Annotated in this window: 53 protein-coding genes and 1 pseudogene (2 of these 54 running past the window's edge); 22 read left to right on the forward strand and 32 right to left on the reverse strand. The window is 53.7% G+C overall.

Annotated features, from left to right (window positions below):
• On the forward strand, window positions 1-31 hold the end of the coding sequence (locus SGBXF1_RS17385; protein WP_130381601.1) for a TonB-dependent siderophore receptor. It extends 2249 nt beyond the left edge of the window; only the last 31 of its 2280 coding nucleotides appear in the window; its start codon lies beyond the left edge, outside the window; the stop codon is at window positions 29-31.
• A gap of 91 nt (window positions 32-122) precedes the next feature.
• Here the strand turns inward: SGBXF1_RS17385 and SGBXF1_RS17390 are convergent, their stop codons facing one another.
• The 3 genes from SGBXF1_RS17390 to budA form a co-directional block, all read right to left on the reverse strand.
• On the reverse strand, window positions 123-1718 hold the full coding sequence (locus tag SGBXF1_RS17390; RefSeq protein WP_186427257.1) for an ABC transporter substrate-binding protein: 1596 nt from the start codon (window positions 1716-1718) through the stop codon (window positions 123-125).
• A gap of 138 nt (window positions 1719-1856) precedes the next feature.
• Window positions 1857-3542 carry an acetolactate synthase AlsS gene (gene alsS, locus SGBXF1_RS17395; protein ID WP_061808095.1) on the reverse strand — a complete coding sequence of 562 codons (1686 nt, stop codon included), beginning with the start codon at window positions 3540-3542 and terminating at the stop codon, window positions 1857-1859.
• 39 nt (window positions 3543-3581) lie between these two features.
• Window positions 3582-4361, reverse strand: a complete 780-nt coding sequence (gene budA, locus SGBXF1_RS17400) for an acetolactate decarboxylase (protein WP_037423980.1) — start codon at window positions 4359-4361, stop codon at window positions 3582-3584.
• Window positions 4362-4798: 437 nt separating this feature from the next.
• On the opposite strand from budA, the gene SGBXF1_RS17405 reads away from it, so the two are divergent.
• Entirely contained in the window at window positions 4799-5701 is a 903-nt protein-coding gene (locus SGBXF1_RS17405; protein ID WP_186427258.1) for a LysR family transcriptional regulator, read from the forward strand.
• Here the strand turns inward: SGBXF1_RS17405 and eutC are convergent.
• Together eutC and SGBXF1_RS17415 are read right to left on the reverse strand one after the other, a co-directional pair.
• Window positions 5680-6471, reverse strand: a complete 792-nt coding sequence (gene eutC / locus SGBXF1_RS17410) for an ethanolamine ammonia-lyase subunit EutC (RefSeq protein ID WP_130381607.1) — start codon at window positions 6469-6471, stop codon at window positions 5680-5682. The genes SGBXF1_RS17405 and eutC overlap by 22 nt on opposite strands.
• Complete coding sequence (locus SGBXF1_RS17415; protein ID WP_186427259.1) at window positions 6468-7853, reverse strand: ethanolamine ammonia-lyase subunit EutB; 1386 nt, start codon at window positions 7851-7853, stop codon at window positions 6468-6470. The genes eutC and SGBXF1_RS17415 overlap by 4 nt, the downstream gene beginning before the upstream one ends.
• Window positions 7854-8065: 212 nt before the next feature.
• On the opposite strand from SGBXF1_RS17415, the gene SGBXF1_RS17420 reads away from it, so the two are divergent.
• Both SGBXF1_RS17420 and SGBXF1_RS17425 read left to right on the forward strand, forming a co-directional pair.
• Window positions 8066-8614 (forward strand): nucleotidyltransferase family protein, encoded by a 549-nt coding sequence (locus tag SGBXF1_RS17420; protein WP_186427260.1) that lies wholly within the window; start codon window positions 8066-8068, stop codon window positions 8612-8614.
• Between the two features lie 59 nt (window positions 8615-8673).
• Window positions 8674-9150, forward strand: a complete 477-nt coding sequence (locus tag SGBXF1_RS17425; RefSeq protein WP_186427261.1) for a FlxA-like family protein — start codon at window positions 8674-8676, stop codon at window positions 9148-9150.
• Here SGBXF1_RS17425 and SGBXF1_RS17430 read toward each other — a convergent pair whose 3' ends face one another.
• On the reverse strand, window positions 9151-10071 hold the full coding sequence (locus SGBXF1_RS17430; RefSeq protein WP_130381615.1) for a LysR family transcriptional regulator: 921 nt from the start codon (window positions 10069-10071) through the stop codon (window positions 9151-9153).
• Window positions 10072-10167: 96 nt separating this feature from the next.
• On the opposite strand from SGBXF1_RS17430, the gene SGBXF1_RS17435 reads away from it, so the two are divergent.
• Entirely contained in the window at window positions 10168-11160 is a 993-nt protein-coding gene (locus SGBXF1_RS17435; protein WP_037423997.1) for a bile acid:sodium symporter family protein, read from the forward strand.
• 35 nt (window positions 11161-11195) lie between these two features.
• Here the strand turns inward: SGBXF1_RS17435 and SGBXF1_RS17440 are convergent, their stop codons facing one another.
• From SGBXF1_RS17440 to zipA, 3 genes are all read right to left on the reverse strand, one after another.
• Complete coding sequence (locus SGBXF1_RS17440; protein WP_061808100.1) at window positions 11196-11411, reverse strand: DUF3820 family protein; 216 nt, start codon at window positions 11409-11411, stop codon at window positions 11196-11198.
• Entirely contained in the window at window positions 11411-13432 is a 2022-nt protein-coding gene (gene ligA / locus SGBXF1_RS17445; protein WP_186427262.1) for an NAD-dependent DNA ligase LigA, read from the reverse strand. Before ligA ends, SGBXF1_RS17440 begins: the two co-directional genes overlap by 1 nt.
• A gap of 78 nt (window positions 13433-13510) precedes the next feature.
• The gene (gene zipA, locus SGBXF1_RS17450) at window positions 13511-14509 is read right to left on the reverse strand and encodes a cell division protein ZipA (RefSeq protein ID WP_186427263.1); all 999 of its coding nucleotides are present in this window, start codon (window positions 14507-14509) and stop codon (window positions 13511-13513) included.
• A 221-nt stretch (window positions 14510-14730) separates the two neighbouring features.
• On the opposite strand from zipA, the gene cysZ reads away from it, so the two are divergent.
• The 5 genes from cysZ to crr all read left to right on the forward strand — a co-directional run bounded on the left by cysZ (window position 14731) and on the right by crr (window position 19630).
• On the forward strand, window positions 14731-15492 hold the full coding sequence (gene cysZ / locus SGBXF1_RS17455) for a sulfate transporter CysZ (protein WP_037424008.1): 762 nt from the start codon (window positions 14731-14733) through the stop codon (window positions 15490-15492).
• A 183-nt stretch (window positions 15493-15675) separates the two neighbouring features.
• The gene (cysK, locus tag SGBXF1_RS17460; protein WP_037424010.1) at window positions 15676-16644 is read left to right on the forward strand and encodes a cysteine synthase A; all 969 of its coding nucleotides are present in this window, start codon (window positions 15676-15678) and stop codon (window positions 16642-16644) included.
• A gap of 395 nt (window positions 16645-17039) precedes the next feature.
• Window positions 17040-17297 (forward strand): phosphocarrier protein Hpr, encoded by a 258-nt coding sequence (gene ptsH / locus SGBXF1_RS17465; protein WP_004936458.1) that lies wholly within the window; start codon window positions 17040-17042, stop codon window positions 17295-17297.
• A gap of 46 nt (window positions 17298-17343) precedes the next feature.
• Complete coding sequence (gene ptsI / locus SGBXF1_RS17470; RefSeq protein WP_037424013.1) at window positions 17344-19071, forward strand: phosphoenolpyruvate-protein phosphotransferase PtsI; 1728 nt, start codon at window positions 17344-17346, stop codon at window positions 19069-19071.
• 49 nt (window positions 19072-19120) lie between these two features.
• Window positions 19121-19630, forward strand: coding sequence for a PTS glucose transporter subunit IIA (gene crr, locus SGBXF1_RS17475; RefSeq protein WP_037424016.1), 510 nt, complete (start codon window positions 19121-19123; stop codon window positions 19628-19630).
• Window positions 19631-19926: 296 nt separating this feature from the next.
• Here crr and SGBXF1_RS17480 read toward each other — a convergent pair whose 3' ends face one another.
• Window positions 19927-21252 carry an ATP-binding protein gene (locus SGBXF1_RS17480; RefSeq protein WP_037424103.1) on the reverse strand — a complete coding sequence of 442 codons (1326 nt, stop codon included), beginning with the start codon at window positions 21250-21252 and terminating at the stop codon, window positions 19927-19929.
• A gap of 5 nt (window positions 21253-21257) precedes the next feature.
• The gene (locus SGBXF1_RS17485; protein WP_186427264.1) at window positions 21258-21938 is read right to left on the reverse strand and encodes a response regulator transcription factor; all 681 of its coding nucleotides are present in this window, start codon (window positions 21936-21938) and stop codon (window positions 21258-21260) included.
• A gap of 175 nt (window positions 21939-22113) precedes the next feature.
• On the opposite strand from SGBXF1_RS17485, the gene SGBXF1_RS17490 reads away from it, so the two are divergent.
• Window positions 22114-23307 carry an efflux RND transporter periplasmic adaptor subunit gene (locus SGBXF1_RS17490; RefSeq protein WP_186427265.1) on the forward strand — a complete coding sequence of 398 codons (1194 nt, stop codon included), beginning with the start codon at window positions 22114-22116 and terminating at the stop codon, window positions 23305-23307.
• A gap of 2 nt (window positions 23308-23309) precedes the next feature.
• The gene (locus SGBXF1_RS17495; RefSeq protein WP_061808104.1) at window positions 23310-25259 is read left to right on the forward strand and encodes a MacB family efflux pump subunit; all 1950 of its coding nucleotides are present in this window, start codon (window positions 23310-23312) and stop codon (window positions 25257-25259) included.
• Between the two features lie 3 nt (window positions 25260-25262).
• On the opposite strand, the gene cysM is transcribed toward SGBXF1_RS17495, so the two are convergent.
• The 8 genes from cysM to SGBXF1_RS17535 all read right to left on the reverse strand — a co-directional run bounded on the left by cysM (window position 25263) and on the right by SGBXF1_RS17535 (window position 32681).
• Window positions 25263-26144, reverse strand: a complete 882-nt coding sequence (gene cysM, locus SGBXF1_RS17500) for a cysteine synthase CysM (protein WP_037424028.1) — start codon at window positions 26142-26144, stop codon at window positions 25263-25265.
• Window positions 26145-26226: 82 nt separating this feature from the next.
• The gene (gene cysA / locus SGBXF1_RS17505) at window positions 26227-27315 is read right to left on the reverse strand and encodes a sulfate/thiosulfate ABC transporter ATP-binding protein CysA (RefSeq protein WP_037424031.1); all 1089 of its coding nucleotides are present in this window, start codon (window positions 27313-27315) and stop codon (window positions 26227-26229) included.
• A complete protein-coding gene (cysW, locus tag SGBXF1_RS17510; RefSeq protein WP_037424033.1) occupies window positions 27305-28180 on the reverse strand; it encodes a sulfate/thiosulfate ABC transporter permease CysW in 876 nt (291 codons plus the stop codon). The genes cysA and cysW overlap by 11 nt, the downstream gene beginning before the upstream one ends.
• Complete coding sequence (gene cysT, locus SGBXF1_RS17515; RefSeq protein WP_037424035.1) at window positions 28180-29013, reverse strand: sulfate/thiosulfate ABC transporter permease CysT; 834 nt, start codon at window positions 29011-29013, stop codon at window positions 28180-28182. Before cysT ends, cysW begins: the two co-directional genes overlap by 1 nt.
• On the reverse strand, window positions 29013-30035 hold the full coding sequence (locus SGBXF1_RS17520) for a sulfate ABC transporter substrate-binding protein (protein WP_061808107.1): 1023 nt from the start codon (window positions 30033-30035) through the stop codon (window positions 29013-29015). Before SGBXF1_RS17520 ends, cysT begins: the two co-directional genes overlap by 1 nt.
• 205 nt (window positions 30036-30240) lie before the next feature.
• Window positions 30241-31140 (reverse strand): Dyp-type peroxidase, encoded by a 900-nt coding sequence (locus SGBXF1_RS17525; protein WP_186427266.1) that lies wholly within the window; start codon window positions 31138-31140, stop codon window positions 30241-30243.
• A 358-nt stretch (window positions 31141-31498) separates the two neighbouring features.
• Window positions 31499-32083 carry an RpoE-regulated lipoprotein gene (locus SGBXF1_RS17530; protein WP_037424045.1) on the reverse strand — a complete coding sequence of 195 codons (585 nt, stop codon included), beginning with the start codon at window positions 32081-32083 and terminating at the stop codon, window positions 31499-31501.
• Between the two features lie 133 nt (window positions 32084-32216).
• A complete protein-coding gene (locus SGBXF1_RS17535) occupies window positions 32217-32681 on the reverse strand; it encodes a DUF2919 family protein (RefSeq protein WP_186427267.1) in 465 nt (154 codons plus the stop codon).
• A gap of 172 nt (window positions 32682-32853) precedes the next feature.
• Between SGBXF1_RS17535 and SGBXF1_RS17540 the strand changes: the two genes are divergently transcribed.
• Window positions 32854-33252, forward strand: a complete 399-nt coding sequence (locus tag SGBXF1_RS17540) for a YgiW/YdeI family stress tolerance OB fold protein (protein WP_037424051.1) — start codon at window positions 32854-32856, stop codon at window positions 33250-33252.
• Between the two features lie 43 nt (window positions 33253-33295).
• Here the strand turns inward: SGBXF1_RS17540 and SGBXF1_RS17545 are convergent, their stop codons facing one another.
• Window positions 33296-33721 carry a GNAT family acetyltransferase gene (locus tag SGBXF1_RS17545; RefSeq protein ID WP_061808110.1) on the reverse strand — a complete coding sequence of 142 codons (426 nt, stop codon included), beginning with the start codon at window positions 33719-33721 and terminating at the stop codon, window positions 33296-33298.
• Between the two features lie 205 nt (window positions 33722-33926).
• On the opposite strand from SGBXF1_RS17545, the gene amiA reads away from it, so the two are divergent.
• From amiA to SGBXF1_RS17560, 3 genes are all read left to right on the forward strand, one after another.
• Window positions 33927-34814 (forward strand): N-acetylmuramoyl-L-alanine amidase AmiA, encoded by an 888-nt coding sequence (gene amiA / locus SGBXF1_RS17550; protein ID WP_037424057.1) that lies wholly within the window; start codon window positions 33927-33929, stop codon window positions 34812-34814.
• 182 nt (window positions 34815-34996) lie between these two features.
• Complete coding sequence (hemF, locus tag SGBXF1_RS17555) at window positions 34997-35917, forward strand: oxygen-dependent coproporphyrinogen oxidase (RefSeq protein WP_037424060.1); 921 nt, start codon at window positions 34997-34999, stop codon at window positions 35915-35917.
• A complete protein-coding gene (locus tag SGBXF1_RS17560; protein ID WP_186428532.1) occupies window positions 35917-36372 on the forward strand; it encodes a YaiI/YqxD family protein in 456 nt (151 codons plus the stop codon). The genes hemF and SGBXF1_RS17560 overlap by 1 nt, the downstream gene beginning before the upstream one ends.
• 18 nt (window positions 36373-36390) lie before the next feature.
• Here the strand turns inward: SGBXF1_RS17560 and SGBXF1_RS17565 are convergent, their stop codons facing one another.
• From SGBXF1_RS17565 to SGBXF1_RS17580, 4 genes are all read right to left on the reverse strand, one after another.
• Entirely contained in the window at window positions 36391-38652 is a 2262-nt protein-coding gene (locus SGBXF1_RS17565; protein ID WP_061808118.1) for a TonB-dependent receptor domain-containing protein, read from the reverse strand.
• A 120-nt stretch (window positions 38653-38772) separates the two neighbouring features.
• Window positions 38773-40905: a S9 family peptidase gene (locus SGBXF1_RS17570; RefSeq protein ID WP_186427268.1), complete on the reverse strand. Its 2133-nt coding sequence runs from the start codon at window positions 40903-40905 to the stop codon at window positions 38773-38775.
• 55 nt (window positions 40906-40960) lie between these two features.
• Window positions 40961-41761, reverse strand: a complete 801-nt coding sequence (locus SGBXF1_RS17575) for a TonB family protein (RefSeq protein WP_186427269.1) — start codon at window positions 41759-41761, stop codon at window positions 40961-40963.
• A 161-nt stretch (window positions 41762-41922) separates the two neighbouring features.
• Window positions 41923-42762 carry a ChaN family lipoprotein gene (locus tag SGBXF1_RS17580; protein WP_186427270.1) on the reverse strand — a complete coding sequence of 280 codons (840 nt, stop codon included), beginning with the start codon at window positions 42760-42762 and terminating at the stop codon, window positions 41923-41925.
• A 193-nt stretch (window positions 42763-42955) separates the two neighbouring features.
• On the opposite strand from SGBXF1_RS17580, the gene mmuP reads away from it, so the two are divergent.
• Window positions 42956-44365, forward strand: a complete 1410-nt coding sequence (gene mmuP, locus SGBXF1_RS17585; RefSeq protein WP_186427271.1) for an S-methylmethionine permease — start codon at window positions 42956-42958, stop codon at window positions 44363-44365.
• Window positions 44355-45293: a homocysteine S-methyltransferase gene (gene mmuM, locus SGBXF1_RS17590; protein WP_186427272.1), complete on the forward strand. Its 939-nt coding sequence runs from the start codon at window positions 44355-44357 to the stop codon at window positions 45291-45293. The genes mmuP and mmuM overlap by 11 nt, the downstream gene beginning before the upstream one ends.
• A gap of 48 nt (window positions 45294-45341) precedes the next feature.
• Here the strand turns inward: mmuM and maeB are convergent, their stop codons facing one another.
• The 5 genes from maeB to SGBXF1_RS17615 all read right to left on the reverse strand — a co-directional run bounded on the left by maeB (window position 45342) and on the right by SGBXF1_RS17615 (window position 49308).
• Entirely contained in the window at window positions 45342-47621 is a 2280-nt protein-coding gene (gene maeB, locus SGBXF1_RS17595) for an NADP-dependent oxaloacetate-decarboxylating malate dehydrogenase (protein ID WP_061808112.1), read from the reverse strand.
• 435 nt (window positions 47622-48056) lie between these two features.
• Window positions 48057-48221: an Rz1-like lysis system protein LysC gene (gene lysC / locus SGBXF1_RS17600; RefSeq protein ID WP_186428552.1), complete on the reverse strand. Its 165-nt coding sequence runs from the start codon at window positions 48219-48221 to the stop codon at window positions 48057-48059.
• Window positions 48211-48594 carry a DUF2570 family protein gene (locus SGBXF1_RS17605; RefSeq protein ID WP_037424078.1) on the reverse strand — a complete coding sequence of 128 codons (384 nt, stop codon included), beginning with the start codon at window positions 48592-48594 and terminating at the stop codon, window positions 48211-48213. Before SGBXF1_RS17605 ends, lysC begins: the two co-directional genes overlap by 11 nt.
• Window positions 48591-48971, reverse strand: coding sequence for an L-Ala D-Glu endopeptidase ChiX (chiX, locus tag SGBXF1_RS17610; protein WP_475297051.1), 381 nt, complete (start codon window positions 48969-48971; stop codon window positions 48591-48593). The genes SGBXF1_RS17605 and chiX overlap by 4 nt, the downstream gene beginning before the upstream one ends.
• A gap of 10 nt (window positions 48972-48981) precedes the next feature.
• Window positions 48982-49308: a phage holin, lambda family gene (locus SGBXF1_RS17615; protein WP_037424084.1), complete on the reverse strand. Its 327-nt coding sequence runs from the start codon at window positions 49306-49308 to the stop codon at window positions 48982-48984.
• Window positions 49309-49604: 296 nt separating this feature from the next.
• On the opposite strand from SGBXF1_RS17615, the gene chiB reads away from it, so the two are divergent.
• Window positions 49605-51104 (forward strand): chitinase ChiB, encoded by a 1500-nt coding sequence (chiB, locus tag SGBXF1_RS17620; protein ID WP_037424087.1) that lies wholly within the window; start codon window positions 49605-49607, stop codon window positions 51102-51104.
• Between the two features lie 185 nt (window positions 51105-51289).
• On the opposite strand, the gene SGBXF1_RS17625 is transcribed toward chiB, so the two are convergent.
• Window positions 51290-52231: a LysR family transcriptional regulator gene (locus SGBXF1_RS17625; RefSeq protein ID WP_037424089.1), complete on the reverse strand. Its 942-nt coding sequence runs from the start codon at window positions 52229-52231 to the stop codon at window positions 51290-51292.
• Between the two features lie 405 nt (window positions 52232-52636).
• Between SGBXF1_RS17625 and cbp21 the strand changes: the two genes are divergently transcribed.
• From cbp21 to tkt, 3 genes and pseudogenes are all read left to right on the forward strand, one after another.
• Window positions 52637-53230, forward strand: coding sequence for a chitin-binding protein/chitosanase CBP21 (cbp21, locus tag SGBXF1_RS17630; protein ID WP_037424092.1), 594 nt, complete (start codon window positions 52637-52639; stop codon window positions 53228-53230).
• Window positions 53231-53513: 283 nt separating this feature from the next.
• Window positions 53514-54464, forward strand: a complete 951-nt coding sequence (gene tal / locus SGBXF1_RS17635) for a transaldolase (RefSeq protein ID WP_130381634.1) — start codon at window positions 53514-53516, stop codon at window positions 54462-54464.
• Between the two features lie 18 nt (window positions 54465-54482).
• Window positions 54483-56478 (forward strand): annotated as a pseudogene (gene tkt, locus SGBXF1_RS17640) (transketolase).
• A 70-nt stretch (window positions 56479-56548) separates the two neighbouring features.
• Here tkt and nudK read toward each other — a convergent pair.
• Together nudK and napC are read right to left on the reverse strand one after the other, a co-directional pair.
• Window positions 56549-57124, reverse strand: coding sequence for a GDP-mannose pyrophosphatase NudK (gene nudK, locus SGBXF1_RS17645; RefSeq protein ID WP_061808258.1), 576 nt, complete (start codon window positions 57122-57124; stop codon window positions 56549-56551).
• Window positions 57125-57254: 130 nt separating this feature from the next.
• On the reverse strand, window positions 57255-57671 hold the 3' portion of the coding sequence (gene napC, locus SGBXF1_RS17650) for a cytochrome c-type protein NapC (protein WP_082797642.1). 201 nt of this gene lie beyond the right edge of the window; 417 of the gene's 618 nt are visible here — the last part of the coding sequence; its start codon lies off the right edge, out of view — the gene reads right to left on this strand; it ends in the stop codon at window positions 57255-57257.

The raw sequence follows: 57671 nt of genomic DNA on the forward strand, positions 1-57671 counted from the left end.
TTACTATATGAGTGTGAATACCCATTTCTAAACGTCCGCTCAAACAAGGCTGCTAACGCCATGTGAAAGGGCTAAACCCTTTGCCAACGACCCCAGGGGCTGCCAATGCAGCCCCTGTTTTATTATTTCTCCAGTGAGACTTGTTTGAAGATGTGCTTACCAAACGGATCAATCTCGTAACCTTTCACCTCTTTGCGCACCGGTTCAAAAATGGTCGAGTGAGCAATCATCATTGCCGGCATTTGTTCATGCATCATCACCTGCGCCTGTTCGTACATCGCCACCCGCTTAGTATGGTCGTTCTCTTCACGCGCCTGTAGGATCAACTTATCAAACGGCGGATAGCACCACTTGGCCGAGTTTGAACCCCCGTTGGCTGAAACGCAGGTAAACAGAGGCCCGAAGAAGTTATCCGGATCGCCATTGGCAGTAGTCCACCCCATCAATGCCGTTTGATGCTCACCATTTTTTATCCGCTGAAGATATTCGCCCCACTCGAAGGTAACAATCTTTGCCTTCACACCAATCTTCGCCCAGTCAGACTGGATCATCTCCGCCATGCGTTTGGCATTCGGGTTATACGGACGCTGCACCGGCATTGCCCACAAATCGATAGCAAAACCCTGCCCCAGACCCGCCTCTTGTAGCAGCTGTTTAGCTTTTTCCGGTGAGTACGGGTAATCCTCAATCTTGGCATTACTGCCCCATTGCGTCGGTGGCAGTAAGTTTTTTGCCGGTTGGCCCGCGCCGTGGAACACCGCTTCGAGGATCGCCGGCTTGTTCACCGCCAGCGCCAGGGCCTGTCGCACCTTGAGGTTATCCAGCGGTTTTTTCTGGGTATTGAACGCCAGAAAACCGATATTCAGCCCAGATTTTTCCATCACCTGAATATTGGGATCTTGGCGCATCCGTGCCAGATCCGCCGGATTAGGGAACGGCATCACCTGGCACTCATTCTTTTGCAATTTGGCATAGCGTACTGCCGCATCTGGAGTGATCGAGAATACCAACCGATCAATCTTCGGCTTGCCTTCCCAATAGTGATCAAACGCCTTGTAGAGGATCTTCGCATCCTTCTGGTACTGCACCAATTGGAACGGCCCGGTACCTATTGGGTCGTTATCCACCCGCTGCGGCGTACCGGCTTTCAGCATGGCATCGGCATATTCGGCTGAAAGAATAGAGGCAAAGTACATGCCGAGATCGGCCACAAAGGGTGCTTCGGCCCGCGAAAGCTCGAAACGCACGGTGTTGTCGTCAACTTTGACAATCTGGTTGATCAGCGTGCCAAACTCCATCGACTCGAAGTTGGTATAAGCACCGTTAGAAACTTTGTGATAGGGGTTATTTGCGTCCTTTTGTCGCATGAAGGAGAAAATGACGTCGTCGGCATTGAAGTCGCGGGTTGGCGTAAAGTATTTATTACTCTGGAATTTCACCCCTTTCCGCAGATGGAAAGTGTAATGCTTTCCGTCTTCACTCACCTGCCAGCTTTCCGCCAGGCTAGGTTGCAGCTCGACGGTGCCGACTTTGAAATCCACCAGCCGGTTGTAAATCGTCGCCGAACTGGCGTCAACCGTTGGACCGGAGGTAAATAACTGCGGATTAAACCCTTCCGGCGAACTTTCGGAACAATAAACCAGCGTATTGGCGTGCGCACCACTCATCACAGCCATCGCTAACAATCCCAGTGTCGTTGTTATTGCTTTTTTATTCATTGTGCCATCCCCAGAGTAGAAATCAGACTCGAGGGATACCAATAAATCATGCAGTTAGGGATGTAAAGGACAAATTATGAGCACAAAAACGGGGAGTGCTGGATGCCGCGCCCCCCGTGGTTAAGACGTCTGCTGAAATTAAATCATCTGGCTGAAGTTCATCTGTGCCATCAGTTTATAGTTGTCAGCGTAATCGACCGGAATGGCCACAACGACTGGCCCCTGTATTTCCATTGCTTTACGCAGCATCGGTCGCAAATCCTCCACCGATTGCACGGCAAATCCGACCGCACCACAGGCTTCCGCATAGGCTTTAAAATCGATTGGGCCAAATTCCACCCCGGATTTGCGCTGGTATTTGTTCACCTCCTGCATTTCCACCATGTTGTAGGCGTTATCTACCCAAATCACGTGCACAATATTATTTTTCAGCCGTACTGCCGTTTCCAGTTCCATGCTCGATTGCATAAAACCACCGTCACCTGAAATCGACACCACTTTGTCTCCCGGACGTACCAGCGCCGCACCGATCGCCCACGGCAACGCCACACCCATGGTCTGCTGGCCATTGGAAATCAACAACTGACGTGCACGGAAACTGTAAAGATAGCGTGCAATCCAAATGTGGAAACTGCCCATGTCAACACACAGCGTCACATCGTCGCTGACAATATCCTGCAACTCTTTAACGATACGCAACGGGTGAATTGGCATGCCACCGCGTCGTGCAGCGCGTTCTGCCAATTCGTTGCGCTGGCGGCCAAGATCACTGAGGATCAATTCAACCTCTGCCGGTACGCTCACAACCCCGTTAAAGGCTTCGGTCATCATGTCGAGAGTAGCGCTGATATTGCCTACCAGCTCAACGTCTGGGCGGTAACAGGTATCAATGTCTGCCGGCAGCACATCAATATGCACCAGTTTTAATCTGCCCTGGCTGTTCCACATGCAGGGATCGTACTCGATCGGGCCATAACCGACACTGACCACCAGATCCGCCTTCTGCAATAACTGATCGGCAGGTTGGTTGTTGAATAATCCGACACGGCCGGCAAAACGGGCAAAGTGATTAACGTCGATCACCCCCGCCGCCTGATAAGTCCCCACGACCGGCATATGAGTGCGGTGTAACAAATGACGCACCGCCTCGCTATTTTCCGGACGGCTGGCCTGTAGACCAAGCAACAGCACCGGGCATTTCGCTTGCTGGATCAGTTTTACTGCGGCATGAATATCCTCGGTCGCAGCAGCGCCCATGCGCGGCAATCGGCAACCCGCCAGCACAGGCGCACTGACCGGCTCATTGACGATGTCCATTGGCAGGCTGACGAACGAGGCTCCCGGACGACCAAATTCAGCGTGACGGAAAGCATTGGCGATCACTTCAGAAATAGCCGAACCTGCATGCACTTCGGCGCAATACTTGGTTACCGGGCGGAACATGCTGACGGTATCCATGCTCTGGTGAGTCTGCTTCAGGTTATCAGCACGTTTCACAGCCCCGCCAAACGCCACCACCGCATCCCCTTCCGAAGTCGCGGTTGCCAGCCCGGTAATCAGGTTGGAACTGCCCGGCCCAGAGGTCACCAACGCGACCCCGGCTTTGCCGGTTAAGCGCCCGACCGCCGCCGCCATAAATGCCGCGTTGGCTTCATGACGCACGACCACGGTTTCTATCGATGGTGCGTCCTCCAGCGAATCGAATACACGGTCGATCTTGGCCCCCGGGATACCGAATACGTGTTTGACGCCTTGCGCCTCCAAATTTTTCACCACTAAATCTGCGCCGCATGACCAGTTATGGTCTGTATTTGCCTTGCTCATGGAATACCTCCTGAAAATAAACCCAAGACTGTCGCGGAATTAACCCTCGGCAGAACGAATCGCGCGATCCAAATCCTCTGGACAGAGGTCGGCACGCAGAAAATCCGCATCATGCGGCAACTGAAGATTGAGACGGGTGATCACACCAAATTGCAGGCGGCCATGGTCGAGTTGGTAATCCAGTACGTGACCACCACCGTTACGATCGTCGGTGATAAAATGTTCGTGATAACCGGCGACCCCAACGCCCTGCATATAATCAGGCGAACGGAAACCGACCAACGTGCCCTTCCGCTGACGGAAAGCAAATGTAGGCTGCTCCTCGATCGCTTCTAACATCGGGCGATAAGGACGCTCCTGACGAGGCACTGTGCGGGTTTCCACATGGCTGAACTCACCGTCAACACGCACTGCACAGAACAGGTTTGGTGAAGCAACTTGCTCGTCAATGCACTGGTGCAGTTGCGCCTTGGTGATCGGACGATCAAAGTGTTGGGTGATGCTCGGTTGGAAAAAGGTGACAACGGCAAACGGGGTTTTTTGCTGCAAGCTGGCCGGCCGCGCGCTACCGTCGGCGCGTAACTGGTGAATTTCCTTGTCGAAGGCGATCAGTTCACCGTCAAGGTGATTGAAAGTGCCCAGGCCGAAGTTACCGTGCCTGAGCAATTCGGCAATAGTAGTCTCCCCTTCGTAAACGCCGCTGATTAACGCGCTCATCAGCGAGATTTGATAAATCTCGCCCTCCCCAACGCTCAGCGACTGCCTGGCAAACCCCTGCGCCAAATGCTGCGCACAAGAACAGCCGTGGTTTTCGTTCATAACCTACTCCTCCACCAGCGCGGAGTGATATACCCCGCGCGTTCAAAATGCTCACATGAGGGTGAGCAAAGATGTCGCCTATGGCCCGTTCGGTTGGAACGATTCAGCCAATGGCGACAAAAAAACCGGCACGGCTGGCCGGCGACACTCAACATCAACAACGGTTTAGATTCACTAATCATTGTTGGTAAATAGAGTGTCAAATTGAACGGTTAATCTGGTGTTGAAGCAGTTATCAATGTCACAGGCACACGCTGGAACCTGAGAAAAACCTGTTATCTAATGTTCTTAAAACCGCACGATTTATGCATTTTCTCTCTGAGCGGTGAGGATCACAGCAAACTCTTACCTGCCGTAAGCCCCCAAAAAGAGTAGCTTCAATACGGTGAACGGAGAACCTGGTATTCATAAGAAACGCTTTTGCATATAATGCAAAGATGAATGACGCCCGTTATGTAGAACATCTACCCATATTTCTTGAAGTCGCCCTGCTCGGCAGCTTCTCCGCTGCCGCTCGCAAGCTGGGCATGGTGCCCTCTTCACTGGTTCGCCATGTTGATGCGCTGGAAAGCGCGCTGGGTGCCACTGTGTTTATCCGTTCAACACGTGGTCTGATGCTGACGGACGCAGGGGAAATGCTGCAGGCCAGAGCAGCCGCGTTGCTGGCGGATATCACCGATATTCGAGCCGAACTGGCATCGTTAAGTGATATGCCACAGGGCACTTTACGCATCAGCTGTCTGCCAACCTTTGGCAAGACGTACATCTTGCCGCTGTTACCGACCCTAGCCGAACGCTATCCGCAGTTATTTGTTGAGCTGGATTTAACCGAGCGCCAAACCGACCCGACACAAGAACTTCTGGATGCCGCCATTCGCATCGGCGAACAAAAAGACAGTGGGCTGTACGCCAGCCGCATAGCAACCCAACGCTGGGTGATGTGTGCCAGTCCCGACTATCTCGCCCGCTACGGGCAACCAGCCGATCTGAATGCGTTACCTGAGCATCGCCTGATTGCTCGCTACCACAAACAGCAGCCCGCCTGCTGGGCACAAATTCTCAATGTTCCGCTAATGAGTCGATGCAGTATGGTGCTGCGTTGCGATGACTTTACCGCTCAACACCAGGCAGCGCTGATGGGAATGGGGATCGCCTTTTTACCCAACTGGGTTGTAGGACCGGATATTCAGGCTGGTCGATTGATACAAGTACTGGAAGATCCGCGTCAGGAGCAGCAAGGTATTTACCTGCTGCGGCCCGTAGCAAAAATGTCAGTCCGATTGAACCTGTTCATTACCTTACTGAAGCAAAACATCGGTCAGCCACCCAGTTGGGAATGAAGTGGTGATATTCGGCCATACAACGCCGGGTTGTCGCTTTCGTCTTTCAGTTCGATTCCGGTCAAACGGCGTTGGAAAGCCTGCTCCAGCAACCACGCCAGCTTGAACGCTGCCTGCGGATAATCCAATCCCTCTGGGCGCACGTTGGAAATACAATTACGCTCCGATTCACGCCGCTGGGTGTTCGGTCCCCAGGTGAGATAGATCCCCAGACTGTCCGGCGATGATAACCCCGGTCGTTCGCCGATCAACATCACGACCGCCCTGGCCCGTAAACACTCACCAATATCATCCCCAAGCGCGACCCGAGACTGATGCGCCAGAACCACGGGCGCCACCGAGAGTGATAGCTGTTCGAGATAAGGCCGTAATGCCTGTAACAAGGGCAGCGCCTGACGATGTACCGCTTTGGAGGACAAGCCATCTGCAACCACCAGCAATAAATCAGCGGGCTTGTCCGTTAGGCCCAGCAACAGATTGCGGCTGTCCGACGCCAGCCTGCGCCCCAGATCTGGCCGACTGAGATAAGCGGTGCGATCGCAAGCAAGGCTGTGCACCGTCAACGTCTGCCAGCCTTGCTGCTGTAACGTCTCTGCCAGCGTATCGCTGTCGAACGGCTGATGTACCGCATCGCGCGCTTGCGCATGCGCCAAACCGAATTTAAGCAACTCCTGGGTCGGTAAGCTGGACCCTGTGCGCCCCAGTGCAATACGTGCGTCGGTGAAGGCACGCAGCGCGTCCCAGCTGTTGACGTGGACCGGTTTGCTCATCCTCTCTCTCCCTGTAGCGCCAACAACAATGGGTGATTGGCAGCAGTGTCGCGCAAGCGCCCCAGTTCGTCAGTGATGTGCATTTTCGTTAACCAGTCGGCGAATTCCGGCGCGTGCTTCAGTCCCAGTAATTCACGGATGTACAACGCGTCGTGAAATGAAGTGCTTTGATAATTGAGCATGATGTCATCCGCGCCCGGTACGCCTATCAGGAAGGTCAATCCGGCGGTGGCCAACAGCGTCAGCAACGTGTCCATATCGTCCTGATCTGCCTCTGCGTGATTGGTGTAACACACATCACAACCCAATGGCAGGCCAAGCAATTTGCCACAGAAGTGATCCTCCAACCCGGCACGGATGATCTGTTTGCCGTCGTATAAATACTCCGGACCGATAAACCCGACCACGGTATTGATCAGCAACGGGGAGAAATGACGCGCTACCGCGTAGGCGCGCGCCTCACACGTTTGCTGATCAACACCATGGTGTGCATTGGAGGACAAACAGCTGCCTTGTCCGGTTTCGAAGTACATAACGTTATTGCCTACAGTACCGCGATGGAGGCTCAGCGCCGCCTGCTGAGCCTCTGCCAGCAGTGCGAGATTAATACCGAAACCGCTGTTGGCCGCTTCAGTGCCGGCGATAGACTGAAACACCAAATCCACCGGCGCACCACGATCCATCAAACGCAGCGTATTGGTTACATGCGTCAGCACGCAGGATTGTGTAGGAATCGCGAAACGTTGAATAATGTCGTCCAGCATGTAGTTCAATTTTTCCAGTAACGGCAGGCTGTCGCTGGCCGGGTTGATACCGACGACTGCATCACCACTGCCATATAACAGGCCATCGAGCATACTGGCAGCAATCCCCTGCAAACTGTCGGTAGGATGATTGGGCTGTAACCGCACGCTGAGGTGGCCAGGAAGGCCGATGGTATTGCGAAAGCACGTGACGACCCGGCATTTCTTCGCAACCAAAATCAGATCCTGATTGCGCATCAGTTTGCTCACTGCTGCCGCCATTTCTGGCGTAATGCCTGGAGCCACCAGCGCCAACATCTCGCTATCTGCCTGTTCACTCAGCAGCCAGTCACGAAAATCCCCCACGGTCAGATGCGAAATGGGTGCAAAAGCCAGAGGATCATGGCCATCGATAATCAGTCGGGTAACCTCATCCTGCTCATACGGCACCAGCACCTGTTGGAGAAAACTTTTCAGTGGTACGTCTGCCAGCGCAATGCGTGCCGCCATACGTTCCTCTGCACTGTCTGCCGCCACTTCCGCCAGATAGTCGCCGGAACGTGCCGGTGATGCCTTGGCCATCAATTGGCGTAAGTCACCAAAACGGTAACTGCGCCGGCTAAGCGTTGCCTGATACATTGCGCCCCCTGTTCTGCCCTGAATAACCACCTGAAGTTGCAAACCCTGTACCAAGTGTAGTCAGTCCATCGTCGAAATTATTTTTTACCGAAAATCATCCGATTAGCCTCTCCCAGAAACCTAACGAACCCCGGATAAGATGCACTAAAATCATGCACGGCATTCCGCCCGCAGGCGCTTCAGGTTAAAGTAGCCGCAACAAAGGAGAGGTAATGAACCGGCAACAGCAAATTATCCAGTGGTTACAGCAAGATAGTGAAAGAATGGCCGCATTGCGTACCGCACGGCGACTCGGTCTGAATGACTGGTGCCTGGGCGCTGGCTTTGTGCGTAACCTGGTATGGGACCAGTTGCATGGTTACGCCACACCGACACCGCTCAATGACATTGACGTGATTCATTATGATCCACAGCGACCAGAAGCAGAGCGTGACCAAATGCTGGAAAGACGGTTGCAGGAGTGGATGCCGCAGCCCTGGTCAGTGAAAAATCAGGCGCGCATGCACCTGCGCAGCGGTCGAGCGCCCTACCTTAACAGTGAAGATGCCATCAGCTTTTGGACCGAGAGAGAAACAGCGGTTGGCGCACGCCTGAATGCCGATGACAGCATTACATTGGTGGCACCATTCGGCCTCGACGGATTGTTTGCTGACACCATCACTTTCAATACGAAAAACGGCGATATCAATGCCTATGAACAACGGGTTACGGCCAAAGGTTGGCTGCAACACTGGCCACGCCTGCGGCAAATTCGTGGGTAAAGTTTTACCCTTTACGGCCGATACCCTGAATAGCCACATCAAGACTCAGGGAGAGTATTATGTCGACCAGTATTACCATGATTGTCCCAGTGAAAAACACCGTACCCGGCATCAGCAACGTCTTTAGCGCCCCTGGCAACGAAGGCCAGTTGTTGATGGCCAAACCGGTCAATCAGCAGCCGGAAGGCGGCAAAATGAAAGAAACCAAGGAAGCCGGCGGCAACGATCAGGTAAAAGTTGCCGACAGCGGTGCCTCGGCGCGTATCAAAGCACTCAATAAACAAATCCAGAATTTGCAGCAAAAACTGGTCGATCTGAAAGACTCTGAAGGTGATCCTAAAGAGATCGAAAAGCAGAAACAGCTAATCCAGGCGCAGATTAAAATGCTGCAAGCCGAGATCGCGCGGATTCAAAAAGAAGAGATGGAAAAGCAACAAGCTGCGCAAATGGCCAGTGCTGCCGACAGTGCCACACCCGTTAAAGGTGATGGTATTAACCGCCCAACCGCGCGCAACGCCGTGGATGTGTATATCTGATCAGTAATCTGCCTGTTGCCCGCGCTGCTGTTGCAGTAACGCTGCCTGCTGCCCTACCACCTGCCAAATGACCTCCGCGGCGGGTGTCAGCGAACGGTTTTTACGTCGCACCAGCATCAATGCGCGGTTGATTTCTGGCACCAGTCGACGCACTTTTAGCTGGCCCCCCTCCGGCAGCGGCAACGCCAGCGCCGGGAAAATGCTGATGCCAATGCCCGCCGCCACCATCGGGAACAGCGTCGCTGGGTGGCCAATCTCTTGTACCACCGTGGCTTCTACCCCTTGCTGGCGCAATGCGCTATCAATCAGTGGTCGGCTACCGGAAGCATAGTCCTGCAATACCAGACGGCAACCATTCAGCGCCGACCAATGCACTTCGGGTTGCCTGGCGAACGGGTGATCATTACGGCACAGCAACAAAAAGGGTTCGTACAGAATCGGCTCGCAATCAAGATCCATCGCCTGCACCGGATCCACCACAATACCAAAATCCACTTCAGCGTTTCGAATACTGTGAAGCACCTGCTGTTGTGCCTGGTCACGCAGCATAATGCGAATATCCGGGTATTTTTTTTCACCCGCAGCGATACATTGCGGCATCAGATGTGCGGAAATAGTCTGGCTTGATGCGACGCGCACCGTGCCGCTGCGCTGCACACCAAAGCTACGTGCATCCAGCAATGACGACTGTAACTCATCGAGTAAACGCTCAACGCGGTTCGCCAGACGCTGTCCGGCATCGGTCAGCAGCACTTCACGCGTTGTGCGATCAAGCAAGCGCACGCCGATCTCTGCCTCTAACTCTTTCACGCTGTGACTGACAGCCGATTGAGTCAGGCCAATGGCCTCACCAGCCCGGCTGAAACTGCGATGCCGCGCAATGGCCACAAAAACTTTGAGCTGCTTAATCGAGTAATTCATGTTTTTTATTCATAAATGAATTAAATAAATCAATTTAATTATTATATCTCGTCGCGCGACAATGCGTGCATCGATTTCTTTCCCGAGTGCGCCTCCATGAGATTTTTGCCCGATCGCTTTACTCTGACGCTGATCGCCACCGTGCTGTTGGCTTCATTCCTGCCGGCACGCGGTGAGTTTGTCGGTTGGCTGAACACCCTGACCATCGCAGCCATCGCTCTGCTGTTCTTTATGCACGGGGCCAAGCTGTCGCGTGAGGCCATTTTGGCCGGCAGCAATAACTGGCGGCTGCATCTGTGGGTGATGTTCAGCACCTTTATTATTTTCCCCGCGCTCGGCGTGCTGTTTAAATGGTGGTCGCCAGTCAACGTCAGTCCAGAGTTGTATTCCGGCTTCATTTACCTGTGCATTCTGCCTGCTACCGTGCAATCGGCCATCGCTTTTACATCGCTGGCAGGTGGCAACGTTGCAGCGGCGGTATGCAGCGCTTCGGCTTCGAGCCTGCTGGGCATCTTCGTCTCTCCCCTGCTGGTCGGGCTATTGATGAACGTCCACGGTGAAACCGGCAGCCTTCAACAGGTCGGTTCCATTGTGCTGCAACTGCTGGTGCCCTTTGTCGCCGGTCACCTGTCACGGCCGTTGATCGGCAAATGGATTGAACGCAACCGCAAGTTGATCGGTAAAACTGACCAGACGTCGATTCTGCTGGTCGTCTATGCCGCTTTTAGCGAGGCAGTCACGCACGGTATCTGGCATCAGGTCGGCATTGGTTCACTGGTGTTTATTGTCGTGGGCAGTCTGGTGTTGTTGACCATTGTATTAGTGGTCAACACCTACATGGCGCGCTGGCTGGGCTTTAGCAAAGCAGATGAAATCACCATAGTGTTTTGCGGTTCGAAGAAAAGCCTGGCAAACGGTATCCCGATGGCCAACATCCTGTTCCCGGCCTCGACCGTTGGGATTATGGTGCTACCACTGATGGTGTTCCATCAGGTGCAGTTGATGACCTGCGCAGTACTGGCTCGGCGCTATCAGAAGAAACAACAGGAAAAACAGGCTGTGCCAAACGCAGAAACAGCGCGGGGATAATGAAACGGGCGCGGCAAGGTACCGCGCCCGGCAATTCAACCTTTCTTCAGCGGCTTGACCAGATGGTCGAGCCCTTCGATTTTAATCGCCAACGTCATTTCCATCAGCATGCCAAGTTTGCCGTTGGGGAACTCCCCTTTGCGGGCGAACCACAGCAAATACTCTTCGGGCAAGTCGATCAGCACCCGTCCCTGGTACTTGCCGAATGGCATCAGAGTGTTGGCGATTTCAATCAGGTTCTCTTTTTCCATCAGGCACCCAGCAGGCGGATCATTTCCGCTTCGTCGATGACTTCAATGCCCAGCTCCTGCGCTTTCACCAGTTTGGAGCCAGCGGCTTCACCGGCAATCACCAGATCGGTTTTCTTCGATACGCTGCCGCTCACCTTAGCCCCCAGCGCCGTCAGGCGATCTTTGGCCTCATCGCGTGAAAGCTGACTCAGCGAGCCGGTCAGCACCACCGTTTTACCGGCAAACGGACTGTCGATCTCTTCCGCGACGATTACCACCGGTGCCGGCCAGTTAATGCCTATCTCGTCGCTGACCAGTTCCCGGATAACTTGCTGGTTAAGCTCTTCGTCGAGGAAATGACGCGTGTGTTTCGCCACGACTTCACCGACGTCCGGCACCTCTTTCAACGCTTCAATATCGGCGGCGAACAGCTTCTCCAGCGTACCGAAGTGGGCAGCCAGATTAGCGGCCGTGGCTTCACCGACCTCGCGAATGCCGAGTGCATACAGGAAACGGGCGAAAGTGGTCTGCTTGGACTTCTCCAGAGCATTGACCAGATTTTGCGCCGATTTTGGCCCCATGCGATCCAGCCCCGTCAGAATCCCTGCGGACAGACGGAACAGATCGGCTGGATTCTTGACGTACTCTTTTTCCACCAGCTGTTCGATGATTTTATCGCCCATGCCGTCAACGTCCAACGCACGACGGGAAACAAAGTGCTTCAGTGCTTCTTTGCGTTGTGCCGCACAGATAAGCCCGCCGGTGCAGCGCGCTACTGCTTCGCCCTCCACCCTCTCGACATCGGAACCGCAGACCGGACAATGCAGTGGGAACAAAATTTCACGCGCGTCCGCTGGGCGGCGCTCAGCCATCACCCCCACCACTTGTGGGATCACGTCGCCCGCGCGGCGGACAATCACTGTGTCGCCGATACGTAGGCCCAGGCGTTCAATTTCATCCGCATTGTGCAACGTGGCATTACTGACAATCACGCCCGCAACCAGCACTGGCTCCAGACGTGCCACCGGTGTAATTGCCCCGGTGCGTCCAACCTGGAATTCTACCTCACGCACCACGGTGATTTGTTCTTGCGCCGGGAATTTGAAGGCCGTCGCCCAGCGAGGTGCACGCGCCACGAAGCCGAGCGTTTCTTGCAGATCGATATCGTCGATCTTCACCACCACGCCGTCGATATCAAAGCCAAGTTGCGTACGGTCTTGCTCTACCTGGCGATAAAACGCCAATACCTCATCGCTGCCAGTGCAGCGTTGAGCGCGATCGCTGACTGGTAACCCCCAATCTTTGAACTGCATCAGACGCTGCCAGTGACTACGCGGCAACTCGCCCCCTTCCAGCAGACCAACGCCATAACAGAAAAAGGTCAGTGGGCGTTTGGCGGTGATCCGTGGGTCAAGCTGACGGATCGAGCCAGCGGCAGCGTTACGCGGGTTGGCGAAGATCTTGCCATCTTTACGGCGCGCCTCTTCGTTCATCTGCTCAAAACCAGCTTGGGGCATAAACACTTCGCCACGCACTTCCAGTCGGGCGGGGATATTGTCGCCGGTCAGCCGCAGGGGAATGGCACGGATGGTACGCACGTTGGAGGTAATATTTTCACCCGTAGTGCCGTCACCTCGCGTGGCCGCACGAACCAGTTCCCCCCCTTCGTACAGCAAGCTGACCGCCAGACCATCCAGTTTCAGCTCGCAGCAGAAAGTCAGTGGGTCACTGCTCTTGAGGCGATCTTGTACTCGCTTGTAAAACGCCAGGAAACTCTCTTCATCAAAGACGTTATCCAACGACAGCATTGGCACTTCGTGACGGACCTGATCGAACGCTGCCAGAGGAGCAGCACCCACACGCTGGGTTGGGGAATCCGCGGTGATCAGCTCCGGGTGCGCGCTTTCCAGTTCACGCAATTCACGCATCAGACGATCATATTCCGCATCCGGCACTTCCGGTGCGTCCAGCACATGGTATTGATATTCGTGATGGCGCAGTGAGGTTCGTAGTTGATTGATTTGTTGGATTATCGATTCCATGGCTCACCATCAAAGATAAAAAACCCCCGGCAGGCGGGGGCTTTGTTGTTACGGATATTCAGTGCGCGTAGCAGCCGATCAGTCGTTGTTATCCAACACTTCACGAATGCGCGCTTTGTAGGTTTCCAGCTTCTGCGGGGTCATCATGCGGCGCTCATCGTCCAGCACCACACCACCCACATCGTCGGCGATTCGCTGTGCCGACTGCAGCATCAGCTTGAAGTTCTGATTAGCGTCGCCATAAGACGGCACCATCATGAACATCGACACGCCTGGCGTGGAGAAGTCGGACATCATCTCAGGATCAAAGGACCCTGGTTTGACCATATTCGCCAGACTGAACAGCACTGGACCGCTGCCTGCAGGACTGATATGGCGATGGAAAATGCCCATTTCGCCAAACTGGAAGCCCGCCTGCAACACGCTCTGCAGCAAGACTTCACCGCCGATCACGCCACCCTGATGTGCAGTCACGTGCAACACCAGTACGGTTTCTTTCAGTTTTGCCGGTTTGATGGCAGCAGGAGCAGGCTGAGGCTCGTTCACCACCGCTGGCTTCACTTCCGTCTGCGGCTGATGAGCAGGTTCGGCGTGGAACACCGGTTCTGCTGCATGCGCCACTGGCGGCAGATCGTCAACGCGCGGTTCACGGCGTGTCGCAGGCTGCTGCGGCTCATCGTCTTCGTCCTGCGCGTAGTTGTCCAACAGGATGTCATCATAATCCGGCCGCTGGGACAGCGGTGGCGGAGACTGATGAGCAGCCGGCTGAACGGCACGCGGTGCTGGCTCAGCCGCCGGAGCAGGCTTGGGCGCAACCACGGGTTCTTCGCGAGCGGCATCAAAATGACCAAAGGACGGCTCATCCTGCGGGTGAGCGGAGCGTACACGCACCTCTCCCACGCCTTCATCGAGATCGTCGATCGGGGATTGTTCACGTTCTTTCTTAGAACGTTTGGCTGGGCGATCGCGGAAAAGCGATGAGCGTTCCTTACGACTGGTCCAAAGACCGTGCAATAACAACGCTATTATGGCGATCGCGCCAACAACGATTAATATCAGACGCAAATCCTGCATCATTGCTATCTCTGTTGTTCCAATACATTGCCACCGCGGCAAACATTCACTCTTTAACTCTATTTGCCCGAGCACACAAGTGCAAGTCCGTGCTGAACTTTATGCCAATAAAGATGATTACACTGCCTTTTTTTGCTGTTTTTTCAGCCAATGTCACCCTAGCCAGTAGAAAATCATCCCGATATGATAGCGATGCCTGTTCAGACAAAGAGATAACTTAAGATATGTCCTATACGCAGTCACCTTCTCACCCCACCAACGGCCTTCATTATTTTGCCGAAGGCTGGCGCCTGATTTCGCGCCCGGGGATTAAACGCTATGTCGTATTGCCGTTACTGGTCAACGTACTGCTAATGGGGTCCGCCTTCTGGTGGTTGTTCAGTCAACTCGGCGACTGGATCCCGAGTATGATGAGCCATGTGCCTAGCTGGTTGCAGTGGCTGAGCTATTTGCTGTGGCCGCTGGCGGTCATCTCCGTGCTGTTGGTGTTCAGTTATCTGTTCAGCACCATCACCAACCTGATTGCTGCGCCGTTCTGTGGCCTGTTAGCTGAACAGCTGGAAGGTAGCCTGACCGGCAAGCCGTTGCCGGACACCGGTATCTTCGGCATTGTGAAAGACCTGCCACGTATTATGGCGCGTGAATGGCGCAAGCTGGCTTACTATCTGCCCCGCGCCTTGCTGTTGCTGATTCTTTATTTCATTCCAGGCATTGGCCAGACTGTAGCGCCTGTGCTGTGGTTCCTGTTCAGCGCCTGGATGCTGGCTATCCAGTATTGCGACTACCCGTTCGATAACCACAAGGTGAGCTTCGCCGATATGCGCAGCGCACTGCGTCAGCATAAAACCGACAACTTACAGTTTGGCGCGATGGTTAGCCTGTTCACCATGATCCCAATCCTCAATCTGGTTATCCTGCCGGTCGCGGTTTGCGGCGCCACCGCCATGTGGGTCGACCGTTATCGCACGCAATTCGTACGATCCTAAGCCATTTTCGGCCCCGCATTACGATTAATTCTTCGACAGGGCGCGCAATTTGCGCCCTTATCCTTGTGCTTAAAACTTATTTCCTAATAACATATAGATATACCAATTCTTTACTTCCCTGCCGGTACTGTTAGCGTATGCTTTCGATGTTCCCCACATTTTCATAGAGTTAAAGGACGGGCTATGAGCAAGATATATGAAGATAACTCATTAACAATCGGCCATACGCCGCTGGTTCGTCTGAACCGTATCGGCAACGGACGCATTCTGGCTAAGGTTGAATCTCGCAACCCTAGCTTCAGCGTTAAGTGCCGCATCGGTGCCAATATGATTTGGGACGCAGAAAAACGCGGCATCCTGGTCGCCGGCAAAGAACTGGTGGAGCCAACCAGCGGCAATACCGGTATCGCTCTGGCGTTCGTCGCCGCGGCGCGTGGTTACAAGCTGACGCTGACCATGCCAGAAACCATGAGCATCGAACGCCGTAAACTGCTCAAAGCCCTGGGTGCCAACCTGGTGCTGACCGAAGGCGCAAAAGGCATGAAGGGCGCGATCGCCAAGGCTGAAGAAATCGTCGCCACCGATCCAAACCGTTACATCATCCTGCAACAGTTCAGCAATCCGGCTAACCCAGCCATTCATGAGCAAACTACCGGCCCAGAAATCTGGGACGACACCGATGGTGAAGTGGATGTATTCATTTCCGGTGTGGGTACCGGCGGTACGCTGACGGGTGTCAGCCGCTATATCAAGAATACCAAAGGCAAGGCAATTACCACCGTTGCTGTGGAACCTACCGACTCACCGGTCATCACCCAGGCGCTAGCCGGTGAAGAAATCAAACCAGGCCCGCATAAAATTCAGGGCATCGGTGCAGGCTTTATCCCTGGCAACCTGGACCTCAAACTGGTCGACCGCGTCGAACAAGTCACCAACGACGAAGCCATCAGCATGGCACGCCGTCTGATGGACGAAGAAGGCATTCTGGCGGGCATTTCCTCAGGTGCCGCAGTGGTGGCAGCAGTGAAATTGGCCGAAGAACCTGAATTCGCCGACAAAACTATCGTGGTGATCCTGCCGTCCTCCGGCGAGCGCTATTTAAGCACCGCCCTGTTCGCTGATTTGTTCACTGAGCAAGAATTGCAACAGTAGTGCCCACTGTGCACAAATCGCTAAAAAAGCACCTTTCGGGGTGCTTTTTTGTGGACTGGATCAAAGTTTATAGCAGTCAAAGATTGATTTTACCTGCCAGCTTTAGTATTTAACGGTGCATTATTTCGGTGCGCAAAATTAATCACTCTTCATTCCTTGTTTAAGCTGAATCGATTTACTCGTTTGTCGCTGATGCGTTAAACACGGCATAATGGGGAGCTGATTGAAACGACGACAGAAGCCAAATTTTTTGATCTGAAGTGCCTAACTCGTCGTTTTCTGTTGCATCAATGCTCGCCCCTGTACCATAGTCAGGCGCTAACCAGACAAGCTAAAGTCACACCCTTGGGCTAAACTTTAGCTCCACAACACACCAATAAGTTGGGGAAACATCAATGTTCCAGCAAGAAGTTACTATTACCGCTCCGAATGGTCTGCACACTCGCCCTGCCGCTCAGTTCGTTAAAGAAGCTAAAGGCTTCACGTCTGACATCACCGTGACCTCTAACGGTAAAAGCGCCAGCGCCAAAAGCCTGTTTAAACTGCAAACTCTGGGGCTGACTCAAGGGACCGTAGTGACCATCTCCGCTGAAGGTGAAGACGAGCAGAAAGCCGTTGAGCACTTGGTAAAACTGATGGCAGAGCTTGAGTAATCGGCCCGTCTTCTTAGTTAACACCAGTCAAGAGTAAGGTAGGGTTATGATTTCAGGCATTTTAGTATCACCGGGTATCGCTTTTGGTAAGGCTCTCCTACTGAAAGAAGATGAAATTGTCATCAACCGGAAGAAAATCTCTGCAGATGATGTAGAGCAGGAAGTCTCACGTTTTCTTGCTGGCCGCGCCAAAGCGTCCGAGCAGTTGGAAGCGATCAAGACCAAAGCTGGCGAAACCTTCGGCGAAGAAAAAGAAGCGATCTTCGAAGGCCACATCATGCTGTTGGAAGACGAAGAGCTTGAGCAGGAAATCATAGCCCTAATCAAAGACGATCTGGCTTCTGCAGACGCAGCTGCCTACACCATCATCGAAGGCCAGGCGAAAGCACTGGAAGAACTGGATGATGAATACCTGAAAGAACGTGCAGCCGACGTACGTGACATCGGTAAACGCCTGCTGCAGAACATTCTGGGCTTGGCTATCGTCGATCTGAGCGCGATTCAGGACGAAGTGATCCTGGTTGCCACCGATCTGACCCCGTCAGAGACCGCACAGTTGAACCTGGACAAAGTTCTGGGCTTCATCACCGATCTCGGCGGTCGTACGTCTCACACCTCGATCATGGCCCGTTCTCTGGAATTGCCGGCAATCGTAGGCACCAGCGACGTGACCAAGCAGGTTAAGAACGACGATTACCTGATTCTGGACGCGGTTAACAATAAAATTTACGTTAACCCAACTGCTGACGTTATCGATCAGCTGAAAGCCGAACAGAACCAGTACGTGACCGAGAAAAACGATCTGGCCAAACTGAAAGATCTGCCGGCAATTACGCTGGACGGTCATCAGGTTGAAGTCTGCGCCAACATCGGCACCGTGCGCGACGTCGCAGGTGCAGAGCGCAACGGCGCTGAAGGCGTCGGCCTGTATCGTACCGAATTCCTGTTTATGGATCGTGACTCACTGCCAACCGAAGACGAGCAATTCCAGGCCTATAAAGCCGTTGCGGAAGCCGTAGGTTCACAGGCTGTGATTGTCCGTACCATGGACATCGGCGGCGACAAAGATCTGCCGTACATGAACCTGCCGAAAGAAGAGAACCCGTTCCTTGGATGGCGTGCCATCCGTATCGCCATGGACCGCAGAGAAATCCTGCACGCTCAGCTGCGCGCTATTCTGCGTGCCTCTGCGTTCGGTAAACTGCGCATCATGTTCCCGATGATCATTTCCGTGGAAGAAGTCCGCGATCTGAAAGGTGAAATCGAGACGCTGAAAGCGCAGCTGCGTGAAGAAGGCAAGGCGTTTGACGAAACAATTGAAGTCGGCGTGATGGTGGAAACACCAGCGGCGGCGGTGATTGCTCACCACCTGGCAAAAGAAGTCGACTTCTTTAGTATTGGGACAAACGATCTAACCCAGTATACTCTGGCAGTAGATCGCGGCAACGAGCTGATTTCTCATCTCTATAACCCGATGTCCCCATCAGTACTTAGCCTGATCAAACAGGTTATTGATGCATCTCATGCAGAAGGCAAGTGGACCGGTATGTGCGGTGAACTGGCTGGCGATGAGCGTGCTACACTGTTGTTATTGGGCATGGGGCTGGATGAGTTCAGCATGAGTGCGATTTCAATCCCGCGCATCAAGAAAATTATTCGTAATACTAATTTCGAAGATGTGAAGGCGTTGGCAGCGCAAGCCTTGGCACAGCCAACGGCGCAAGATCTGATGAATTGCGTGAATAAATTCATCGAAGAAAAGACGCTCTGCTAAACTTCCACGACACTGGAACGCCGCCCAATTTAATGCTTAGGAGAAGATCATGGGTTTGTTCGATAAATTGAAATCTCTGGTTTCTGATGACAAGAAAGACACGGGCACTATCGAGATCGTAGCTCCACTTTCTGGCGAAATCGTTAATATCGAAGATGTACCTGACGTAGTATTCGCTGAAAAAATCGTTGGCGACGGTATTGCTATCAAACCAACAGGCAACAAAATGGTTGCCCCGGTTGACGGCACTATCGGCAAAATTTTCGAAACCAACCATGCTTTCTCTATCGAATCCGACAGCGGCATCGAGCTGTTTGTCCACTTCGGTATTGACACTGTTGAACTGAAAGGCGAAGGCTTCAAACGCATCGCTGAAGAAGGTCAGCGCGTCAAGAAAGGCGACGTCGTTATCGAGTTCAACCTGGCACTGTTGGAAGAGAAAGCCAAGTCTATCCTGACGCCGGTTGTTATCTCCAACATGGACGAGATCAAAGAGCTGATCAAACTGTCCGGTAACGTCACCGTTGGCGAGACCCCGATCATCCGCATCAAGAAGTAATCGCGAATGACCATAGAAACGGCGCCCAGTGCGCCGTTTTTTTTATCCCTTTCGTCTTTCAAACTGCAGCGTTGTTGGCTGCTTGTGCTTACCCAAGCCACTCACCAGTGTAAGCTACGGGGATTACCCACGCTTGCCGCCTGGCTGCAATTCGAAATCCTTTGGGTATACCGGCTGTAATAGACGTTACGACGCAGGCATCTTGAACATGGACAGCGCGTAGCCCCCGGAGCGTACACGTAGTACGTGAGGACGCGGGCACTGCCCTGGTTCAAAATGGCAAGTAAGATAGTCTGTTATGACCAGCGCGGGATGCGCAGGGTAATAACCAACCCCTCTAGTTCGCCGTTGCGCGCTTCAACCTGACCGCCGTGCGCCAGCACCACCTTGCGGGTGATCGCCAGCCCCAGCCCGTATCCCTTACCTGACAGCGCTGATTTCACACGTACAAAGGGATCGAAAATGCTCGACAGCTTCGACTCTTCCACTCCAGGCCCCTGATCGCTGACCTCTATCTGGAACAATTGATCGATACGCGTCAGCACCACCGTCACTTGCTGTCCGTGGCTGGAGAAACGCAGCGCGTTACGCACGATATTGTCCACTGCGCGACGCATCAGCTCGGCATTCCCTTTAACGGTATATTCCACGTCCGAACTGGCTTGCAGCACAATATCCACTCCCGGAACCTGCGCTTCGTAGCGTGCGTCGCTCACCACCGCATCCACCAGTCCGTACAAATCGAAATACTCTTCATCCGGCAGATTGTTGCTTTCGGCGCGTGACAGCGCCAACAGCTCGCCAATCATTTTATCCAACCTCCCTGCTTCATGCTCAATACGCTGCAACGAGTTTTCTACATTACCTTCATTCTGTCGCGCCAGACCAATGGCTAACTGCAAACGGGCCAGCGGTGAACGCAACTCGTGCGAGACGTCATGCAACAACTGCTCTCGAGCGCTGACCAGCAACTCTAACCGTTCCGCCATGCTGTCAAAGTCACGCGCCACCTCAGAAAGCTCATCATGTCTGCGGCGCATCGCAGGGAATAAACGCACCGATAAATCGCCCTGTGCCACGCGATCAAAACCGTCGCGCAGTTTGCGCATCGGCCGGGTCAGGTTCCAGGCCAACACCGCACTGAATAACAACCCCGCCAACCCGCCTACCCACAGCATCGGAGCGGGGATATTGAAGAAATGCGAGCGCTTGTTCGGGCGGTACTCCTCCCGCAGGCCACGCATGTCGTAGCTCAGCAGATAGCCCTTACCGTCCCCCTCGCCTGCCACCCATTCTGTAACCGCTTTCGGCATCCGACGGCCTTCAAACACCGGTTCCTCCGGTGCCGGTGCCGGCGGTTGCGCCAGCGGAGTCACGGACAGCAAGCGCCGGTCATCTTCCGGCCAGTCTTTCAGCATCGCCTCGAGTGCCGGCATTCCACCACTGCGCAGTTGTGTCGCGGCAGAAGTTAAATGCAGCGCAATCACTCGCCGAGCCATTGCGTTTTCCGGCGGCTCGTAGCGATCGCCGTACAATGAAAAAGCGACCCACAATGCCTGGGTCATGATGATAAAGGTCAGCCAGAAGCCGAGCAGGATTTTCCAGAAGAGTCTTCCGCGCATGGGCATTATCGGATTCGGTAGCCGATGCTGCGCACCGTTTCAATACTTAACACGTTGTCCGTCAAGGCACCCAGCTTCTGCCGGATATTGCTGATATGGACATCAACGCTGCGGTCATAAGCTTCACGCGGGCGTCCCAAACCTTTTTCTGACAGCTCATCTTTTGATACTACGCGTTCAGGCGCACGTAACAGCAACTCGAGCAGGTTGAATTCGGAAGCCGTCAGATCAAACGGCTTGCCACGCCATTCGCTGCTACGGGTAGACGGGTTAAGACTCAGCTCACCGAAATTGATAACAACCTCGTCGTCCACTTCATCCGGGCGCTCGTCAAAACGACGCAACACCGCACGCAAACGTGCCACCAGCTCACGGGGATAGCACGGCTTAGGCATGTAGTCGTCAGCGCCCATTTCCAGGCCGATAACCCGATCGATGTTATCGCCTTTGGCTGTCAGCATAATGATTGGCATACGGCTCTTTTTACGCACGTCGCGCAGGACGTCAATGCCACTCATGTCCGGCAGCATGATGTCGAGGATCATCGCGGTATAGTCGCCCGACAGCGCGCCTTCCACCCCGGCTTTGCCAGTCAGTACCAGCGTGGCGTTAAACCCTTCGCCGGTCAGGTATTCGCTCAGCATGGTGCCGAGTTCGAGGTCATCATCGACCAATAAAATTTTCATGCCTTGCTCCTTCGCGGATTTTCGCCATTTTCACGCCTATTTGTCTGCTTCGCAGCCGGTTTTACTCAATCCTTACATATTCCTGAACGCCACTTAACCGCAGACCCATCGGCGGCGCGTTAAATTAGTGCCAACAGATTTTTACCGCGCTTTTATGCCAGGGAACTTCATCGTCATGCCATCGTTTCAACGCTCAAAACGCTATCTGCTGCCCACTGTTATTGTGGCTGCTATCGCCCTATTTCTCTACTTCAGATCTCAAGGTGATACAGCGCCTCCCCGTTATATCACTGCGGTGGCGCAAACGCGCGACCTGGAACAAACGGTGTTGGCTGACGGCACCATTGAAGCGCAAAAACAGGTCAGCGTCGGCGCACAGGTGTCTGGTCAGATAAAGGCCCTGTACGTGGCGCTGGGCGATAAAGTACATAAAGGGCAACGGGTCGCTGAGATTGACGACTTAACCCAGCAGAATGCCCTGAGGGACGCAGAGGCGGCATTGAAAAACGTTCAGGCGCAACGCGCATCAAAAATGGCGGCATTACACAACAATGAGCGCGCCTATCAGCGTCAGCAAGCTATCGTGGCGCATGGCGTCGGTATACGGGCAGATTTGGACAATGCTCAGGCCACACTGATTGCCACACGCGCCGATGTTAATGCGCTGGATGCGCAAATCGTCCAGGCGCAGATTGCGGTCAACACAGCACAAGTTAACCTCGGTTACACCAAAATCACCTCGCCGATAGACGGCACCATCGTCGCGTTACCGGTGGAAGCTGGGCAGACGGTGAATGCGGTACAAAGCGCACCGACCATCGTCAAAGTCGCTCAATTGGCAACCATGACCATCGAAGCACAGATTTCTGAAGCTGACGTGGTCAAGGTAAAAACCGGCATGCCGGTCTATTTCACCATCCTGGGTGAACCAGGTAAGCGCTACCGCACCACATTGCGGGCGATTGAACCGGCCCCGGATTCCATCAATGATGAGACCACATCGTCCAGTACCAGCAGCTCCAGCAGTTCCTCCAGCTCCAGCACCGCAATTTACTACAACGGTCTGTTCGACGTCGCCAACCCTGACGGTGCGCTACGTATCTCAATGACCGCACAGGTGTATATCGTGTTAGCCAAGGCAGAGAACGCCGTGGTCATCCCCGCAACGGCCTTACAAGGAGACTGGGTGCAGGTGGTCGACAAGCAAGGCAACATTGTCAGACGTCCGGTAAAAGTTGGTATTAACAACAACGTCGATGCACAGATTATCAGCGGCCTATTAGCCGGTGAGAGTGTCATTGTCAGCCAGGTGAATTCCGCAACCAAAAGCAGCACGCGCCGTATGGGCCCGCCGCCAATGGGAATATAACGATGAGCCAACAACCTTTGCTGCAACTGCGCGGCATCAGCCGCCGTTTTCAAGCCGGTGAACAAAACGTAACGGTATTGAACAATATCGATCTCTCCATTGGTCAGGGTGAAATGGTGGCGATCGTGGGCGCTTCCGGTTCCGGTAAATCAACGCTGATGAACATTCTCGGCTGTCTTGATCGCCCGAGCGAAGGCGATTACCAGGTGGCTGGCCGCAGTACTGGACAGTTAGATCGCGATAGCTTGGCCGAACTACGACGCGAACACTTCGGTTTTATCTTCCAACGCTATCATCTGCTGGGCGATCTGAGTGCGCAGGGCAACGTGGAGGTGCCGGCAGTGTATGCCGGCCATCCACGCCGTTCACGTCAACAACGTGCAGCTGATTTATTACAACGGCTAGGGTTGTCGCAACGATTGAATTACCGCCCAAGTCAGCTCTCCGGGGGCCAACAACAGCGGGTTAGCATCGCCCGTGCATTGATGAACGGCGGCGAAGTGATTCTGGCGGATGAACCGACCGGTGCGCTGGACAGTCACAGTGGGCAAGAGGTGATGAGTATCCTGAAAGGCCTGCACGCACGGGGCCACACGGTGGTAATTGTCACTCACGACATGCAGATTGCCGAACATGCTCAGCGCATCATTGAACTCAGTGATGGCAAGATCGTTGCCGATCGACAGAAAACCGTCCAACGCGTCGCACGCCTGCCAAAAGCGTTGGATAACACAACCAGCCGCTGGCAATCACAACGCGATCGCCTGCGCGAAGCATTCAAAATGGCGCTCTTGGCTATGGCCTCCCAGCGCCTGCGCACCCTCCTCACCATGCTCGGCATTATCATTGGCATTGCCTCGGTCGTCTCGGTAGTGGCACTGGGCAAAGGCTCTCAACAGCAAGTACTGGCCAATATCAACGCCATGGGCACCAGCACACTGGAGGTCTATCCGGGTAAAGATTTCGGCGATATGCGCTCAGCCGCAGTGCAAACGCTGCGTGCTACCGACGCCGACGCACTGGCACAGCAAGGATACGTGCACAGCGTGACACCGACCGTCTCCACCAGCACCACGTTCCGCTATGGCAACCAGTCGGTCAGCGGCACAGTCAATGGTGTCGGGGAACAGTATTTTCTGGTCCGTGGCTATAACATCGATAGCGGCATGGCATTTAACCGTCATAGCATCGAGCAGCTGATGCAGGAAGTCGTGATCGACGAAAATACCCGTGACACGCTGTTTCCTCACGGTACCAACCCGCTTGGCGAAGTGATCCTGCTCGGTTCACTGCCTTGCCGCATCATCGGCGTCGCCGCTAAAAAGCAAAGTGGCTTCGGCAGCGATGAAAATCTGAATGTCTGGATCCCCTACACCACCGCGATGAAACGCATGCTAGGCCAGAGCTACCTGAAAAGCATTACCGTACGCGTTAACGATGATGTTGATCTCTCCAGTGCTGAGGATGGCGTAACGCGCCTGCTGAGCCAACGTCACGGTGGCAAAGATTTCTTCGTGATGAACACCGATAGCATTCGCCAAACCATTGAACAGACTACCGCCACCCTGACGCTGTTGGTGTCGATGATTGCGTTGATTTCGCTGGTGGTCGGCGGTATTGGGGTGATGAATATCATGCTGGTGTCGGTCACCGAGCGCACCCGTGAAATTGGCGTACGCATGGCGGTTGGCGCACGTGCCAGCGACATCATGCAGCAATTTTTGATTGAAGCAGTTCTGGTGTGCCTGCTGGGTGGGACGCTGGGGGTGTTATTGTCACTGGCGATAGGCGTGCTGTTCAGCCAATTCAGCGATAACTTCACGATGGTTTATTCCACCGAATCTATCGTTGCCGCCTTTATCTGCTCGACATTAATCGGGGTTATTTTTGGTTTCTTCCCGGCGAAACGTGCCGCCGGGATGGATCCGATACATGCGTTGGAAAGGGAATAATACTCAGCCAAAAACACCGGTAGAAAGATAGCGATCACCGCGATCACAGATGATCGCCACAATCACACTGCCGGGGTTTTCTGCGGCAATCCGCAACGCGCCCGCAACGGCGCCACCGGAACTGACGCCGCAGAAAATACCTTCACGTTGCGCCAACTGACGCATGGTCTGCTCAGCGTCAGTCTGCTCAATGTCCAATACCTGATCGACCAGATCCGGGCGGAATATCCCCGGCAGGTAGGCTGGCGCCCAGCGGCGAATACCGGGAATATTGCTGCCTTCTGCCGGTTGCAGACCGATGATCTGCACCTGTGCGTTCTGGCTCTTCAGATAGCCACCGACACCGGTTATCGTGCCCGTGGTCCCCATGCTTGAAACGAAATGGGTAATACGCTGCTCGCTCTGTTGCCAGATTTCCGGGCCAGTGGTGGTGAAGTGGGCGTACGGGTTATCCAAATTATTGAACTGGTCCAGTACTTTGCCCTGCCCCTGATTATGCATTTCTAATGCCAAATCGCGCGCGCCTTCCATCCCGACTTCGCGGCTAACCAGAATCAACTCTGCCCCATAAGCGCGCATCGCCGCCTGCCGTTCCAGGCTCATGTTTTCCGGCATCAACAGCGTCATAGCATAGCCTTTCAACGCCGCGATCATCGCCAGCGCAATACCGGTGTTGCCACTGGTGGCCTCGATCAGACGGTCACCGGGCTGTATCTCACCGCGCAGCTCAGCCTGCTGAATCATCGCCAGCGCGGCACGATCCTTCACCGAACCCGCTGGGTTATTACCTTCCAGTTTGACCCAAACCTCGCTGTTCAGTCCTGTCGTCAGACGTTGTAATTTTACCAGCGGGGTATTACCGATACATTGTTCAAGCGTTGTCACGATCTTTGCCTGTGTGTTGAAGTGCGTAATATAAAAGGCAACCCCGGGGTTGCCTTTAAAATGATGACGGGTATAAAAACTATCAGGCGCTTTTAGCTAACGCAACAGGTTGTAGTAGTTGATCGCCGGCGTACAGACGCGCATTCAGGCTGCCAACGTAATAACGACCGCCGCGCACCGGGGTTTCATTGCCTTCCGGCAAAATCACGCTGATAGGCTCCTGATGCCAGCCGATCGGCTGCACGGTCAATTGCCAGAAGTGGCCACGCGGGCTGACTTCCAGCACCTGCACCGGTAACGGGCAGCGGTCACTGCTCTCAGTACCCACTTCCATTTCCCAAGGCCGCAGGAACAAGTCCACGCTACCCTGGTGCATCGGCTGGAACGACAGCGGCCACTGATGCGCACCAACAAACAGCTGTGAACCACGGATCTCGCCGCTCAGGCGGTTCACTTCACCCATAAATTCCAGCACGAAGCGGCTGGCGGGCTCACGCACAATCTCTTCCGGCGATCCCACCTGTTCAATATTGCCCTGGCTCATCACCACGATACGGTCGGCCACTTCCATCGCTTCTTCCTGATCGTGGGTGACGAACACGCTGGTGAATTTCAGCTCTTCGTGTAACTGACGCAACCAACGACGCAATTCTTTACGCACTTGCGCATCCAGTGCACCGAAAGGTTCATCCAGCAGTAAAATCTGCGGTTCTACCGCCAAGGCGCGCGCCAGGGCTACGCGCTGCTTCTGGCCGCCAGAAAGTTGTGACGGATAGCGGTTAGCCAAATGGGCCAATTGCACCATCTCCAGCAACTGGGTCACTTTTTGTTTGATCGCCGCTGCATTCGGACGTTCACGACGCGGCAACACGCTCAAACCAAAAGCGATGTTGTCAAATACTGTCATATGGCGGAACAGCGCATAATGCTGGAATACGAAGCCCACCCGACGGTCGCGCGCATGGACATGGCTAACGTCGGTTCCGTGGAAGCCCAACTTACCGCTACTTTGGTTTTCTAGCCCAGCGATAATACGCAGCAGTGTGGTTTTACCGGAACCAGACGGCCCGAGTAATGCCACCATCTCGCCGGAAGCAATGTCGAGCGAGATATCGTTCAACACCTTGGTACGACCGAAAAACTTGTTGATACCGTTGATCTCAATGCTCATGATTTTCCTCCCGCTCGAGACGTGCATTCTGACGTTCCAGACGCCATTGCAGGCCACTCTTCAAAAATAGGGTCACTATCGCCATCAGGGTCAATAAACCGGCGGCGGTAAAGGAGCCAACCGTATTGTAATCCTGTTGCAATAACTCAACCTGCAGCGGCAGGCTGAAGGTTTCACCGCGAATAGAACCGGACACCACTGACACTGCGCCGAATTCACCAATGGCTCGCGCGTTGGTCAGTACCACGCCGTACAGCAGCGCCCAGCGAATGTTTGGTAACGTCACCCGGCGGAACATCTGCCAGCCAGAGGCGCCCAGCAAAATAGCAGCCTCGTCTTCCTGACTGCCTTGACTCAGCATCATCGGCACCAGCTCACGCACCACAAACGGACAGGTAACGAAAATGGTCACCAGCACCATGCCCGGCCAAGAGAACATAAGCTGGATATTATGCGCATCCAGCCAACCGCCCAGCAGACCATTGCTGCCGTAAAACAGCAGGTAAATCAGCCCAGCCACCACCGGTGAAACGGCGAACGGGATGTCGATCAACGTCAGTAAAAGTTGACGCCCAGGAAAGGTAAAACGCGTCACCAACCATGCCAGCAACGTACCGAAAACCAGGTTGAACGGTACGGTAATCAAGGCGATCAGCACCGTCAGCCAGATAGCGTGCAACATGTCGCGATCGACCAGGTTACTCCACATCGCGCCAGCACCTTTGGAAAAGGCCTCGGCGAAAATCGAAATGATCGGTACCACCAGCAGCAGTACCGAAAACAGCACGCCGATACCGATCAACGTCCACTTGCCCCAGTTGACGCGCGGGCGTTCGACGCCGTTGAACTCAGAGATATCCGCCATCAGTGCCCCCCGATGCGTCGGCCAAAGCGGCTCTGCAAAACGTTAATGCTGAACAGCAACAGCAGTGATGCAGCCAAGATCACCGAGGCAATCGCACTGGCGGCCGGGTAATCGAACTCCTGCAAACGAACAAAAATCATCAGTGAAGTCACTTCCGTCTTCCAGGCGATGTTACCGGCGATAAAAATCACTGCACCAAACTCACCCAGGCTACGGGTAAATGAGATCGCCGTACCGGCTAACAGCGCCGGCGCCAGCTCTGGCATCACGACGCGACGAAAGCTCTGCCAGCGAGTGGCACCCAGCGTTTCGGCCGCCTCTTCGTATTCCGGCCCCAACTCTTCCAATACCGGCTGAACGGTACGCACCACAAATGGCAGGCTGGTAAATGCCATCGCCACCGCAATACCCAGCCAGGTAAACGTCACTTTGATGTCAAAATGCGCCAGCCATTGGCCATACCAACCGGTAGTAGAAAACAGCCCCGCCAGCGTCAGACCGGCTACCGCAGTCGGCAACGCAAACGGCAGATCGATCAAGCCGTCCAACAGCGTGCGACCCGGGAAACGGTAACGCGTGAGGATCCAGGCCATCAGCATGCCAAACACCGCGTTAAATAGGCTGGCAACACCCGCAGCCAGCAGCGTCACCTTGTAGGCTGCGACCACCTGCGGATTGGAAATTACCTCCCAATACTGCGCCAGGCTCATTTGCGCCAACTGCATCACCAGCGCACTGAGCGGCAACAGCAGGATCAGACAGGTGTAAAACAGGCTGCTCCCGAGGCTCAGTCCGAACCCAGGCAGAACCCGTTTGCTGGACAACGACAACATTACTTATGCCCTGCTGCTAATAACTGATCCAACTCACCACCGGTGGAGAAATGCGTTTTCATCACCTGCGGCCAGCCGCCAAACTGATCTTCTACCCGGAACAACTTGGTGTCCGGGAACTGGCTCTTCGCCGCCGCCATCGCCTGCTTATCGTAAACGCGATAGTAGTAGCTGGTGATCACCTGCTGCGCTGCAGGGCTGTAGAGATAATTCAGGTAGTCTTTGGCCGCCTGTTCAGTCCCGTTTCTTTCCACATTCTTGTCAACCCAGGCAACCGGGAACTCTGCCAGAATATCGACCGGCGGCACGATCACTTGGTATTTGTCTTCACCATACTGCTTACGAATATTGTTCACTTCAGATTCAAAACTTATCAGCACGTCACCCAAGCCACGCTCCACAAAGGTGGTCGTCGCACCGCGACCGCCGGTGTCGAACACCAATACGTTTTTCAGGAAGCGGGTCATAAAGGCGCGAGTTTTCGCCTGATCGTTACCATCAGCCTGATTTGCGGCACCCCAAGCGGCCAGATAGGTATAACGGCCATTACCGGAAGTTTTCGGGTTTGGGAATACCAGCTTCACATCGTCGCGCACCAAATCATTCCAGTTATGAATGCCTTTTGGATTGTCCTTGCGTACCAGGAAAGCCATGGTGGAATAGAAGGGGGAACTGTTGTTCGGTAAACGGCTCTGCCAGTCAGCCGGTATCAGTTGCCCACGGTCGTGCAGGATCTGTACGTCAGTAACCTGGTTGTAGGTCACCACATCGGCACGTAACCCCTGTAAGATCGCCAGTGCCTGTTTGGAAGAACCTGCATGGGACTGTTTGATGGTCAGCTTGTCGCCCGGATGCTGCTGGTTCCATTGCTGCTCGAAACCAGGATTCAATGCAGCAAACAATTCACGGGAAACGTCATAAGAGCTGTTCAGCAATTCAGTTGCCGAAACGGTGCCACTGGCTAACAGCGCCGCCGCCAACCATCCTTTCAGCACAATATTTTTAACCCGTGTTTGTTTCATTCTGCACCTTAGCTAACTGAGTCAATCTGTCGGGCTTTCGCCCTGATGTTGACCAGTGTATTTATAACTAGGTGCGGAGCTGTAACGCTTTTATATACCGTTTAGTGATTTTCAAGCATCAAACGCTATAAGGCAGGGCCGGGGCGGTTTTGGCGAGGAGGGATGATGATGCCGGAGCCGACGATAGCCGACTCCGGTGTCGTTCTTACAGCGACAGCAAGCGCGTCAGCGAAGGAGCAAAGTAATAGCTACCGGTCACTGCGCGGCTGAAACGCAACATGGCATCGCGTTTACCGTCGAGATCGCCAAACATACTCAACAGCTGTTTTTCGATGTTATGCAGGTGTGCGCAATAGGCGATGAAATACAACCCATGCTTACCGCTGGCAGTGCCATAAGGCAGGCTCTGGCGCAGAATCTTCAGGCCTTTACCGTCTTCTTTCAGATCAACACGGCTGACGTGAGAAGTGTCCGGGCGCTGCTCTGGCGGCAACTCTTCGCTGTCATGCTTGGTGCGGCCAATAATCTGCTCTTGCTGTTCCGTGGTAAAGCGCTGCCACTGACGCAAGTTGTGTTCGTAACGTTGTACCAGCACGTAGCTGCCACCTTCATCCTCTTCACCTTCGGCAATCACCGCCACTTCAGGACGTTTGTCGCCCTGCGGGTTTTCGGTACCGTCGATAAAGCCACTCAGGTCACGCTCTTCTACCCAGCGGAAACCGTGGGTTTCCTCTTCAATTTTAATCGCATTGCCGAACGCCGCGAGCGCAGCCTGCGCCAGCGTGAAGTTAACGTCATGACGTAAAGATTGGATATGGATCAACATGTCGCGCTGGGTCGCCGGCGCCAACCCTTTACCCAACGGGGTAAATGGCTTCAGCTCTTTGGCCCCCTGACCGCTGGACAGATCGTGCCAGACGTCATAACCAAAGGCGATCACCGCGCCCAAATGGGCGTCGGGGAACTGCTGTTGCAGCTCGGTCAACGTCTGGCAAAATTGCTTACAGCCCTGACGCAAATCGGCAAACTCGCCCTGCACGGTGGCTTCCATAAAAATGGCGAAACGGCAGTGTTCCAGCAAAATGCCGCTCTGAACCTGTGTCATTGTCGTTATCCTCAATACCTGAATCGGGTAACAGGCTTCCTGTCACGAATGCGCGGTATCATACCGCAAGCAAGGGTAATTGCCTTGCCCGAACGCAAAGAAAACAAGGATACCCGTCGCCTTTCAAACCACAGCGTTGTTAACTGCACACAGTTATGTGGCCCATCCGTGGGCCACGCCCTTAGGGGCCGCTGCAAGCAGCGTTCACATCTGTTCCCGACAGATTTGTCACCCCTGTCACTTACTAAAGTAAGCCCGTGGGGACTCCCGTGCTGGTCGCCCAGCTGTGGTTTGAAATGCATAGGGTAAAAAATTTATGAGGGTTTGGCGCCTCGAATAGGGCGCCAAAAAGAAAGGATTACTGAGGTTTGGCGTGCCAGATGATCTTGCTGACCGTCCAGCTTTTTAGTGTGTCATCCGGTGGAATAATGTCCTGCGGGCCAGCCCATTTGCCGCTGAAGATGTAGGTAACATACTTACTCTGTTCTGCCACACACTCCACTTTGCCTGCGTCGTCGCCACTGGCTGGTTTACAGGCACCGAATGCCTTCTTGTACATGTCACTGAACGGCGTACCGAGCTTGCTGCCCCATTCGGTCGCCACTTTGCTGTCCATCACGTCCACACGCTGCACGTGGCCTTTTGGTTCGCCGGTGATCACCAGCTTCACGTCATTACCGTCCATCGCCTGATAGTAAGAAACGATCTGACCCTGGCTGGTGGCCATGCCACCACGCAGACGGTAATCGCCGTTCAGCCCGTCGTTGATCGCGCTTTCTGACATCGGGGTGCCGGCGTTCAAATCGCCAACGCCCTTGGCGCTGACCTCAAGGCTGCTGCCAAACCAGTTAAGTGGCGACAGGCTCGACCAGGAGAAGTTCGACATGGTCGAACAGCCGGTCAGTAACAGCGGGAGCCCTAACAACAGTGGGCGAATATTCATCTCTAGCTCCTTAACATCAAAGGCATGGGCCCGGCGTTTTGCTGCGTGCCAGCCTCTCACAACTGCCCACGCTTCGCCATCAGTTGCGAGCTTGGAGTGCAGAAAATAAGAAAAGTGCCGCCGCAGGCGGCAATTAACCCACCTCTTCTTGCTGGGTAAAGCAGGCTTTCAGCCGCTGGTTCAGCAGCAGATAAGCCAGTGCCAGCGCATCAAGCAGTATCCATAACATATCCAACGGTGGCTGATTGTCGGCCTGTTGCCACAGGCTGAACACCGAACCGCCCAGTGCCGCCAGTAGCGAGAGACAAAGCACCCAACCCCAGGCACACCACAATCGTGGCCATTGGTGACGCCGTGGAGCCAACAGAAATGCCAGCGCCGCCGGCAGCCCCAGCATGATCCCATACCAGAATCTTTGGGTATCCGGATAGAACAGCTGCAACAACCCTTCCCCCTGCTGGCGTGAAGCACCGGCCATCACAAACAGGATCCAGGTACGGGCTTGTAAAACCAGGACGCCCCAAAACCACAGCGGCAAACGCAGTACGCCGTGATGATCGTAATCGTCGGGGGAAAAACGGTGTGGGGGTGACTTCAACGTCGATTCCTTATCAATCTCATGAGTACTCCTTCAGATGGGAGTCACATTTATTGTTTTCAATGCGCACGCTTAAGAACCCCTTAAGATTTTCATGCTTTACTTAACCCCATCAAACCAGCAGTCCTGATTGGCAGGGCTTTGATTCTCGATTGAGATAAGGAAGCTTAAGATGAAAAAATATACCCTGGCCGCATTAATCGCGCTGTGCAGCGCACCGGTTCTGGCACAGCAAGGTGGGTTCCTCGATCCTGCCGCTCCGCAGGCACAAACGCAAAATACCCAGCAAGGGGGCTTCTCTGGCCCAAGTGCCGCGCTGACCACCGTAGACAAGGTGAAATCAATGAGCGATGACACCTGGGTGATGCTGCAGGGTAACATTGAGCAGCGCGTGGGTGACGACACCTATACCTTCCGCGACGCCAGCGGCACTCTGACAGTAGAGATCGACAAAAAACGCTGGAACGGCCAGACCATTACCCCGAAAGATAAAGTGCAGTTGGAAGGGAAAGTCGATAAAAACTGGAGCAGCGTGGAAGTCGATGTGAAGAACATCAAAAAACTGCCATAACCCATAGCAAAGGGCGGTGAAGCTTCACCGCCCAAAGTACCACTCAATATTCCTGATCTTCGATCAGTCGTTTACCCAGGTTGGTCACGTTCTGGATCTCGTAACCGAGTTTTTCGTACATCTCGATCACCGTGTCGTTGTCTTCACGCACCACCAATTGGATCTTCGGGCACCCACGCGCGATCAGCTTCTTTTCCAGACGGTTAATTAACGCATTGGCAATACCGCGCCCGCGATAATCCGGATGAACCCCCAGATAATACGCCGAGCCGCGATGACCGTCGTAACCGCCCATCACCGACCCCACCACTTCCCCGCCCACTTCAGCGACCAGAAAGAGATCCGGATCGTGGTTCAATTTACGTTCAATGTCCATCTCAGGATCATTCCACGGTCGCAGCAGATCGCAACGCTCCCACAGAGTAATGACTTCTTCAAAGTCGTCTTGTCGAAATACGCGAATTTCCATCGATGTTCGCCGCTGTTAATTAAGATGTTTATCTGATTATCGCGTGATTATTCACTTACGCAATATCAAACTGCGATTTACCCCAGCAATTATCCAGAAATCACCGGTCCCCCGCGTAATAAATGGAAATAGTTATCAGGTCGATTAATGATTATCAATACGATATAACGTCGCAAAATAGAATTTGTCGATGGAGCGTAGCGTTATGAAAAAGCAGGTTAAACAATTCTTCAATTTTAAGCCGCTTGCCACTTCTCCTACGCGACGCCAATTACTGCTCTCGGGCCTGGCTCTGGTGCTGCTCGGCAGCAAAAGCCAAACGGCCAGCGCCGAATCCGGTGGCATGCTGCGCAACCAACACAGCAAACCTGCACCTAAACCGTCGGGCAGTAAAAGGCTGGTAATGATCGATCCCGGTCACGGCGGTATCGACTCCGGCGCGGTCGGCAGCGAAGGTTCGCAGGAAAAGCACGTCGTGTTGGAGATTGCCAACCACGTCCGCCGCATCCTGCACGAACAGGAACACGTCGAAGTCCGTCTGACACGGGAAGAAGACGAGTTTATCCCGTTATTCCAACGCGTTGAGATTGCCCACCAGCATCAGGCCGATCTGTTTATCTCGATTCACGCCGACGGCTTTACCAGCCCGGAAGCCTCAGGTGCTTCGGTGTTTGCCCTGTCCAACCGCGGCGCCAGCAGCGCCATGGCACGTTATCTGTCTAACCGCGAGAATGCCGCCGATGATGTGGCTGGCGGGAAATACAAAAACCAGGACAATTATCTGCAACAGGTGCTGTTCGATCTGGTGCAGACAGATACCATCAATAACAGTCTGACACTTGGTCGCCACGTACTCGGACAGATTCGCCCGGTACATCATCTGCACAGTAACAGTACAGAGCAGGCGGCGTTTGCCGTGCTGAAATCCCCGTCAATTCCGTCTGTGTTGGTCGAAACCTCGTTTATTACCAACCCGGCGGAAGAACGCCTGCTGGGTACCACCGCTTTTCGCGAAAAAATCGCCCGTGCCATCGCCGACGGTGTAATCAGTTTCTTCAGTTATTACGATGCACACCAACGAAAACCGGGCTAATATTGCCAGCCGAAGTGAATAAAGGTCCCCCTTGAATCTCAGGGTTAGCAGCAATCACACGCCCAAATCAATGACCAAACTAAGCGTTTCGGGACCTGTTCACTTGCTGCCTTGCTGCAACTTCAAGGGCTTTGGGTATATACTCTGCGGCTTGTTCAGTCAGACGCTGTGAATTATTCCGTATGAGTTTATCGACCATCGCAGAAGTAAAATCCTTCCTGCTGGCACTGCAGGATCGCATCTGCACGCAATTAGCCCAGGCCGACGGCGGCGCCGTTTTCAACGAAGACCGCTGGACGCGTGAAGAAGGCGGCGGTGGCCGCAGTCGGGTATTGACCGACGGCGCAGTGTTCGAACAAGCAGGCGTCAACTTTTCACACGTCTCCGGCGCTACCCTGCCCGCATCCGCTACCGCACACCGTCCCGAACTGGCCGGTCGGAGCTTCCAGGCCATGGGCGTGTCGCTGGTCATCCACCCGCGCAGCCCCTATATCCCCACCAGCCATGCCAATGTGCGCTTCTTCATTGCGGAAAAACCCGGTGAAGAGCCAGTATGGTGGTTTGGCGGCGGCTTTGACCTGACGCCGTTCTATGGCTTTGAAGAAGACGCCGTTCACTGGCACCGCACTGCCGAACAACTGTGTGCGCCCTTCGGTGAACAGGTCTACCCCAAATACAAAAAGTGGTGCGACGACTATTTCTTTATCAAACACCGTAACGAAGCACGTGGCATCGGCGGCCTGTTCTTTGACGATCTGAACACCCCGGACTTCGCCACCTGTTTTGCGTTTACCCAAGCCGTGGGCGAAGGCTTCCTTGATGCTTATTTGCCGATCGTAGAAAAACGCAAGGCGCTGAGTTGGGGCGATAACGAACGTCAGTTCCAACTGTACCGCCGTGGTCGCTATGTGGAATTCAATTTAGTCTGGGACCGAGGCACACTGTTCGGCCTGCAAACCGGTGGACGTACCGAATCCATCCTGATGTCGATGCCGCCGCTGGTGCGCTGGGAATACAACTATCAACCGGAAGAAGGCAGCCCGGAAGCAGCGCTGTACCGTGATTTCTTACCGGTGCGCGATTGGCTGAAGGAGCCTGAATGATGCAAATTTGGGTTGATGCAGACGCTTGTCCAAACGTGATCAAAGAAGTGCTGTTTCGGGCAGCGGATCGTACCGCTATGTCGGTGACGCTGGTGGCCAATCAGCCACTGAGAACGCCGCCGTCGAAACACATCCACACACTGCAAGTGGCGGCCGGTTTTGACGTAGCGGATAACGAAATCGTGCGCCGCTGCGAAAAAGGCGATCTGGTGATCACCGCCGATATCCCGCTGGCAGCAGAAGTGATTGAGAAAGGTGCGGTGGCGTTGAACCCACGTGGTGAACGCTACACGCCGGACACCATCCGTGAACGTCTGAACATGCGCGACTTTATGGATACGCTGCGATCCAGCGGTATCCAGACCGGTGGTCCGAATACGCTGAACCAGCGCGATCGCCAGCAGTTCGCCAACGAGCTGGACAAGTGGCTACAGCAGGCAAAACAGGCGCAATAATTGCGCCCGCACTCCACTTTAGAATCGCACCTCCCCGCCGAAGATATAAGTTCGTCCACGGGCAGTGTTGGCAGCAGTGGCGTCATCACCTTGAATAGGCAACATATTCAGCTTGTTAAGCGCCTCTGAATAACTCTTGTTCATCAGATTCTGCACACTAAATTTTAGCAGCACGTTACGGTTAATTTGATAGGTGCTATACAGATCGATAATTGTCGGGATGTTCGGCATATCCTGCTTCACTATCTCACCGGTGGTTTCACTTTGTTCATAATCCGGTGACAAACGGCGGGCCTTTCCTGTGTATTTCACAATACTGCCGACAGTCAATGACTCATCCAGGAAACGCACCCCAGTATTCAGTGTAAAGTACATATCCGGAAGTTCATTGATATCACCCGCACCAAAATAGGTGCTGGCAATTGAAGTCGGCTGCTCGGTATGCTGCTTACTGAATGACATGCGAGCGAAGGCGCGACCCGCGTCATAATTGGCTTCCAGCTCTACGCCATGCGCACGTACAGGAGTCAACGAGTTGACGTAGATGTACATATTGTCCGCATAGTCTTCACTTTCATCGGCCCAGTTATTTTCAAGGTTTTCGCGATAGCTACATTTGCGTCCATTACGGCACACCATGTATGACTCGCTGAAAATATAGTTGTTAACCTTACTGGTATAAGCCACCACTTTCAGTTGAAGCGAGTCCTCTTTAACCAATAAATCATGACCATTGGCGTTAAATCCCGCCTGCCAAGTTTCTGCTCGTTCCCCCTTCAAAAATGGGTTCATCGACGCTCCACCAGAGTTGGAATAGAACACTTCCTGAATATTAGGCGCGCGCATGGATTTACTGTAGCTGACAAAGGGTTGCAGCCATGGCGTTACCTGCGCAGAAAGCATCACCGATGGGTTAAAACCTTGTTCTTTTAAATTAATATTAGCGGCACCCTGAGGGAAACATTGTACCCGGTAATCACAAGCAGGTTTAAATCCTGTCAGCTTGTTGCTGCTGTAATTCAGGTTTAAATCTAATTGATAAATATCCCGATTAAGCTGTAAGCCGGTGTACAAACTGGTGATACGCTGATCACCTGACGGCGCGAAGGTGTTGTTTTCGATAGACTCCTGCGCGGTCTGCTCATCTTCGATTGCCGACTCAACATGCTTGGTGTATCTGTTGTGCATGATTTTACCGCCGTAGCTGAAAGCTACATCGGTGTTCAACAGGCTGAAGCGACTTGTATTATTGATATCCAATGCGTCGGAACGGTTTTCCGAATTGGTATTAAAGAAGGTGAATAGCGAACCACCGTTATATTCCTGATTCCCTTTACTGGTACTGGCGGTGATATTTAAATCGACCAATTCCGAGAACGGTGCATAATGATATTTTATATAAAAATCATTACTGTGAATATCTCGACGAGAGAATCGGTTTTGATAGCTCCTGGCCGAAAGCTCAATACTATTAAATTCATCCGGCTTGATATCCAGTTTGAATAACTGCGATTTTGGATTTTGCTTCATAAACTCATCATATCCAAAATCCTCGCTACTCACCCCGTCACCATTATTGAAGTTCGAGTAAACAGAGCTGCCGCTGATTGCCGCCATGGCACCAATGCTGCCAGTATCGGTAAATGCTTGCCCTTTTCCCGCGACTGCAACCATACCACTACGACCAATACCATTACTGCCGACAGAAAATTTAGTCCTAATACCAAAAGGGTTGCCGGAGAAAATCACATCATCAACACCAATAGTACGAAAGTTCGCGCTGCCAGCCAGAGCATTGACCCCTGCTCCCCCACTGCTTTCACCGCGTGCCACGTCGACCCCAACGATAAAGTTTGGATCGATTAGAACACCTGACTGGCTATTGGTTGAACCATGTGAAAGAACCCCAGAAGTGGATGTTCCGTAATAGCTTTGGGTAATACCATCTACCATGGTGTTAACCCGGCCAAACCCGCTCATTCCACGGATATTAACGCTAACCGCGCCTTGACTCGGATCGATTTGGGTATAGGTACCTGGCATACTGCGCAGAATACTGTCTACCGACTCCAGGTTCTTATTTTCACCACGGGAACTGAACGCCCCCGGTTTTTCCAACGCCTCCCTTTCACTGTTGTTACTGCTGTCTGCCGCCGAAACATTTAACGGACTGAAAACCACCTTACCGCTGCCCTCTTTTGCCTCACTCTGTGCAGCCGTCGCCCCCCCGCTCAGCGCCATTCCCGCGCCGAACAGGCTTACTAATAATTTAATTTTCATATATCCCCAGAAATTGCCAAAAGGTTTGATGGCCGACAATGCCCAGCAAAAATCCCCGCCCATAAGACGGTAAATATTGTTATTGTTTTAATACGCCGCAGTTTCCTACGGCGTTAAATATTATTTCTTTGCCTGTTGATCCATCGCCAGAATAAAGGCGTACTCCAGAGCGCTATTTTCCAGCCGAGCCAGGCGACCCGATTTACCACCGTGACCTGCAGTCATGTCGGTGGACAGCAGTAGCAACGAATCCCCTTGCTTAAACTGCCGCAACTTCGCTACCCACTTGGCGGGTTCCCAATACTGCACCTGCGAATCATACAACCCGCTGGTCACCAACAAATTCGGGTAGTGTTGCTTGCGCACATTGTCATACGGGCTGTAAGACTTCATCAGCGCATAGGCCTGCGGCTCATTCGGATTGCCCCACTCTTCATACTCACCAGTGGTTAATGGAATACTGTCGTCCAACATGGTGGTCACCACATCAACAAAGGGCACCTGCGCCACCACCGCGTTATACAGTTGCGGAGCCTGGTTGATCACTGCCCCCATCAGTAATCCACCTGCGCTGCCTCCCATGGCGTAAATACGGCCTGGCTGACCATAGCCATCCTTGATCAAGGCTTGGGTGGCGTCGATAAAGTCGCTGAAAGTATTCGGCTTATGGACCAGTTTTCCCTGTTGGTACCAGTTCTGTCCTAACTCTCCGCCGCCGCGTACGTGAATCAGCGCATAGACGAAACCACGATCCAGTAGGCTAATGCGATTGGCGCTAAAGGCCGGATCCATGCTCATGCCATAAGCACCATAGCCGTACACTAACAGCGGACTGTGACCCGGTTTGAACATCGTCTTGTTGTAGACCAGCGAGACCGGTACCTTTACACCATCTCGCGCACTGATCCACACCCGTTCACTGTGATACAAGCTCGGGTCAACGCCTTTCACTTCCTGCTGCTTCAGCAAGGTTCGGCTGCCCTTATTCAAATCCCATTCGTAGGTACTGGTTGGGGTCGTCATCGCCGAATAGCCGTAACGCAAGCGATCACTGTCCGGATCGGGGTTATAACCCAACCAGGCCATGTAGCTGGCATCGTCAAACGGAATACTGCGTTGGGTCTTACCGTCCCAACTTATCTGCCGCAGTTGCACCAACCCATCGCCACGTTCTTTCACCACCAACCAATCACGAAACAGGGTAAAGCCCTCAACCTCACGCTTTTCCTGTGGAGCAATTAACGTCTGCCACGGTTGCTGCGCAGACGTCGTGTGATACAGACCGAAGTGCGGGCTTTGATGGTTGGAACGCAGATAGAATTCACCACGATAATGATCGAGATAATATTCACGTCCGCTGTGCCGGGCTGCAAATAACTGCGGCGCACTTTGCGGGCGATTAGCGTCGATCAGACGCACTTCAGAGGTGGTATTGCCGCTGATAGTGATAATGACGTAATCACGGGAGGCCGAGCTACCGAGACTCAGGTAGAACGCAGCGTCGTTTTCCTGATACACCCGTTGGTCTTCCGTTACCGGCGTGCCAAACGTATGACGGTAAACCTGATATGGCAGCAAGGTTTGTGGGTGATTCCGCACATAGAACAAAGTTTTGCCATCGTTAGCCCACACCATATTGCCGGAGGTGTTCTCAATGACTTCTGGCGCCCAACGTTTGTCAGCAATATCCTGTAGGGAAATCCGATACTGGCGGCGGCCCTGTACATCTTCAGACACCGCCATACGCCGGTTGTCCTGACTGATGTCCATTCCCCCGACGCGGTAATAATCATGACCTGCCGCGCGTTGATTGGCATCCAGCAACGTTTGCCACGGCGCATCGGCAGTCAAAGCCTGCCGTTGATACAGCGCGAAATTTTTGCCCGCGGCGTAGCTTTCCTGATAACGATAGCCGTTCAATTGATAAGGCACCGAGCGGTCTTCCGGGCTAATGCGGCCCAGCATTTCCTGATACAGCTTATCGCGCAGAGCTTTATAGGGCTGCATCATCTGTTCGGTATAACGATTTTCCGCAGTCAGATAATCCAGCACCTTTTTGTTCTTTCGGCTGTCGTCACGCAACCAGTAATAGTCATCTGTACGGGTTTCACCTTGCGCAGTCAGTACTTTGGGTACTTTTTCTGCCTGCGGGGGTTGCGGCTGCGCAGCTACCGCAGAATTTAAAAATCCGAACGAAAACAGTAAAGCGGCGCCCAGGCGACACTTCTTATTCGATGACAGTGGGTGATTCATAATCCCTCACGAAGTTTGACCTGTAGGCATCCCGTTAGGAGGACGTCTGTAGGTGTTATTTGCCGGCATTTAACGCCGCCAGATTAAAATCAATTGGCATCGTCACGTTGACGGCGCCATTTCGCAACATGTCAGACGGGGGTAATGGCAGCGGCTGCGCCCGCTCTACCACGGCTAGCGCCTCACGATCGAGTGATGCAGTACCCGAGCGAACTCGCAGTGTCACCCCCGACACCCGCCCCTGAGCATCAACACGGAACGTCACCTGCGGCATACCGGTACGTCGGCGACTGCGGGCCTCTGGCGGATAGCGTTTAATGTTGTTCAGATGACCTTTCACCAGGCTTTCCCATGACAGTTTGGCTTGAACGCTGCTGTTGGAGTCGCTGTTGATCGGTGCGGCGGTCTGGCGGGCAACGTTCTGCGCTTTTGGCGCAGCGGCACTGGAAGCAGCAGCATGGCGCATCTCTTTAGCCTGCTCTTCCGGTTTTGGCTGAGCTTTCTGTGGTGGCCGGAGTTCAGTGCGTTTTTTTTCTGCCACGGAAATTTTGGTCTTTTCAGCACGCGCCAATTTAGGCAAGTCGGGTTGCTCCTGCTGCTCGGCCGGTTGCGCCGCAGAGGATTCCGCCTGTTGCACACCCAGCGGTAGCGGTTTTGGGCTTTCCGGTGCCTCAACCTGTTCCGCCCAGCTCATCATCACCGCCGATGGGGGTAATTGCATCATCGGTAACGGCTGGGACGGCCAGTAAAACATCAATACCAGCGCGACGTGTACTGCTATCGCATACAAGAAACCGCGCGCCCAACGCGGCTGCGGCATATCGACGACAGGGTAAGATAAAGACTGACTTAACATAAGGACATTAGAATACTTAATCGCGAATGATTGCAGATCACATTTGCTAATGATAATCATTTGTAACTGTTATTAACAGTTCTTTTCGCTGTGTTTACTCTATGAATTTCAAGTTGCAGCAAACAGCGCTGCAACTTGAAAGACAACCCGTCTTGGCCTAATTACTTCACCGCCGGGGTAACCCACAGATAATCCGCCACCTGTTTATCGACCTGTACACCAGGTTCTGCCAGCATCAATACTGTTGGCAATGCTGTTGGTTGTAGATCTTGCACGTGAAGTGGTACCCCTACCGATTTAGACGCATGATAACCACCAGCAATAAGCAAAGCCGGCGTCGGCGCAGCCAGCAAACGTTCGGCCATACGTCGGTCACGCTGCTGCTGAATAGCCAGCATGGCATGCAGCTGTTGCGGTTCGATATTCCCGCCATGTGAGGTGCGAATAGTTTCCTCCAGCGCTTTTTGCACCACCGGCCGTACCGACAGCGTTCCCTGCGGGAAACTCGGCTGCTGATAAAACGCCATGATTTCACTGCGATCCAGGTTGGCTGACCACAGTGGATAAGGCGCCCGCATTACCGCCATGATCACGTCACCGTACAGCGACCACTTCCAGCCTGACTGCCAATCAATCAACTCTGCCACACGACTGTCACGCACCGTCGGATTTGACTGCAGCCAGTGTTTCACCTGATCTACTTTGGCCTGCTGATTCGGATTTATCATCTCCATTAGCACACTGCCTTGTGGCCGCCGCAGAGGTAATTGCTGCACCAACCACAGTTCAATCTGATGGTGATACGGGTTGTCATGTTTTTCCCCAACAACCACGCGTTGCTCAACAGACAGTCGGGCCAATAGCTGATCAGGCGTCAGGCTTTCCCCACTACGCAAATCGGTAATTTTCCCCAGTTCGGTAAGGGTATTTTTTGGCGGTGAAACGGGGGTTTGACTGCAGGCACCGAGCGCCAGTGCGGCCAGTAAAATCAAAAATCTCATGATGCTGCCCTGTAATAAAAAGTGGCGACATTATAGATAATAATTATCATTTGCATATAGATGACAACCTATCCTGAGACGTCGATAACTATATTTTTACCTTATGGTTTTTGGCTCACATTGATTTCATGAGGTATTGCAGGTATAACCAATAGCCATTTAGCTGCTTAGACGTCTATACGGATAGAATATCATGCACTCACCTGTTCCCGCCGAAGGGCAATTCAAACGCACCATGAAAGCCCGGCATCTGGTGATGCTGTCGCTGGGGGGAGTGATTGGTACCGGGCTGTTCTTCAATACCGGCTATATCATTTCCACTACCGGTGCTCTCGGCACCCTGCTGGCCTATTTGATCGGGGCGTTGGTGGTTTATCTGGTGATGCTGTGTTTGGGTGAGCTGTCGGTGGCGATGCCGGAAACCGGTGCCTTTCACGTCTACGCATCACGCTATCTTGGCTCGGCCACCGGTTATACCGTCGCCTGGCTGTACTGGCTCACCTGGACGGTAGCACTGGGTTCCAGCCTGACCGCCGCCGGTTTCTGCATGCAGTATTGGTTCCCTCAATCGCCGGTGTGGCTATGGTGTTTGATCTTCTGCGCGGCGATTTTCCTGCTTAACGTGGTCACTACCCGGTTCTTTGCTGAGAGCGAATTCTGGTTCTCGCTGATCAAGGTCGTCACCATTCTGGCATTTATCATCCTCGGCGGTGCGGCAATGTTCGGCCTGCTGCCGATGAAAGACGGTACGCCAGCGCCCTTCCTGCATAACCTGACCGCCTCCGGCTGGCTGCCAAACGGCACCTTGCCGATCCTGATGACCATGGTGGCAGTGAACTTCGCCTTCTCCGGCACCGAACTTATCGGTATTGCCGCCGGTGAAACCGAGAACCCGGAAAAGGTGGTGCCTTGGGCGATACGTACCACGGTGATTCGCCTGATGCTGTTCTTTATTGGTACGGTGTTTATTTTGGCTGCGCTGATCCCGATGGATCAGGCAGGGATTGTCAAAAGCCCGTTTGTGCTGGTGTTTGAACGCATCGGGGTGCCCTATGCCGCCGATATCTTTAATTTCGTGATCCTGACCGCCATTCTGTCAGCAGCCAACTCGGGCCTGTACGCTTCGGGTCGCATGCTGTGGTCGCTGGCCAACCAGCGCACCCTGCCGGCTTATTTCTCCCGCGTCAATAAACGGGGTATCCCGATCAACGCGCTGACGTTCAGCATGCTCGGTGGCGTACTGGCATTGCTGACCAGCGTAATCGCGCCGGACACGGTATTTGTGGCACTGTCAGCGATTTCCGGCTTTGCGGTGGTGGTGGTCTGGTTGAGTATCTGCGCGTCGCACTACGCGTTCCGCCGTCATTATGTCCGCAGTGGCCAGCCCATTTCCGGTTTAAAATACCGCGCGCCGGGTTACCCGTTAACGCCGATCGTGGGTTTTACGCTGTGCCTGCTGGCCTGCGTCGGACTGGCATTCGATCCAGAACAACGTATTGCACTGTATTGCGGTTTGCCGTTTGTGGCCCTGTGCTACGCAGCCTATTATCTGACCCGCCGCACCGGGCAAAAAACAACGCTGGGAGAGCATCATGTCGGTTAACAACCCTATCACCACACTCTTAACCGCCAACCGTACGCTGATTTTAGACGGTGCGTTGGCCACGGAATTAGAAGCGCGCGGCTGTGACCTTAGCGATCCGCTGTGGTCGGCAAAAGTGCTGATTGAAAACCCTGAACTGATTTATCAGGTTCACCTCGACTATTTTAACGCTGGCGCGCAATGCGCTATTACCGCCAGCTATCAGGCTACACCACAAGGCTTTTTACGCCGCGGTTTGGATCATTCACAGTCCCTGGCGTTGATCGCCAAAAGCGCGCAACTGGCGCAACAGGCACGCAACGACTATCTGGCACTGCACCCACAGGCGGTACCGCTGTTGATCGCCGGATCGGTCGGTCCCTATGGGGCTTATCTCGCCGACGGGTCCGAATATCGCGGTGATTACGCCTTGCCGCAGGAAGAAATGATGGCCTTTCACCGCCCACGTATCAAAGCGTTGGCTGAAGCCGGTGTTGATTTGCTGGCCTGTGAAACCCTGCCATCGTTTGGTGAGTTGCAAGCATTGTTGATCCTGTTACAAGAGTTTCCAACGCTTGGCGCATGGTTTGCCTTTACCCTGCGCGACAGCCAACACCTCAGCGACGGTACGCCGTTAGTCACGGTTATGGCGGCGTTGCACGCCAATCCACAGGTACTGGCGATCGGCATTAACTGCATTGCACTGGAAAATGTCACCCCGGCGCTGGAGCAGCTTGCTGCGCTGACTGACAAGCCGCTGCTGGTCTACCCGAACTCTGGCGAACATTACGACGCGGTAAGCAAAACCTGGCATGCCTGTGGTGGCGCACACGATAGTCTGATTGATCAAATCGGCGAATGGCAGCGCATCGGCGCACAGCTGATTGGCGGTTGTTGCCGCACTACGCCGCAAGATATCTGTCAGATCGCCGCACGCTGCAAGGCATAAAAAAAGCCTCCTGCGCCGGAACGCAGGAGGCTTGTCGTCACTCAAGGCTTATAACGGTTCGGTCTGCGCTTCCACCACGGCCAACGCCACCATGTTGACGATGCGGCGTACCGAGGCGATTGGCGTCAGGATGTGTACCGGTTTCGATACCCCCATCAGCACCGGCCCGACGGTCACCCCTTCAGAAGAGGATACCCGCAGCAGGTTGTAACTGATGCGAGCGGCTTCCATATTCGGCATGATCAGCACATTGGCCGCCCCTTTCAGCGGGCTGTCTGGCATCAGATCATTACGGATACTTTCCACCAGCGCAGCGTCACCGTGCATCTCACCGTCAATTTCCAGCTCCGGAGCCATCTTGTTCACCAGCTCCAGCGTTTTACGCATCTTGCACGCCGCAGGATTATCCGAAGAACCAAAGCTGGAATGGGACAGCAGCGCCACCTTCGGCTCAATACCGAAACGACGCACCGTTTCCGCCGCCATCAGGGTGATTTCTGCCAGTTGTTCCGGCGTCGGATCATCATTGACATAGGTGTCAGCGATAAATGTGTTGCCGCTAGGGAGCAGCAGCGCGTTCATTGCCCCGGCGACGTGTGCCCCTTCGCGGAAGCCAAACACTTTCTCTACCACATCGTAATGCTCGTGATAGCTACCGATGGTGCCACAGATCATCGCGTCTGCTTCACCACGATGTAGCATGATGGCGGCAATCAACGTCGGGTTACCAATGACCGCACGGCGAGCCTGCTCTTGCGAAACACCGCGACGCTTCATGATCTGGTAGTACTCACCCCAGTATTCATTAAAGCGTGGATCGGACTCGTTATTCACCACTTCAAAGTCTTTACCCGGCGTCAGTTGCAGGCCGAGTTTTTTCAGCCGCATTTCAATCACGCTCGGACGGCCGACCAGGATCGGATAGGCCAGCCCCTGCGACACCAGTTCCTGCGTCGCATGCAGTACCCTTTCCTCTTCACCTTCCGCCATCACCACGCGCTTCATCTCTTTTTTCGCCTGGGAGAAGATCGGCTTCATGAACAGGTTGGTTTTGTAGACGAACTCGGACAGTTTTTCGACGTAAGCGTCAAAGTCTTCGATCGGACGTGTCGCCACGCCGGAATCCATCGCCGCCTTGGCTACCGCCGGGGCGATTTTAACAATCAGGCGCGGGTCGAAAGGTTTTGGAATGATATATTCAGGGCCAAATGACAGGTCCTGATCGCCATAGGCCGAAGCCACCACGTCGCTCTGCTCTGCCAATGCCAGATCGGCAATCGCATGCACGCAGGCCAGCTTCATCTCTTCATTGATGGTGGTCGCGCCAACATCCAGCGCACCACGGAAGATGAACGGGAAGCAAAGTACGTTGTTCACCTGGTTTGGATAGTCAGAACGGCCGGTACAGATAATGGCATCAGGGCGCACAGCTTTCGCCAGTGGCGGCAAAATCTCCGGTTCCGGGTTGGCCAGCGCCATAATCAGCGGATCCTTGGCCATGGTTTTCACCATATCCTGAGTCAAAACACCCGGGCCAGAACAACCGAGGAAGATATCCGCATCCGGGATCGCATCCCCCAGCGTACGTTGACCATTATCTTCAATGGCGTAGGCCGCCTTGGTTTGCTCCATATTGGCGTCGCGGCCCTTATAGATCACCCCTTTAGAGTCGCAAACAGTAATATTCTGCTGGCGCAGCCCCAACGCCACTAACAGGTTCAAACAGGCAATCGACGCAGCGCCGGCACCGGAAACTACCAGTCGCACGTCGGAGATGTTCTTTTTCACTACCCGCAGGCCGTTCAGCACTGCAGCAGTGGTGATGATGGCAGTGCCATGTTGATCGTCATGGAATACCGGAATTTTCATGCGCTCACGCAGTTTCTGCTCAATGTAGAAACACTCTGGCGCTTTGATGTCTTCCAGATTAATACCGCCAAAGGTCGGTTCCAACGCGGCGATGATGTCGATCAACTTGTCAGGGTTAAGCTCATCCACTTCGATATCAAACACGTCGATACCGGAAAACTTCTTGAACAGGACGCCTTTCCCTTCCATCACCGGTTTACCGGCCAAAGCACCGATATTCCCCAGACCCAACACCGCCGTGCCGTTGGAAATTACCGCCACCAGGTTGCCGCGTGCGGTGTATTTGTAGGCCGCGAGAGGGTCGGCAGCAATTTCCAGACAAGGGGCTGCAACGCCCGGCGAGTAGGCCAGCGCCAGATCGCGTTGCGTTGCCAGCGGTTTAGTTGGGGATACCTGGATCTTGCCTGGGACCGGATATTGGTGGAAATCAAGCGCACTCTGTTTGAGCTGTTCGTCCATTATAGGTTCCTATGCTTTTTGCTTTTATGTTGAGGTAAGACTTGTAAGGCTATGAGGCTACATCCTGTCATTCTCCGTGGCGCCGTCGCAGACCCAAAAGCCGTAATCAAGGCAGAGGGAGCAAGGCACAGCGGGCCTATGTTCAAACCCGACAACACAGAGTACGGGCTTTTGGGGCACGCCCCGAAGGGCTGGGGCCATGTGAACGCGTATCTGTGTTACGCGCCGCTTATTTGGCCCACTAGACCTCACGACCTACGCCTTGCTGCGCGTTCAAATGACCGCCAGCGGCGCTCACGTACAATGGCAGGGCACAGCCTTTAAGTATAGTGAGAGAAACGTCACAAACTTTGAACCGGGCCATAACCTTGATCGAAATAGTTTTTTAAAAGTAAAAAAAGAAGTACCACAGGATGGAAAAGAAAAACACTGCCGTCAGTGCGACGGCAGTTGGGCACGCCAGGTATTGAGGGTCGCCACCCGGCCTGCGCAAATTTGTAACGAGGTTTGTAGTGCCAGTGTGTAACTCAGCGCATCGCCCCAGGTGTTACCCAGCAACTGTGGCTGCTCGCACGGGGTAAACACTGACTCAGGGGGCAACAGCACCACCGGCACTGCCGTCTGCGAGGGTTGGGCGCAGGAGCTCAACAACAGCGTCAGGCATAGACTGCCCAGCACAGGCGTCATTTTTAATCGCTTCACGGTATTTCCTCTGGTAGACGTCACTTTGCTGACGCAGCTGTTGTTCCTGCTGCTGTTGAGCCGCCATCAGCGCCCGGTTCTGTGCATCCTGGGTTTGCAGCGTGGCAATCAACCCCGCCTGCTGCGCCAGGGTCTTTTGCTGTTCGCTCGCCTGCTGTCGCACCAACTCCAGCCGATGCGACAGCAGTGAGCTGTATGCACCGAGGCAAATTGCCGCCACCAACAGCAGCAGCAATCCACCTTGTGACAACCTGCTTAGCCAACTGCTCATGCCGGATAATCCCTGAAGGAAAGCTGGAAATGCGGCCCGTCCTTCAGCGTTTTCCATTCGCCGCCCCACTCAACGTTGACTGCACACTCACGCGCCGCACGACGCACTGCCACTGCAATTTGCGCGTAATAGTCCCATTCCCACGACACCACGCCCGCAGGCATCGCGACCACGTCCACCGCATGGCCGGTCAAATGACGGCTTTTCAATGTTTGGCTTTGGCCACCTCGCACCAAATCACGCTGACGTGCCATGGTGCGTAGTCCTTCGGTGATGGAAAACGGCACCAGTGAATAATGCAATGCCAGTCGTATCACCCGTACCAAATCCGGATGAACCCCCACTAAGTTAGCTTCGCTGCGGGCGGTGAAGCGAATATCTTCTATTTCATTTATCATTTTTGAACCCCGTTTTTTTTCCAATGAATTTTTTAATTAATCCGCTGATATAGTCGGCCCCCAGAAAACCAATCAATACACTGGCAAGATTCGCCCATTTTAATTCCAGCCCGGTCAACGCCAATGCATCGCGCACCGTCCAGGCCAATAATGCGCACATCGCCGCATTCAAGAGACGGCGCCGCATGCCGACGTTGCGATAGGCACCGTGTAATAACGCCATGATTCCCGCCAAAATGGCATTCATCACCGGCTGAAGATATTCACATGCTCGCTGAATAATTAAGCCAACAGCGTCTGGCTCTAAGCTGGACATAGCTACACTCCTATTTTATTTTAATTAAGTGCCAATCACGGCCGGTGGAATATCGGTACCATCAGAATCTAGTTAAGGATGCTATAACAAAGCAAATGAATAAATATAGCCTCTAAGGTCAAATTCATTCACGCTCAACCATGACACAACAAGGGGCAGTAAATAACTACGATAAGTAATGAAAAAATTCATCTTTACTGTGATTTATTTCGACTTCTCTTTACCTTAAAAATAAACATTAATAGCGGCGAGAGAATCTCTCTCAATAACAAGAAACCTCAACCTGGAGAAATACCATGTCCGAACGCAAAGCCGTTATTGGTTATTATTTTATTCCAACCAACCAAATTAATAACTATACCGAATCCGATACCTCAGTCGTGCCTTTCCCCGTGTCGAATATTACACCGGCCAAGGCCAAGCAGCTCACCCACATTAATTTTTCGTTCCTCGACATTAACAGCAATCTTGAATGTGCCTGGGATCCCGCCACTAATGACGCCAAGGCGCGTGACGTGGTCAGCCGGTTAACCGCGCTGAAGGCACACAACCCCAGCCTTCGCATCATGTTCTCCATCGGCGGCTGGTATTACTCCAACGATCTGGGGGTTTCTCACGCCAACTATGTCAACGCGGTGAAGACCCCCGCGTCACGGACCAAATTCGCGCAATCCTGCGTCCGCATCATGAAAGACTACGGCTTTGACGGTGTAGACATTGACTGGGAATATCCGCAGAGCAGCGAGGTCGACGGTTTTGTTGCTGCATTGCAAGAAATCCGCACCCTGCTGAATCAGCAAACCCTCGCCGATGGCCGCCAGGCATTGCCTTATCAACTGACCATAGCCGGCGCTGGCGGCGCATTCTTCCTGTCACGTTATTACAGCAAGTTGCCGCAGATCGTTGCCTCGCTCGATTACATCAACCTGATGACCTACGATCTTGCAGGCCCATGGGAAAAAATCACCAACCATCAGGCGGGGCTGTTCGGCGATAGCGCCGGCCCAACTTTCTATAATGCACTGCGTGAAGCTAATCTGGGCTGGAGCTGGGAAGAACTGACCCGTGCCTTCCCGAGCCCATTCAGCCTGACGGTGGACGCTGCAGTACAGCAACATCTGATGTTGGAAGGCGTGCCAAGCAGCAAAATCGTCATGGGCGTGCCATTCTACGGCCGTGCATTTAAAGGCGTCAGCAGCAGCAACGGCGGCCAGTACAGCACTCACAGCACACCGGGGGAGGATCCCTTCCCAGGTACCGACTACTGGCTGGTGGGTTGCGAAGAGTGCGTCCGTGATAAAGATCCACGTATCGCCTCCTATCGCCAACTGGAACAAATGCTGTTGGGCAACTATGGCTACCAGCGCCTGTGGAACGACAAAACCAAAACTCCGTACCTGTATCACGCGGCCAATGGTTTGTTCGTTACTTATGACGACGTCGAAAGCTTCAAATACAAGGCGAAGTACATCAAACAGCAGCAACTGGGCGGCGTCATGTTCTGGCATCTGGGCCAAGACAACCGCAACGGTGACCTGCTGGCGTCGTTGGACCGCTATTTCAACGCGGCGGACTACGATGACAGCCAATTGGATATGGGTACTGGTCTGCGCTATACCGGTGTTGGTCCTGGTAACCTGCCGCTCATGAGCGCGCCAGCCTACGTTGCCGGCACCGTATATAACCAGGGTGCGCTGGTGTCTTATCAGGGCTATGTCTGGCAGACAAAATGGGGTTACATCACGTCTGCGCCCGGCTCGGATACCGCCTGGCTGAAAGTGGGCCGTGTAGCATAATCACAGGTTGCACCATAAAAAAACCCCGGGGCCGATGGCAACGGGGTTATAGGTTGCGTCCCACCATTGCACGTGACGCCGCTGGCGGTCATTTGAATGCGCAGCAAGGCGCGAGTCGTGAGGTTTAGTGGAGCACAACCTGTAAATTAAACGTTTAATTTTCGCATCCCTTCGTCACTGTTCCCTCAGTTGTTACACCAAGGGTAACCTCCATCACGTATGACTTCGCGCCCCATCAGGCTAAAAACGTCGCTTTTACGTGTCAGGCGTTCATGCCACCAGGTAAAACCAGCCCCTTTACTGGCCGGATGCCAGGCCAGCCAAATCATTTCATCGCCTTTTTGCATATCGACCGGAACCGTCACCAGTTCACCACTTGCCAACTCTTTCTCTATCAACGCAGGGGGCAAGAAACCGTGGCCAATGCCCCGCTTCAGCAATGCCAGCTTACTCTCAACATCACATACCACCAGCTGGCGCTGTAACGGCATGGTACCGTGATTACGCTTTGGCAATTCGTGACTGCTGTCGGCAATCACCACTACGATGTCGTTCAGCCGCTGGTTTTTGTCCACCGGCTTTTTCTGCGCCGCAAACGGATGTGAAGGCGAGACACATAACACAAAATTCAGCTTGCCGAGCATCAGCGTTTTCGCCTGTACGCTGTCCGGGATCTGGCCAATGGCGATGATCAAATCCGCCCGGTTATTCTTCAATGCATCCCAGGTACCGTTCAGCGCTTCCCGTTGCACAGAAATGTTGGCATTCGGGCTGTGCTGAATATACTCACGGATATCCTGGGTGATCGTTTCCAGCGGAAAGAAATTATCAACGACGATGCGGATATTATTATCGAGTTTGGGGATGTTTCTTACCCTACTCTCAAGATCCTGTACCGCATTTAAAATCCAGCTGCCTTCCTGCAACAGGAATTCCCCTTCATCTGTCAGGGTAATCATCGGTCCATTACGATGAAAAAGTTTCACGCAGAGCTTACTTTCAATATTGGATACTCGATAGGATATCGCCGAAGGGGTTTTATGCAGCGCCTCCGCCGCCATTGAGAAAGAGCCGGTACTTTTGATGGTGCTGATTATTTTAATCGCATCCAGGGATAATCTAGTCATACAAATTCCTCTTTGACATAAAATAAGAAAAAATTGACACTAAATTCCCAAGTGGTTGGCGCGTAAAGTCGTTCAAGTCACACAAGAGTAAGTAAAACCACAAGCAATATACTCCATATCAGAGAAAATCATCTGAAAGACTATTCATCAATCCTTTAAATAAAATTCATCATGACACCGATTTTTTAGGCTGTAGCGTTTAAATAAATTCAACGAAGAAATAAAAGACAATCATCATAATAATTTTAGTTAATAGCCTATAAAACATTCCACCCTGACGAGAGAGACTAAGCGTAAAAATAAAACAAGCCGCCAAGAATGATGTTTTTAATTCCGTTAATAACCCCTCATTTTACCGGTGAAAATAAACCCAACTTACAATACAACTTCAGTCAGGAGTGACTTATGAACAATACTTCCCGTACCCTTATGTCTCTTGGCCTGCTGAGCGCGGCACTGTTCGGCGTATCTCAACAAGCTTCAGCCCACGGTTATGTCGAAACACCTGCCAGCCGTGCCTATCAGTGCAAACTGCAGCTCAATACCCAGTGCGGTAGCGTGCAATATGAACCGCAAAGCGTTGAAGGGCTGAAAGGCTTCCCGCAGGCCGGTCCGGCTGATGGACACATTGCCAGTGCCGACAAGTCCACCTTCTTCGAGTTGGATCAGCAGACCCCTACCCGTTGGAACAAGATCAACCTGCACACAGGTCCGAACTCCTTCACCTGGACGCTGACAGCACGTCACAGCACCAGCAGCTGGCGTTATTTCATTACCAAGCCAAACTGGGATGCGTCACAGCCACTGACCCGTGCTTCGTTTGATCTGACGCCGTTCTGTCAACAAAACGACGGTGGTGCCATTCCTGCTGCACAGGTCACCCACCAGTGCAACATACCGGCAGACCGTAGTGGTTCGCACGTCATCCTCGCCGTGTGGGATGTAGCAGATACGGCCAATGCCTTCTATCAAGCCATTGACGTTAATTTGACCAAGTAATAAGAAGGGGAATACCCTAGGGTTCAGCCAAGGCTGGGCCCTTTTTTATTGTTTGATGCCCCATACGCCTGTCCCGCGCGTGACCATGAGACCGCTTTTCGGTGCATGCCAACGGCTAACAAACCGCGCCCTGCCTGGCTTTAAACGGGATCCATTGTTCTTATCCATCGCAACAATCAGAAAAAGCGCATTTTAATCATTACGCTTCTGATGCAGTGTGTTCAGCCTATGATGGAAAACGTTCTCATTTCCCTACATTGACGTTTGGTCAAGGAGCTTATAAATGAACCAATTAGACGCACTCAAGCAGCTAACCACGGTTGTGGCCGACAGCGGCGATATCGAATCTATCCGCCAGTTCGAACCGCAAGATGCCACCACCAACCCTTCACTGATCCTGAAAGCCGCTGCGCTGCCTCAATATAAGCCACTGATCCTCGAAGCCCTGAGCTATGCCCGCCAGCAGGGTGGCAGTAAAGAAACCCAACTGATCAATGCCAGCGACAAACTCGCCGTGAACATCGGCGTCGAAATCCTGAAAAGCGTACCGGGGCGCATTTCCACCGAAGTGGATGCCCGCCTGTCCTTTGACCGCGGCATGTGCGTTGCTAAAGCACGCAAACTGATTGGTCTGTATCAGGAACAAGGCATCGATAAATCACGTATTTTGATCAAGTTGGCGTCCACCTGGGAAGGCATTAAAGCCGCCGAGGAACTGGAAAAAGAAGGCATCAATACCAACCTGACACTGCTGTTCTCTTTCGCCCAGGCTCGTGCCTGCGCCGAAGCCGGCGTCTTCTTGATCTCTCCGTTCGTCGGCCGCATCTATGACTGGTATCAGGCCAAACAGCCTGCCGCTGACTATGATGCCGACCAAGATCCAGGTGTGAAATCAGTACGCAACATTTACGAATACTACAAACAGCACCGTTATCAGACGGTGATCATGGGAGCCAGCTTCCGCAAGGTAGAGCAGATCCTGGCATTGGCCGGTTGCGATCGTCTGACCATTGCACCGAATCTGCTGGAACAACTTAAGCACAGCGACCAGCCGGTCGAACGTAAGCTGACGCCATCCACTGAAGCCTTCCACCAACCTGCCCCGCTGGCTGAAGCCGAATTCCGCTGGCAGCATAACCAAGACGCGATGGCGGTTGAAAAACTGGCCGAAGGTATCCGTCTGTTCGCCGTTGACCAGCAAAAGCTGGAAGACATGCTGGCCGCTGAACTGTAATCACTCTGGAGTCCCGTAATGTCTGCTCGTAAAGAACTCGCCAACGCCATCCGCGCACTCAGCATGGACGCCGTACAAAAAGCAAATTCCGGCCACCCGGGTGCACCTATGGGCATGGCGGACATCGCCGAAGTCCTGTGGCGTGACTACCTGAACCACAACCCGACCAACCCGCACTGGGCTGACCGTGACCGCTTCGTCCTCTCCAACGGCCATGGCTCCATGCTGATTTACAGCCTGTTGCACCTCACCGGCTACGACCTGCCGATGAGCGAGCTGGAAAACTTCCGCCAGTTGCACTCCAAAACTCCGGGTCACCCGGAATACGGCTACACCCCAGGCGTCGAAACCACCACCGGCCCACTGGGCCAGGGCATCGCCAACGCCGTTGGTTTCGCCATTGCCGAACGTACCCTGGGTGCGCAGTTCAACCGTCCTGGCCATGACATCGTCGACCACCACACCTACGCCTTTATGGGCGACGGCTGCATGATGGAAGGCATCTCCCACGAAGTCTGTTCGCTGGCCGGTACCCTCAAGCTTGGCAAACTGACCGCGTTCTACGATGACAACGGCATCTCCATCGACGGTCACGTGGAAGGCTGGTTCACCGACAACACCGCAGAGCGTTTTGAAGCCTACGGCTGGCACGTGGTGCGTCACGTTGACGGTCACAACCCGGATGCCATCAAGGCCGCCATTGAAGAAGCCCGTAAGGTCACCGACAAGCCGTCCCTGCTGATGTGCAAAACCGTGATTGGTTTTGGTTCACCGAACAAGGCCGGTACCCACGACGTGCACGGTGCGGCACTGGGCGCCGCCGAAGTGGCTGCCACCCGCGAAGCGCTGGGCTGGAAATACGCCGCCTTCGAAATCCCGCAGGACATTTATGCCCAGTGGGACGCCAAAGAAGCCGGCAAGGCCAAAGAAGCGGCCTGGAACGACCGTTTCGCTGCCTACGCCAAGGCCTTCCCTGAGCTGGCTGCCGAGTTCAAACGCCGTATGAACGGTGAACTGCCCGGCCAACTGGAAAGCCGACGCCAAAGCCTTTGTTGAAAAGCTGCAGGCTAACCCGGCCAACATCGCGAGCCGCAAGGCGTCGCAGAACGCGCTGGAAACCTTCGGCAAGGTGTTGCCTGAATTCCTCGGCGGCTCCGCTGACCTGGCACCGAGCAACCTGACCATGTGGTCCGGCTCCAAACCGCTGAATGAAGACCTGGCGGGTAACTACATCCACTACGGCGTACGCGAGTTCGGCATGACCGCCATCACTAACGGTATCGCGCTGCACGGCGGCTTCCTGCCGTACTCGGCGACCTTCCTGATGTTCGTGGAATACGCCCGTAATGCGGTGCGTATGGCGGCGCTGATGAAAATTCGCAACGTGTTCGTGTACACCCATGACTCCATCGGTTTGGGCGAAGACGGTCCGACGCACCAGCCGGTTGAACAAATGGCCAGCCTGCGCGTGACCCCGAACATGAGCACCTGGCGTCCGTGTGACCAGGTGGAATCGGCGGTGGCATGGCAGTACGGTATCGAGCGCAAGGACGGCCCGACCACACTGATTTTCTCCCGTCAGAACCTGACTCAGCAACCGCGTACCGCGGAGCAACTGGCCAACGTGTATCGCGGCGGTTATGTGCTGAAGGACTGTGCCGGTACACCGGACGTCATCCTGATTGCCACCGGTTCGGAAGTGGGTATCACCGTGGAAGCGGCAGACCAGCTGACGGCGGCGGGCACCAAGGTGCGCGTGGTCTCCATGCCGTCTACCGACGCGTTCGACAAGCAGGATGCGGCCTACCGTGAATCCGTGCTGCCGGCGGCAGTGACTGCCCGTGTGGCGGTAGAAGCGGGTATTGCGGACTACTGGTACAAATACGTGGGCCTGAACGGGGCTATCGTGGGCATGACCACCTTTGGTGAGTCTGCCCCGGCAGAACAGCTGTTCAAAGAGTTTGGTTTCACCGTGGAAAACGTGGTGGCCAAGGCGCAGGCACTGCTGAAATAAGCCGTAAGCAGGGGCGCCGCATACTGCGCCCTGAACATGATGACGAAAGCCCGGCAAATTGCCGGGTTTTTTATTCCATGACTCGGTGAATTTGCAGGTACTGCAACAGCATAATGGTCTTGCCGTCTTTGATTCGCCCATCAGCAATCATCGCCACCGCGTCGGTGAACGGCAACTCCACCACTTCAATATCTTCGTCTTCGATACCACCACCGAACGTATTGCGTTCGTCGTCATGGTATTCAGCAATGAAGAAATGCACGATCTCAGTCACGCCGCCCGGAGACATATAGGCTTCGAAAATCTTCTTCACGTCGCCAACCTGAAAACCGGTTTCCTCCACGGCTTCACGGCGTGCGCATTGCTCCGGTGAGTCAGCATCCAGCAAGCCTGCACAGGCTTCCAGTAGCATGCCACTGTCGTTACCGTTCACATAGGTCGGCATACGGAACTGATTTGTCAGCACCACGGTGCCCTTGGCACGGTTGTACAGCAAAATGGTTGCGCCGTTGCCACGATCGTAGACTTCACGCATCTGCTGAACGGAACCGCCATCCTTACGCTTCAAATCAAAAGTATATTTGTGCAGCACATACCAGTTATCTGATAACAGCTCTTTCTTCACATTCTCAATTTTCGCGGACATGAACCCTTCTTCTTTTCCGTTAGCTGAAACGCAAAAATGATACCGCGATTAAGCCCCGAAGTGGCAATGGATTTGCAACAAAAAACCCCGCAGCTCATGCAGAGCGACGGGGTTTTTACGGCTAAATACGTTAGAACCCGTTAGGAACGTCGCGCATATCCGGCAGCTTGTGGGCGATACCTTTATGACAATCGATACAGGTTTTACCCTCGGTTATTGCTTTGTCGTGCATCTTTGCCGCCACCGTTTTTTGCGCGGTGAAGTCCATGTATTCGAAATTATGACAGTTACGACATTCTTGCGAGTCATTGGCCTTCATGCGCGCCCATTCGTTGCTCGCCATCGCCAACCGATGTTGGTCAAATTTCTGTGGCGTGTCGATCAAACCGAATGCCTTGGCATATAACTCCTTGCTGGCTTTCAACTTGCGCAGCATCTTGGGCGCCCACTCATGTGGCACATGACAATCCGGACAGGTCGCACGCACACCGCTACGGTTGTTGTAGTGCACTGTCCCCATGTACTCTTCATAGACGTTTTCACGCAT

The sequence above is a fragment of the Serratia grimesii genome, assembly GCF_900186025.1.
Classification (GTDB): domain Bacteria; phylum Pseudomonadota; class Gammaproteobacteria; order Enterobacterales; family Enterobacteriaceae; genus Serratia; species Serratia grimesii.

What these genes read in the sequence shown, in the direction of transcription:
- SGBXF1_RS17390 (WP_186427257.1), bottom strand. Translation starts at nt 1,718, where the DNA reads ATGAATAAAAAAGCAATAACAACGACACTGGGATTGTTAGCGATGGCT.
- alsS (WP_061808095.1), bottom strand. Translation starts at nt 3,542, where the DNA reads ATGAGCAAGGCAAATACAGACCATAACTGGTCATGCGGCGCAGATTTA.
- budA (WP_037423980.1), bottom strand. Translation starts at nt 4,361, where the DNA reads ATGAACGAAAACCACGGCTGTTCTTGTGCGCAGCATTTGGCGCAGGGG.
- SGBXF1_RS17405 (WP_186427258.1), top strand. Translation starts at nt 4,799, where the DNA reads ATGAATGACGCCCGTTATGTAGAACATCTACCCATATTTCTTGAAGTC.
- eutC (WP_130381607.1), bottom strand. Translation starts at nt 6,471, where the DNA reads ATGAGCAAACCGGTCCACGTCAACAGCTGGGACGCGCTGCGTGCCTTC.
- SGBXF1_RS17415 (WP_186427259.1), bottom strand. Translation starts at nt 7,853, where the DNA reads ATGTATCAGGCAACGCTTAGCCGGCGCAGTTACCGTTTTGGTGACTTA.
- SGBXF1_RS17420 (WP_186427260.1), top strand. Translation starts at nt 8,066, where the DNA reads ATGAACCGGCAACAGCAAATTATCCAGTGGTTACAGCAAGATAGTGAA.
- SGBXF1_RS17425 (WP_186427261.1), top strand. Translation starts at nt 8,674, where the DNA reads ATGTCGACCAGTATTACCATGATTGTCCCAGTGAAAAACACCGTACCC.
- SGBXF1_RS17430 (WP_130381615.1), bottom strand. Translation starts at nt 10,071, where the DNA reads ATGAATTACTCGATTAAGCAGCTCAAAGTTTTTGTGGCCATTGCGCGG.
- SGBXF1_RS17435 (WP_037423997.1), top strand. Translation starts at nt 10,168, where the DNA reads ATGAGATTTTTGCCCGATCGCTTTACTCTGACGCTGATCGCCACCGTG.
- SGBXF1_RS17440 (WP_061808100.1), bottom strand. Translation starts at nt 11,411, where the DNA reads ATGGAAAAAGAGAACCTGATTGAAATCGCCAACACTCTGATGCCATTC.
- ligA (WP_186427262.1), bottom strand. Translation starts at nt 13,432, where the DNA reads ATGGAATCGATAATCCAACAAATCAATCAACTACGAACCTCACTGCGC.
- zipA (WP_186427263.1), bottom strand. Translation starts at nt 14,509, where the DNA reads ATGATGCAGGATTTGCGTCTGATATTAATCGTTGTTGGCGCGATCGCC.
- cysZ (WP_037424008.1), top strand. Translation starts at nt 14,731, where the DNA reads ATGTCCTATACGCAGTCACCTTCTCACCCCACCAACGGCCTTCATTAT.
- cysK (WP_037424010.1), top strand. Translation starts at nt 15,676, where the DNA reads ATGAGCAAGATATATGAAGATAACTCATTAACAATCGGCCATACGCCG.
- ptsH (WP_004936458.1), top strand. Translation starts at nt 17,040, where the DNA reads ATGTTCCAGCAAGAAGTTACTATTACCGCTCCGAATGGTCTGCACACT.
- ptsI (WP_037424013.1), top strand. Translation starts at nt 17,344, where the DNA reads ATGATTTCAGGCATTTTAGTATCACCGGGTATCGCTTTTGGTAAGGCT.
- crr (WP_037424016.1), top strand. Translation starts at nt 19,121, where the DNA reads ATGGGTTTGTTCGATAAATTGAAATCTCTGGTTTCTGATGACAAGAAA.
- SGBXF1_RS17480 (WP_037424103.1), bottom strand. Translation starts at nt 21,252, where the DNA reads ATGCGCGGAAGACTCTTCTGGAAAATCCTGCTCGGCTTCTGGCTGACC.
- SGBXF1_RS17485 (WP_186427264.1), bottom strand. Translation starts at nt 21,938, where the DNA reads ATGAAAATTTTATTGGTCGATGATGACCTCGAACTCGGCACCATGCTG.
- SGBXF1_RS17490 (WP_186427265.1), top strand. Translation starts at nt 22,114, where the DNA reads ATGCCATCGTTTCAACGCTCAAAACGCTATCTGCTGCCCACTGTTATT.
- SGBXF1_RS17495 (WP_061808104.1), top strand. Translation starts at nt 23,310, where the DNA reads ATGAGCCAACAACCTTTGCTGCAACTGCGCGGCATCAGCCGCCGTTTT.
- cysA (WP_037424031.1), bottom strand. Translation starts at nt 27,315, where the DNA reads ATGAGCATTGAGATCAACGGTATCAACAAGTTTTTCGGTCGTACCAAG.
- cysW (WP_037424033.1), bottom strand. Translation starts at nt 28,180, where the DNA reads ATGGCGGATATCTCTGAGTTCAACGGCGTCGAACGCCCGCGCGTCAAC.
- cysT (WP_037424035.1), bottom strand. Translation starts at nt 29,013, where the DNA reads ATGTTGTCGTTGTCCAGCAAACGGGTTCTGCCTGGGTTCGGACTGAGC.
- SGBXF1_RS17520 (WP_061808107.1), bottom strand. Translation starts at nt 30,035, where the DNA reads ATGAAACAAACACGGGTTAAAAATATTGTGCTGAAAGGATGGTTGGCG.
- SGBXF1_RS17525 (WP_186427266.1), bottom strand. Translation starts at nt 31,140, where the DNA reads ATGACACAGGTTCAGAGCGGCATTTTGCTGGAACACTGCCGTTTCGCC.
- SGBXF1_RS17530 (WP_037424045.1), bottom strand. Translation starts at nt 32,083, where the DNA reads ATGAATATTCGCCCACTGTTGTTAGGGCTCCCGCTGTTACTGACCGGC.
- SGBXF1_RS17540 (WP_037424051.1), top strand. Translation starts at nt 32,854, where the DNA reads ATGAAAAAATATACCCTGGCCGCATTAATCGCGCTGTGCAGCGCACCG.
- SGBXF1_RS17545 (WP_061808110.1), bottom strand. Translation starts at nt 33,721, where the DNA reads ATGGAAATTCGCGTATTTCGACAAGACGACTTTGAAGAAGTCATTACT.
- amiA (WP_037424057.1), top strand. Translation starts at nt 33,927, where the DNA reads ATGAAAAAGCAGGTTAAACAATTCTTCAATTTTAAGCCGCTTGCCACT.
- hemF (WP_037424060.1), top strand. Translation starts at nt 34,997, where the DNA reads ATGAGTTTATCGACCATCGCAGAAGTAAAATCCTTCCTGCTGGCACTG.
- SGBXF1_RS17560 (WP_186428532.1), top strand. Translation starts at nt 35,917, where the DNA reads ATGCAAATTTGGGTTGATGCAGACGCTTGTCCAAACGTGATCAAAGAA.
- SGBXF1_RS17565 (WP_061808118.1), bottom strand. Translation starts at nt 38,652, where the DNA reads ATGAAAATTAAATTATTAGTAAGCCTGTTCGGCGCGGGAATGGCGCTG.
- SGBXF1_RS17570 (WP_186427268.1), bottom strand. Translation starts at nt 40,905, where the DNA reads ATGAATCACCCACTGTCATCGAATAAGAAGTGTCGCCTGGGCGCCGCT.
- SGBXF1_RS17575 (WP_186427269.1), bottom strand. Translation starts at nt 41,761, where the DNA reads ATGTTAAGTCAGTCTTTATCTTACCCTGTCGTCGATATGCCGCAGCCG.
- SGBXF1_RS17580 (WP_186427270.1), bottom strand. Translation starts at nt 42,762, where the DNA reads ATGAGATTTTTGATTTTACTGGCCGCACTGGCGCTCGGTGCCTGCAGT.
- mmuP (WP_186427271.1), top strand. Translation starts at nt 42,956, where the DNA reads ATGCACTCACCTGTTCCCGCCGAAGGGCAATTCAAACGCACCATGAAA.
- mmuM (WP_186427272.1), top strand. Translation starts at nt 44,355, where the DNA reads ATGTCGGTTAACAACCCTATCACCACACTCTTAACCGCCAACCGTACG.
- maeB (WP_061808112.1), bottom strand. Translation starts at nt 47,621, where the DNA reads ATGGACGAACAGCTCAAACAGAGTGCGCTTGATTTCCACCAATATCCG.
- SGBXF1_RS17605 (WP_037424078.1), bottom strand. Translation starts at nt 48,594, where the DNA reads ATGAGCAGTTGGCTAAGCAGGTTGTCACAAGGTGGATTGCTGCTGCTG.
- SGBXF1_RS17615 (WP_037424084.1), bottom strand. Translation starts at nt 49,308, where the DNA reads ATGTCCAGCTTAGAGCCAGACGCTGTTGGCTTAATTATTCAGCGAGCA.
- chiB (WP_037424087.1), top strand. Translation starts at nt 49,605, where the DNA reads ATGTCCGAACGCAAAGCCGTTATTGGTTATTATTTTATTCCAACCAAC.
- SGBXF1_RS17625 (WP_037424089.1), bottom strand. Translation starts at nt 52,231, where the DNA reads ATGACTAGATTATCCCTGGATGCGATTAAAATAATCAGCACCATCAAA.
- cbp21 (WP_037424092.1), top strand. Translation starts at nt 52,637, where the DNA reads ATGAACAATACTTCCCGTACCCTTATGTCTCTTGGCCTGCTGAGCGCG.
- tal (WP_130381634.1), top strand. Translation starts at nt 53,514, where the DNA reads ATGAACCAATTAGACGCACTCAAGCAGCTAACCACGGTTGTGGCCGAC.
- nudK (WP_061808258.1), bottom strand. Translation starts at nt 57,124, where the DNA reads ATGTCCGCGAAAATTGAGAATGTGAAGAAAGAGCTGTTATCAGATAAC.